Source organism: Capnocytophaga canis (genome assembly GCF_043187445.1).
In the GTDB taxonomy this organism is placed as follows: domain Bacteria; phylum Bacteroidota; class Bacteroidia; order Flavobacteriales; family Flavobacteriaceae; genus Capnocytophaga; species Capnocytophaga canis.
The window spans coordinates 1,874,556-1,932,226 of record NZ_CP171121.1; the positions used below are offsets into that span (position 1 = coordinate 1,874,556).

Below are 57,671 nucleotides of genomic sequence, written 5' to 3' on the forward strand. Positions count from 1 at the left end.
TTAGTTATTAGAATTACTTACTTTTCTTTTTATATATCTTTCGCTTTTGGCTCATCAAACAAAAATAGCTTCCCATTATTACGAATATAAAAAACCTTTCCACTTCGTCATAACTTATAAAATAAGCAGCAGCTAATAAAGAAACAAATCCGAATACACCAAAGGAAATTTTTTGTGCATTTTGTTTTTCGAATGATATTGCAAACAAGGACAAGCAACCCATAGAAGCAAGTGCAAATGCTATCTTAGTTATAAATTCATACTCACTTAAGATAAAAACTACAGAAATTAATCCTATACACAGTAATAAATAGTTTAATAAACTTTTCATAGTAAAAAAATTGAGTCATACTTATATTATCAATCCAAAATAATACTAAAAACAAACACTATAACTAATTGATTAACAGGTGTATGTTTATGTTTTTTTTCGGATAACTACACTTTGTTTAAATCTAATTATCTCATTTTCGTTTTTTTTCGTTACAACATATAAAAATCAAATAGCTAATATAAAATCAATTAGCTCTGTCGTTTTATTTATTTTTCTCTTCCTTTATAATCTTAAAAATCAGAGCAAAAATAATTACCAATGCGGGTACAAGAAAAACATCTCTTACTGTGGTTGTTTCCAAAATTCCGTTTGTTAGAACAATAAGAGATATTATTATAAGCAAACCTACCAATATTAAACCCAATTTCATATATTTCATAATACCACAATATGTTTATTAATAATATTTATCCAACATTAATCTGTGGAACCTTTTCTATGGATACCATTTTATTTAAGTCTAATTGCTTTATTTCTTGTTTTTTTTATACATATTTATAAATATAGTACACAAAAGAGGGATTAATCCTAAAACTACAATAAAATTCAACCCTTTCCCCAAACCATTATTTGTTAAAATATTCACTAATAATATAATTAGAAAAAAAGCAGTAAGTATTATTATAGTTTTATTTTGAATATTCTTATTAATCAAAACACTCCGAATAAACTGCTCCTGCAGTAATTGCCATTGCTGTAAAAAAAACCGCAGGAACAAGGAATCCACTTACAAAAGCAACCGCAGCCAGTCCCCCTCCTATTAAACAGGCTCTCTCACTTGCTTTCCCTCCTTGAAGATTTTCCATTTGATTTAATTTTAACTTTTTCATAAGATTGTAATATAATATTAAGGTTAGACGGTTATTTAATTGATGGTAAAAATATCAGACTCAATTATGGATTTTCATAAAACTAGCAAACTTATTTCTAAACTCTACTAATTTAAGATCTTTTTTTCTTGAAACTATACGCAAAATATACGGCATTCATCGTTAAAATACCATACCGAGCGAATGGACTCAACAACTCTTGTAGCGAAAAGAAAATTATTTTATCTTCAAATAGAATAAACAGAATTGCACATATATTAAATAAATATAAAAATCTTTGATTCTTCATGATTAAATAAAAAATTAAAAACAATCTGAGGCTGCAGCAGCTCCAAATGAGGTAATTGCAAGTCCCCATCCAATCGGATTGAACACACCTATTACCGAGCCTACTACAATCCCTACTCCTAAAATACCACAATTTCTCTGACTTATTTCTCCTCCTTGCACATTTTCCATTTGATTTAATTCTAACTTTTTCATAACAGTAAAATTTTTAAAATAAATAATTCACTTAACGACTCATATAGTTTTTCCGGATAACTACAGTGTAAATCTAAAAAAAAGATATTACAATTCAAATAAAAAATAAGTTTTTAACTATATTTAACTTTAATGATATGTTTGTCAAGTTTTATTGTTATAAAAATGGTTTAAATATATGTATTTTTAATTTTAAGTGTTATTATTTTATGAATAATATAGCGTTTTAAAATATGAAATATACAATAAAGTTGTTGATTCTTTGATAAAAATTAATTTGTGCTATAATTTGAAAAGAAATTACTGAATGAAGAGTGACGGGCTAAAAAAATCAATGAATTAGTTTTTTTGTAACAATTAAAACACAAAAACAAAATGATACAAACAAACGCTACATCAACTTCTATTTTTCAATTCTTTGGCTTTCAAGAAAATATATTGAATATAAAAGTAATCGCCGAACCTAAATACAAGATAGCTTTGTGTTTTCTGCTCAAAAAATCTACCATAAAGAAATTGACCAATATGAGTAGTAATAAAACTATTGAATTCAGTACTTAATTTCATGTATTTTTTAATGGTTCAACACTGATTTTTCAGTATTTTGACCACTTTTCATCGGCATTGGAGATTTGGCGTTAAGAAAATCAACGAATAGAGCGTGGAAATTTTCCATTGTTCGAAGCGACCGTAGGAAGCAAGTTTGGAAAATTTTAGCGACATGAGTCTGATTTTTAGACAAATATCCAAAGCCTTGATTTTTGGTTCTTTTCATCTAAGGAAAAGAACAATATATGAAAATAAATAATGAACTCAATAAAACTATTTACAAAACAGTTTAACATTAGAATCCTTTACTTTACTTTTTATATATCTTTCGCTTTTGGCTCATCAAACAAAAATAGCTTCCTATTATTACGAATATAAAAAACCTTTCCACATCGTCATAACTTATAAAATAAGTAGCAGCTAATAAAGAAACAAATTCAAATACACCAAAGGAAATTTTTTGTGCATTTTGTTTTTCGAATGATATTGCAAACAAGGACAAGCAACTCATAGAAGGATAGTGTCAATAAATGTTCCTATTGAGGATTTTCACCGATATACCAACCCAATCTGTAGGTATAATCTAAATCTTTTGCGTAGGTGCTATCGTTTAAACATCTGGGAAACAAAAATTTAACCTTACTTGATTTTGTTAAAATTATGTCGGAGTGTGGAGCCTTATTCCACTTTAACAAATCATAGTAGGAAGAATAAACAAAGTCATCACCATAAAAAACACCATTTTTATTGTTTTTAAAACTGATAAGTAATCTTTTTTGACTTTAAAAATATTCTGTGAAGTAAAGCTATACCAGTGAATTCCAATTTTCGATTTTTTTCAAAAAATGAATTGTTTTTCTTTTCAAAGTTCCATAACTTTGCGGGTTCAGTAAAAAATATCAAATATTGATTATGAATAAAATAAAACATTCAAAAGTTTGGAACGAAATTAAAACAAACGACTCGTGGTCAATTTTCAAAACGATGGGCGAGTTCGTCAATGGATATGAAAAATTAAGTCTTATAGGGCCTTGTATTTCGATTTTTGGATCGGCTCGTATAAAACCTGGTACAAAGTACTATGAACTGACGGTTCGTATTGCTGAAAAAATTGTCAATGAAGGATATGGTGTCATTACTGGCGGAGGGCCAGGGATTATGGAGGCTGGAAACAAAGGAGCTCATATCGGGAAAGGAGCTTCGGTAGGGTTAAACATTGATTTGCCATTTGAACAGCACGACAACCCGTATATCGACAGTGATAAAAACCTGAATTTCGACTATTTTTTTGCTCGTAAAGTGATGTTTGTCAAGTATTCTCAAGCTTTTGTAGTGATGCCTGGTGGGTTTGGTACATTGGACGAACTTTTCGAAGCAATAACACTTGTACAAACACACAAAATCGACCGTATTCCAATCATTTTAGTAGGAACTGAATTCTGGCAAGGGTTAGTAGATTGGATTAAAGTCACTCTTTTGGAGCATTTTGGGAATATCAGCCCTGAGGATATAAACCTTTTCCATTTGGTTGATTCCGAAGATGATGTGATTGACGTAATCGAAAAATTTTATAGTAATTCAAATCAATTACGTCCAAACTTTTAAGAAAGTCGAACCTAAACTGAAATCCATTTTCCTTAGAGTCTTTTTTAATCTAAGGAAAAATGGAACAACAATACAGTTAACTACTAGATCTTAACTATAAATTATTACCATGAAACCTTACTTTTTATTATTCGCTATCTTGTTAATGGGTTGCCATGAGAAGAAAAATTTTCATTTCAACGAAGATGATTTGTTACTAATCCCGAAGCCTGAGCAAGTAGTGTTGAACAACGGATTTTTTGAGTTTACAGCAGAAACAAAATTCATAGCTAACGATTCGCTACACCCTGCTATTAAGTTGATTACTGATAAGTTTCATCGTGCTTCAGGGTGGGATTTTTCTAAAAATACTGTAACAGATAGCGATGTAAAATTCAATTTCGTACAATTGATTGTAGATGAAAATCTACCCAAAGAAGGATATTCTTTTTCTTCCGATAGCGACAAAATTTTAATTTCTGCGTCGGATTACCGTGGATTTGTCTATGGATTGCAAACCCTACGACAATTACTACCAAAAGAAATTGAAAGTCAAAAAATCACAACAATTGACTGGGTAATTCCTTCTGTAAAAATCAACGATACACCTCAATATGAATGGCGAGGATTGATGTTGGATGTGGCTAGACATTTTTTCCCGAAAGAATATATCTTGAAAACCATTGATCGAATGGCGATGCTGAAAATCAACACCTTTCATTTTCATTTGTTGGACAATGAAGGATGGCGAATTGAAATCAAAAAATATCCAAAACTTACGGAAGTTGGAGCGTGGCGTGTGGGTCAATTCGACCAACATTGGAATGCTCGCGTAACCAATGACCCTAACGAAAAAGGCACGTATGGTGGTTTTTTCACCCAAGAAGATATTAAAGAAATTGTAGCATATGCTGCAAAATATGGCATCACTGTAGTCCCTGAAATAGAAATGCCCGCTCATGTGATGAGTGCCATTGCGGCATACCCTGAACTATCTTGCCATAAACGACCTATAGCTGTGCCGTCTGGCGGAGTTTGGCCAATTACGGATATCTACTGCGCTGGTCAAGAAGAAACCTTTTCATTTTTAGAAGATGTTCTTACTGAAGTAATCGATTTATTTCCAAGTAAATACGTGCATATTGGCGGTGATGAAGCTACACACACTGAATGGAAAAAATGTCCAAAGTGCAAAGCTCGTATGAAAACCGAAAATTTGAAAAATGAACACGAGTTACAAAGCTACTTTATCAAACGAATCAATACTTTTTTAAAGTCAAAAAACAAACAGCTCATCGGTTGGGACGAAATCATTGAAGGTGGATTAGCTGATGATGCGGTAGTTATGGTATGGCGAGGTAACAACATCGTTAAAAAAGCTACTGAAAAAGGAAATCGTGTGATTTTGACCAGTCAAGGCTATATCGACCAATATCAAGGATTGCCTGATAATGAGCCTTTGGCAATTGGTGGATATTTGCCTGTAAGCCGAATTTACAATGAAGCATTTTCTGAAAAAGAGTTAAGTAGCGAGGAACGTTCTCGTATTTTAGGGGTACAAGCAAACCTTTGGGCAGAATATGTACCTAATGAAAAACATTCCGAATATATGTTATTCCCACGCCTACTAGCCATGTCCGAAGTATTTTGGAAACCTGAAAAAGAACGAAACTGGACTGATTTTGCACAACGTTTGCAAAAATCATTGGCTCGTTTAGAGATAATGGACATCAACTATGCCAAATCCATCTACCAAACCACAGGAAAAGTATTTGATAACGGCAATAACAGTGTGAAAATTAGCCTTCAATCAGAAACTCCAAATGCAGACATACGTTATGTGTTGAACCAGTCCGACTTTAGCAATGCAATCCCGTACACGGACACCTTGCGTATCAATGAAACTACCCAAATTCAAGCTGCAGTTTTCTTTGATAATAAACCACATACGGCTGTTTATAGCAATACGATAACGTTTCACAAAGCTATGAGCAAACCTACTTCATATAACCCAACTTACCACAAAAGCTACTCCGGACAAGGAAATAAAACACTAACCAATATCGTTCGTGGTACAAAAGATTTTCATGACAAACAATGGTTAGCTTGGTTAGTAGACAACGCAACTATTAACATTGATTTAGAAACTCCTCAGGATATAAGCAAAGTTGTTGTTGGAGCTATGGAGAACCAAGGTTCTGGAATTTATTTCCCTACCGAAATACGCCTTTTCACCTCTGAGGATGGAAAAAAATATACTCCAAAAGGAAAAATCGAACGTCCTTATTCAGTCAATGGATTTGCTATATTGCACGATTTTGCTTTAGAATTTCCTACAGAAAAAACACGCTTCATCAAAATAGAAATTAAAAACTTAGGAAGCCCACCCAAAGGAGGCGATGCGTGGCTATTCATTGATGAGATATTAGTTTTTTAATTTACCTACAAGAATAGAAGCGAAAATAGTCACAGTCCATAAATTTGGAGATGATTCTTTGCAACAAGTAAGTTTAAAAAAGGCTTAATAGAGATTTTTTAGACTCAAATTTCAGTTATAATTTTTATTTTGAGCAGAAAAACATAATTTTGTGCTTCTTTTCAAAAAATCAGCACAGAGCCAATGGAGAGAATTTACAAATCCTGCAAATATTACAAAAAAGAAAAGCAAAACCCCTTCATAGATTCGGATAAGTTAAAAGCTCGTTTCTGGGAAGGGGAGAAAATATTTTGTGAGAAATGTGAAGTAAACAAGAAGTATTATAACATCATGTTAAAAGAACTTAACCTATCCATTAGAAAAGGAAATGTAACAGGTAAGTTGTTAAGTCCTTCAATGCCAATTGAAGAAAAAGTAATTTTATTCTTTATAGATTTATGGAATGGCAAATGGTTTCCTTATGAAATTGATGTGATTTTAAAATATTAATGCATAATTTATCCATAAAGCCTCACAAACAGTCAGCAGACTAAAATTAAAAACGACAACTTACCTTTAGAATGTTTTTAAGCATGAAAGAAAGTAAAGACTTATAAAATAACTCGCTCCAAAGCCATTCCCCTTGACCCCTTGATTAGTATAAGGCAATCTGAAAATTGTGAAAACGAAAATGCTTGTTTGAATTCATCAAATGTTTTAAATTGAGGGTGTTTGGTAGAGGTTTTTGCAAAATTTTCCCCTATAAAAAAAACAGCTTTCCAAGGATGGGATTCCACCAAATCTACGATGTTCTGATGCTCTGTCAGGGCAAATTTGCCTAATTCAAACATGTCTCCTAAAATGAGTACTTTTTTGTCAAAACTCTCAATTGTTAGCATGTTGTGTATGGCTGCGGACATGCTACTTGGATTAGCGTTGTAAGCATCTAAAAAAATGGTATTTCCCTCTAAGTTAATAATTTGACTTCGGTTGTTTGTAGGCACATATTTTTCAATCCCTCGTTTGATAGCCTCGGGAGGCAATTTGAAATATTTACCTACGGCAATGGCTACACCTATGTTCGAAAAATTGTAACTTCCTGTTAGATTCGATCTTACTACTGTAGTTGAATCAGTAAACTCATCTAATACACCAATTCCCAAAAGCGATGGTTTTTCTATGCCATCGGTCATTTTTCTTAGTGCTGAATTTTCAAAAATCACTTCTACAGGATGTGTATTCTTTAATTTTACTTTAGTGTTTCCTTGATTTCCAAAAGAATAGACGTTTTCGTAATTTTTCAAAAGATCTTTTTGTAAAGCATCGTCATTATTCAAAAAAATTGTTTTGTTGTATTTTTTCAAATAATCATACAATTCTCCTTTAGTTTTAATAATTCCTTCAAAACTTCCAAAACCTTCTAAATGAGCCTTTCCAATACTGGTTATATAACCATAGTCTGGCTCAACAATGGAGCATAAAAAAGCAATTTCTTCAGGGTGATTAGCTCCCATTTCTACAATAGCAATATCAGTCTCTGCTTGGATTGATAACAAGGTAAGAGGAACCCCAATATGGTTATTCAGATTCCCTTGGGTAGCAACTACTTGAAATTTTTCTGACAGTACTGATTTCAACAGTTCTTTTGTGGTTGTTTTTCCATTACTTCCTGTAATCCCGAAAATGAGTGTTCCGAGTTTTCGGCGGTGATAGTTTGCTAATTGTTGTAACGTTTTCAGTACATCGTCTACTAAAATCATTTTATCCGAAACTTTCATACTCGAGTCATCTATAACGGCATAATTGGCTCCTTTTTCCAAGGCTTCATTAGCAAATTTGTTGCCGTCAAATGAATCTCCTTTCAAAGCGAAATAGATACAATTTGCAAATATGGCTCTACTATCCGTACAAACCCCTGTTGACTGGACGAACAATTCATATAGTTCTTTCATAAGCTATCATTTGTTTTTCGGTAGCAATATTACAAAAAAAACGCCATAAATAAAATATATTTATAGCGTTTTTAGATTATTATTTAATAAAGGTATTATCCTTTTGGTCTTTTATTTGCTTTGGATGATTTAGAACCTACACGGCTCATTGCATTTCTAAATCCTATGTAATCCGTTGCTATGTACTGAGGTAAATATCTTCTTTGAGCTGGATCAATCCAATAGGCTCTATCTCTCCAAGAACCTCCTTTGTAAATACGTACTTCGTCGTTTATCAAGGTAGTACGTTCGTTTGATTTGTCATAGCTTCTGGCGATTCTGTTTTCCAACGAATCTCTTGAAATTTGGTGTTTAGGTGAATTGTACATTGAGTTTTTGTAATCCAAATCGCCTCCACTTAATTCACTTCCGCCACTTCTGTAGTTACGTGTTGACGACTTATCCCCGTCATTATAACTTCTATTCTCACTACGTGTGAAGTTATAACGCAGATAGGTTTCGTTTTCATCAACTGGAACGGTTGCGATATTACCTGGAAGATTACGAGCTACGATTTTCCCGTTACTCAATGTGTCGTATTTAACATTTTCAGGCGTTACAATCACATGTTTACCATCCTCCCCAATAGAGTGTTTCATGTATACGTTACCACGATAATAGTTAAAATCGGTAACTTCGTCATCAACAATCGGACGATACACATCGGCAACCCATTCTGCAACGTTTCCTGCCATGTCATACAATCCAAAATCATTCGGTGGATACGTTTTTACAGGAACTGTAATATCGCCTTTGTCATCAGACCAACCTGCTAATCCGCCATAGTCTCCTTTACCTTGTTTGAAGTTCGCCAACTGGTCACCACGTGACGAGCGTTTTGTTGAACGTGTATAGGCTCCATCCCAAGGATATTTTTTTCTACCTTGCAAACTATTGTACTCACGAATACCATTTAACGATTTGGCTGCATACTCCCACTCAGCTTCTGTTGGAAGTCTATATTCTGGTAGTAATACTCCACTGGTTTGCTTAGCAAAGGTAGGCTCTCCTTCTTTGGTGACAGCCTTTTTACCTGCAAAATCAGTAGCTTGTCCTCCATAAGAGTCTGATGGTGTGTAAAGATACGTTTCTGTACTGAAAGTACTTCCAGCCTCTACTTGATAGCGTGTGTTTTTTTCAATATATCCTGTTCTTTCCAAAATAGCTTCATTTACGCGATCCGTACGCCAAGCACTGAATTGTACCGCCTGAACCCAGTTAACCCCAACTACAGGATATTCCGCATACGCAGGATGACGCAAATAATTCGTTACCATTGATTCGTTAAATCCAAGAGGGCTTCTCCAAACCAATGTGTCAGGTAATGCTCCAACATAAATGTTTTTGTATTGCTCTTCGGCTGGAGGAAAGACATGCTTTAACCAATCCAAATACTCCATATACATTTTGTTGGTAACTTCTGTTTCATCCATATAGAAAGACTGTACATGCTGCTGCGTTGGAAGGTTATTCCAATCGTGCATCACGTTATCTTGAACCTGCCCCATAGTGAATGTGCCTCCTTCAACCAAGATAAGCCCTGGTCCTGTTTCCTGCTCTTTGAAGTCTGTGTTGTATTGAAAACCTCCTTCTTTTGAGTTGATGCTCCAACCTGTTGCACTGGAAATATTTTTATTTGTCCCCTTTTTACAACCTGTCAGTGCAAACCCCGAAAAAATTGCTATGACGGCAAAGAATCTTAATAAATTATTTTTCATAGTAAAACTACTTTGTTAGTATAAAAATCGGGTGCAAGTTAGCAAAAGTTTCTCTAACTAAACACATTCGGCAAATATTTTAACTTGTTATTTTTAAACAACTTATTGTTTAAAACCAATTAAATATCTAATAATTAAAGAGTTAATTTTATAAAATCAAAGTCTAAAAACCTTTTTTATAGAAAAAATTAACATATTTAATTGTTGTTTTTTAGCTTTTCCAAATAAAACATGATTGCGTAAAAAACGATTATTCTTTGAAGGCTTTTAACTTAGAGATTAGTTCTGGGACTACTTTAAATGCATCTCCTACTACGCCGTAATCTGCAACCTTGAAAAAAGGAGCATTTTCATCGCTGTTGATGACTACTTTGATTTTAGAAGCGTTAACCCCTGCTAAATGTTGGATAGCTCCAGAAATTCCAATAGCGATGTATAGATTTGGTGCTACGGGTTTTCCCGTTTGCCCTACATGTTCACTGTGAGGTCGCCAATCCATATCGGACACAGGTTTTGAACAAGCAGTTGCTGCTCCGAGTACGTCTGCCAATTCTTCAATCATCGCCCAATTTTCAGGTGCTTTCAGTCCACGTCCTGCCGAAACAACAATTGCCGCATCATCCAACGATACTTTGCCTGTGTTTTTTTCGCTTCTCACTACCTTAATCGGTGGTTCGGGTACTTCGGTCGGAATTTCTTCTACGGTCATCGAAACAGGAGTTTCCTTTACTCCGTAGGCGTTCCCAGCAAGGCTAACCACTTTATTAACTGAATCTATTTTTATTAAGCCAACAGCTTTGTTTGAAAAAACATTGCTCTTCACCTCAAAATTATCAACACTCGCAGGTAACGAAATTACATTTGCTACATAACCTGCTTTCATAACCACAGCTAACGAAGGAGCTATGTTTTTCGCGTAAGATGATGAACTGAATACGACTATGCTACTTGACTCTTTTTCTGCTGTTTTTCTGATGATTTCAGTGTACACTTTGGCTGAAAACTGATTGAGTTGGTCGTTGTTTACTACTATTGCTTTGTTTACACCGTACGTTTGCAATGGAGTGATGTCTTCAACGTTGATTGCTACGGCAACCAAATCAGTATTGTGCATATCGGCGAGAGCTCTTCCGTAGGAGGCTACCTCATACGCCGTTTTTTTTAACGTTCCTTTTTCGGAATCTACGTATATTAATATTGACATTTTTTCTACTTTTTTCAAAAATTAAATCACTTTGGCTTCGTTATGCAACAAATGGATAAGTTCATCTAAATTGTCCGATGCTATCATTTTAACAGGATTTTTGGAAGGCGTTTTTTCAAATCCTACTACACTGGTGGGTGCTGAAACGCTTTCGGGTTGTATTACCGTGATTTGTTTTGTGCGGGCAGCCATCAAATTCCGCATATTTGGTATCCGCAAATCTTTATCGTGAACCAATCCTTTTTGAGCTGCTATCACCGCAGGTAATTGAGTTTTGATTACTTCTTTACCTCCATCGATTTCACGAGATGCTTCAATGTCTATACCGTTGATTTCTAAACCTATACATTTGTTAATAAAAGGGTAATCAAGTAGAGTTGCAAGCATCCCACCCACCATTCCACCGTTGTAATCAATGGATTCTTTACCTGTAATTATTAAATCAAAACCTCCATTTTTAACAATTTTTTCAAGTTGTGAGGCTACAAAAAAACCATCTGTAGCAGTGGCATCTACTCGGATGATTTCATCGGCTCCTAGAGCAAAGGCTTTGCGGAGAATTGGCTCTGTTTCAGGAGTTCCCACATTCACTAAGGTTATGGAAGCGCCCAATTTTTCCTTGAGTTGGATAGCTCGGGTAAGACCATACTCATCACTCGGATTGATGATAAACTGCACTCCTGAGGTATCAAATTTTTGATTGTCGTTAGTAAAGTTTATTTTTGAAGTAGTGTCAGGAACACTGCTTATACAAACTAATATTTTCATTATTCCTAATAATTTTTTACTTGAATACACTTAAAGATTGTTCTTTAGAAAAGAACAATCCTTGCAAAATTCAAAAAAAAAATGATTGTATGCAAATCTTTTTGCAGATTATCTGTTTTTTATCATTCTACATCATTCTATTTTTAATGAAAAATCAGACACAATGTGTTGAGATATAAGATAGTTAATGCGAATCAATGTAAAATGCCAAATTACATAAGAGCTACTCTTCCTGATGCATATTTAGTTAATGTCCTATTTTCTTTGTAGTGCAAAATATTATACGAATTGTTAATATGTTTGATTGAATGATATTTTTTGCTACTTTTGTCCGTCTGTGTAAAAAACAAGCAGTCAGTAGAGTGATATACAGCAAACTATATTAGGAAAACAAGGGATTTACTCTCATTTTTTAGGCAGGAGAAAATGTTATTTTAGTACTTTTTTTATTTATTAAGGCTAATAATTTTTTTAAAGTGGAATAAAAATGATCTCAAAAGCAACCATAGACAAAGTGTATGACCAGATGCGTGTTGAGGAAGTCGTAGGAGATTTTGTACAACTCAAACGTTCCGGTTCCAATTATAAAGGATTAAGTCCATTTTCTAATGAACGAACTCCCAGTTTTATGGTTTCTCCTGTTAAGCAAATATGGAAAGATTTCAGTAGTGGTAAGGGAGGAAATGCTATTGCTTTTTTGATGGAACACGAGCATTTCACTTATCCAGAGGCGATACGCTATTTAGCAAAAAAATACCATATCGAAATTGAGGAGACCCAACAGACGGATGAAGAAAAAGACAAGGCAGATGAACGAGAAAGCCTTTATATCGTTTCGGAGTTTGCTCAGACGTACTTTGAGAAAATCCTGACTGAGAGCGAATTAGGAAAAGCTATCGGGATGAGTTACTTCAAAGAGCGTGGTTTTACATTGGATACCATTAAAAAATTCCGTTTGGGATATTCCCCTGACCAATGGAGTGCTTTTACAGACGAAGCTCTCAGCAAAGGATATCAACTTGAGTTTCTCGAAAAATCGGGTCTGACAATCGTTAAAGAAGATAAAAAGTTTGATCGATTCAAAGGGCGGGTGATGTTTCCTATTCACTCAATGAGTGGACGTGTATTGGGGTTTGGCGGACGTATACTTACGCAAGATAAAAAAGCTGCAAAATATCTCAACTCTCCCGAAAGTGAAATCTATCAGAAAAGTAAAGTTCTTTATGGGATTTATCACGCTAAACAGGCAATTGCTAAGGTTGACAATTGTTATTTGGTGGAAGGATATACGGATGTAATTCAACTACATCAAAGAGGAATTGAGAATGTGGTAGCCTCAAGCGGAACGGCTCTTACTCCTGAACAAATACGCCTCATTCATCGGTTAACCAATAATATTACCTTGCTTTACGATGGTGACCCTGCTGGGTTGAGAGCTTCCTTACGAGGGGTTAACCTTATTTTAGAGCAGGGGATGAATGTGAAAATATGTACATTCCCCGACGGTGAAGATCCAGATAGTTTTGCTCGAAACAACGCTTTGGAAGACATTACTCTCTATTTGGAAGAAAATACTACGGACTTCATACGCTTCAAAGCATCACTTCTGGTGCAAGAGGCTCAAAATGACCCCATAAAAAAATCAGAAACTATACGCGACATCATAGAGAGCATCTCAAAAATTCCTGATTCAATAAAACAAGAAGTGTACATCCGCGAATGTGCTGCATTGATGGAAATTTCCGAAGATGTGTTATTTGCTACTCTGTCGCAAATATTAAAGAAAGATATTTACGAAGGACAAAAGGTAGAGCGTAAGAAAACTCAAAAATTAGAAGTTACACGAACTAAAGAAGAACAAATAAAACTGTCTATTGATCGGTTACAAGTTTTGGAACACGATCTGATAAAGTGTCTGTTACTTTATGGAGATAGAAAGTATACATTTGTTGATGTCATATTAAAACCTGACGAAAAAGGAGGTGTGCAGGAATATAAAGTGCAGCAAGAGCTTAAAATATATGAAAAAATATATTTGGAGCTACAAGAGGATGAAATTCATTTTGCGAATCCGGAGTTTAGACATATTTATGAATTGGTGATGAGCAAATACGAGGACTCAACCTATCAGTTATCTACATTTGTCAATCAGCTTCCTATCGAATTAAGCGGAAGAGTAACTCAAATCATTATGGAAGATGAAAATTTGACATTACACGATTGGCTTCGCAAAGATATTGTAGTGAAAAACAAGGACGAGAATATAGACATTGCGGTAATAGATATTTTGTTAAACATCCGAAAACAGCTAGTGAGTAATTTGATTGCCGATATTATGCAACGAGTACAAACCTCAGTTGAGGTAGCCGAAAAGAACGAAGCTATGGCAGAAATTATGGATTACATACAACTCCAAAAAACATTGGCAAAGCGATTGAATCGGGTAGTCAATTAAAAATAGTTTTACTGTTGATTAACTAAATGCGCAACTAACTCATTTTCAATAATTTTGAAACCTAAAAATTTTGTAAGGCTGTTAAAATGAGGCGGTAAATAAAAAAATATTAACCTAACATCATGTTTATTAAATATTTAATTACTATATTTGCAGTCCGAATAAGTTAAAATATTAATATTTAAAAAGAAATATAAAATGACAAAAGCAGAAATCGTATCAAAGATCGCTGATAAGTTAGGTCTTGATAAAAACGACGTTCAATCAACGGTTGAGAACTTTATGGATGAAGTGAAAGCATCGTTGGAAAGTGGGAACAACGTGTATTTGAGAGGTTTTGGAAGTTTTGTTATCAAAACAAGAGCTGAGAAAACAGGACGTAATATTTCTAAAAATACAACTATTAAAATCCCTGCTCACAACATCCCTTCATTCAAACCTGCAAAAGTGTTTGTTGATGGTGTAAAAACAAAAGTAAAAGTAAAATCAGGAAAAAAGAAATAATTTTAAACTAATTAAATACATTAAGCTATGCCAAGCGGAAAAAAAAGAAAAAGACATAAAGTTGCTAACCACAAACGTAAAAAAAGAGCGAGAGCTAACCGTCACAAAAAGAAAAAGTAGTTTTTAACTACTTTTTCTGTCTTATGTAAAAACGTTCATTGAAAAAATAGTTTATGAAATTAAATCACTCATAAACAATGTAGTAGTTTAACAAAAAAATCCAAACAGAGTGAATAAAGAACTAATCATTCGTTCAGGTTCCTCTTATGTCGATTTTGCTTTGCTTAAAGAAGGAAGGCTCATTGAACTCCACAAAGAAGAGGATGCTAATGGTGTAGGTGTGGGGGATATCATGCTTGCCAAAATCCGAAAACCAATTCCTGGGTTGAATGCCGCTTTTGTGGATGTAGGTCACGAAAAAGATGCATTTTTGCATTATTTGGACTTAGGTCCTCAGGTTTCGTCTTTACAAAAATTTGTCAAGATGATTATTTCAGGAAAATTAAAAGATTATTCTTTAAAAGACTTTCCTTTAGAGCCTGATATTAATAAAGATGGAGCAGTAGTAGATGTTTTGAAAGCAGGACAACCCATTTTGGTTCAAATTGTAAAAGAACCGATTTCGACCAAAGGTCCTCGTATCAGTTCTGAATTGTCCATCGCAGGGCGCTATTTGGTGTTAGTACCCTTTTCTGATAGAATTTCTATCTCACAGAAAATTGAAAGCAAAACCGAAAAAGAACGACTACGACGACTTCTGCAAAGCATTAAACCTAAAGGCTTTGGCGTAATTGTACGCACCGTAGCAGAAGGTAAAAAGGTAGCGGAACTGGATAAGGACTTACAGGGTTTATTCAACCGATGGGTTTTGATGTGTAAAAAAATTAACAAGGCTGTTTTCCCATCCAAGGTGATGAGCGAAATCAGTAGAACAGGAGCTATTTTGCGAGATATGTTCAACGATTCTTTCACAGGAATTCAGGTGGATAACGAGACTCTCTATGAGCAAGTTATCAAATATGTTCAAGAGATTGCCCCTGAAAAAGAAAGTATCGTAAAACTGTACCGTTCTTCAGTTCCCATTTTCGAAAAGTTCCATATTGAACGACAAATTAAGACGGCTTTCGGACGAACCGTTTCAATGAGCAAAGGAGCTTATTTGGTGATTGAACATACTGAAGCACTACACGTTATTGATGTCAATAGTGGAAATCACTCTAACAAAGCTGATAATCAAGAATCTACGGCTTTAGCAGTAAATTTAATTGCAGCAACAGAGATTGCAAGGCAACTGCGTTTACGTGATATGGGAGGTATCATCGTTGTTGATTTTATTGATATGTCCAATACGGATAACCGAAAGATTCTTTTTGATCATCTACGACAAGAAATGTCGGAAGATAGGGCAAAACACAAAATATTACCTCCAAGTAAATTTGGGTTAATACAGATTACGCGTCAGCGAGTACGCCAAGAACTAAACATCAAAACCAAGGAAGAAAATCCGAGTAAAGAAGGTGAAATTGAAGCACCTATTGTTTTAGTTGACAAAATCAACATAGAACTTGAAAGAATCATTAAAGAGAGTACCTATAAGGGTAGCATTGTGCTAAATGCACATCCTTTTATTGCAGCGTATATTACCCACGGACTAATGTCAATACGCTTTAAATGGTTTTTAAAATACAAACGGTGGGTGAGGGTAATGCACCGCGATGCATACTCCTATCTTGAATACCGTTTTAAAACCAAGGAAGGAACACCTCTTTAAAAAAACAAAGGCTTTGCGAGAAATTGCAAAGCCTTTATTATTTTCAGAAAAAGAGGTCTGTAGAGTTTCAAATATTTTTGTGTTCCTGACAAGCTACTTTCCAGCAAAGTTTGTTTCCGTTTTACAGATACAGCAAGAAAAATACTTTTGAAATAAAAACCAAAATCACAACTGAAAATTGAACTTTAAAATATCCATTAGAAACAATCGTCTAAAAAATAGCTTAATTTTTAGACATTATACCGAAAATATATCCACTTTACCTTGAGATATTACTACTATTAGCTCCTCCAAGTCCGATCACTTGATCATAAAGAGCGTTAGGAGCTCGGTAATAGACTAAAATGGTATAATTATTTTCTGTTTGTTGAAAATTCCCGCCAATTTCATTAAAATTTTCTTCGTTTTGCTCTTTTGTAGCAAATTTATAGTTATAAAATCCTTGTTTTAGCAGGATTTTTCCTTGATGAATTCTTTTTTCTTCATTGTAAGTAAGTTTGTAAATGTCTAAAAGCTCATAATTGGAGAATTTTCCGTATACGTATACTTCTTTTTTGCCGAAAGAGGCGGGTAATTCTAATGAAAAATGTATCCAGACGTAATCCGCTTCGTTATCCGGGTTGCGTCCGTCCAATGTGTTTATTAGAAAATCTCCGTTGATATCAGGATTGTAGGTGTAAACCCGATTCGCACGGCTTATATTTCCAAATAGAACGTGTTCAAACAGTTTGTTTTGGAATATTTGATATGTAGCACCTGAGGTTACACGTAACTCTTTACTATCAAAGTAAAAATATTCATTACCTCCATCAAAAGCACTTTCAAGATCGTGTTTGTAAATAAGTTCTCGCCCTATTGTGAACTGAGGTTTGAGATTCGTAATAGCATTATTCCAGCAATAGTTTTGCAAGACAGCTACTTTAACATTTGATGTAGGATCTTGCAGATGTAACCCCAATTCTTTGATGGAGAATTGCACCACTTGTTTGGTGTCGAAATGTTGTAGGTCGCGTGTGCGTTTGATTTCGGATTGAATGCTTACTAATGGATTGTAAACTACGAATCTACGGGAGAATAATTCCGTTCCAAATCTGTCAATAATAGAAAGAAGATAATTGCCTGTAAGGGTAATTTTTGTCAAATCATTGGGCAAATTAAGTCGATAGTGAGAGTAGGATTGCAAAGTTGCGTACGAATTGCTTTCGGGGCGTAGAGGTTGCTCATCCATTCCTTTAATATATTCGCTTTTTAGCAAATTGGAGGCTGTCCAGTCGGCGTTGCAATGCGTAATTTTATAGTAATATGTTTCCTCATCACCACTTAAGTCGTCGAACTGTAGAGTAAACATTTCATTGAGTCGCACAATCGGGAATTGGCTTTTATCATTTTCTGAAGCCTTAAAAATAATTGTTTTTATGAATTCTGGAGGTGCTTTTTCGGTAAGAATTTGAGCGTTGACTCCAAGACTGTAACCGAATAGAAAGTATATAATTAATTGTTTCATACATATATTTTTAAAAATCAAATGTATGAAAAAAAATCGTATAAATAAAAATTTTTTATCTTTGCACTCGCTAACTTTCAATCAAATTTATGACAAATTCAGGAAAAATAGAGCTGATGGCTCCCGCAGGAAACTTCGAATCGTTACAAGCAGCTATTGATAATGGTGCTGATTCGGTGTATTTTGGCGTTGACCAGCTCAATATGCGTGCCAGAGCCAGCATTAATTTTACCATTGATGATTTAGACGAAATCGCACGCCGTTGCCACCCCAAAGGCATACGCACCTATCTGACACTCAACACAATTATATACGACCACGACCTTTCCATCATAAAAACCCTACTCGATGCCGCTAAAAAGGCAAATTTAACCGCAGTTATCGCTATGGATCAGGCGGTTATTGCCTATGCTCGTCAAATCGGAATGGAAGTACATATTTCCACCCAAATCAACATCACAAACATTGAAACGGTACGTTTTTACTCGCTTTTTGCCGATACGATGGTGATGAGCCGCGAACTTAGCCTTCGGCAAGTGAAAAAAATCGCCGAACAAATTGAGCGTGAGCAAATAAAAGGGCCTTCGGGCAACTTGGTCGAGATAGAAATCTTCGGACACGGAGCCTTGTGTATGGCTGTGTCTGGAAAGTGTTATTTGAGTTTGCATTCGCACAATTCATCGGCAAATCGGGGGGCGTGTAAGCAAAATTGCCGAAAAAAATACACCGTTATCGACCAAGAAAGCGGTTTTGAAATCGAAATCGATAATGAATATATGATGTCGCCCAAAGACCTGTGTACCATTGACTTTCTCGACCAAGTGATTGACGCAGGAGCCAAAGTTCTTAAAATCGAAGGTCGCGGAAGAGCCCCCGAGTACGTGGCAACCGTAATAAAAACCTATCGCGAAGCCATCGACGCCTATTACGACGGAACGTATTCCAAAGAGAAGGTACAAAAATGGATGGAAGCCCTATCAACGGTCTATAACAGAGGATTTTGGAGCGGATATTATCTCGGACAGAAATTAGGCGAATGGAGCGAGAACCCAGGGTCGAACGCCACACAAAAAAAGGTCTATGTGGGGCAAGGAAAGCATTATTTCCCCAAATCGGGCATTGCGGAGTTCGCCATTGAGGCTTTTGATATCAAAGTGGGCGACAAACTGCTCATCACAGGACCCACAACGGGCGTGCAGGAGTTCGTCCTCGAAAATATGATGGTCAATGACGTCCCTGCGGAAAAAGCCACCAAAGGCGATTCCTGCACCATCAAAACCGATTTCAGAGTGCGACTTTCCGATAAATTGTACAAAATCGTAGCTACGGAGTTTGCAAAATCGTAATTCGGTAGGGGCGTATTGCATACGCCCTTACGAAAAAAAACAAAAACGGAGTTTAAGGTGTAAAAATGAAATTTGTAAAAATGAAATTACACAAATTATATTTAAAAAACATAGGTCCTTTTTTGGAAGGCGAAATTGAATTTGACCAAGTTACCATTCTCACAGGAGAAAACGGAACAGGAAAAACCGTAGTGCTTGACGCTATTCGGAAAATGTTGTTAGGGAATGATTACTATCGTATTCTTCCTAAAATGAGAAATGTCCGAAGAGAAAATTCCTTTAAAATAGAATTATCTTTATCGTTTAATGATAAAAAAATAGAAATAGAATCAGATAGTATAAACAATAATTACTCATTTGAAAGCTTTGAAATAAAAAAATCAAATTCCCTATATTATGATTTAGGAAATGTATTCATTAATGAGACGAAATCCAAAGGCAATCGTTGGATAGCTAATTATTGGACTTCGCAAAATGACCACTCAGATTTTCACATTCCGAGTTTGGATTTTATCAAACCTGAAAATTATTTGATTGATAGTCTTGATGGCATCCAAAAAAATGCTGAAACGACCAAAATCGTTACTTTTTTGGATTACTACAAGTCATCAGATAAGCCCGAAGAAAAAAAAGAAGGAGAGTTCATTTTTGAAATTTTGAAAAAAATATTCAAAATCAGTCTGTACGAGGGTGAATTTGTATATGTGGACAGAAGCCGACTAATGCCAGTCATTATTCAAAATGGTGTGGAAGTTTCTTTGGATAAATTAAGTAGCGGAAACCTCTATTTGGTGCAAAGACTTATCGGATTGCTTGGGCAAATGTATTCCGTGTACAAACTCAACAATTTGCCTTTGGAAGAAATGTGCAACACACCCGGATTACTGCTCATTGACGAGGCAGAAAACCATCTCCACCCAAAATGGCAAAAGACTTTCATCAAATCTATTTTGGAACTCTTCCCTAACTTGCAAATCGTTGCGGCTACGCATTCACCGTTCATTGTTGGTTCGGTGGAAAACGCAAAAATCTATGTTTGCAAACCAGAAACAGACCATTCCATCATAGTAGATGAAACGGCAAATTATTCCAACAAACCGATTGAGGAAATCCTTATTTCTGAGGTTTTTGGAGGGACAACACCTTTTGCAAATGAGGAAATCAACAAGTTATTAAAGGAACGAAAAGAAGCTATCGAAAAAGGCGACAAACAAGAGGAAGAACGCACCGAAAAACGATTGTTGGAACTTAATCCGCAATATTTTTCATATTTAGAAATGGATAAATTGTTAGATGAGCTAAAGAATAAATAAATGATACATTTAGAACGATTGACAAAGCCTGATGTTTTGGCAAAAAACGAAGCTAAATGGACAGAGAATTTTATTCAGTCAGGCAAAGACAGACCCAGCAGTAGCAAATACGGACATCCTGAAATAAAAGAAGCTTTAGCGAGTATTAGTGCTAATAAATGTTTTTATAGCGAGATTTTACTTTCCCCAATTTCAGATGCTCAAATAGACCACTATGTAGAGGTGTCAGAAGATAAAACAAAAGCCTTTGATTGGAATAATCTCTATTTTACTCATAAAAATTGTAATATAGGCAAAAGTCCTAATAAAAGCATTCCAGTTTCAGAATGTTTAGACCCTTTTACAGATAGTAATGAGGAGATAGAAAAACATCTTTATTTTGAAGATGAAATGATTTTATCAGACACTGAAAAAGGAAAAAGAACCATTCAGAAATATAACTTAAATAGTGATTATTTCAATTTACAACGAAGTAGAACGCTAATTAAACTTTCACAAGCAATCGTTTTATGTTTACAAGATAAAGTATCAAAAGAAGAAGTGATACGATTCGCAAATTCTGATAGACCTTTTTCATTAATGATAAGACTTTATTTGAAAAAACATAATATTTTATAAAGAATAAAAGGAATAACAAAACACCCTTCGGAGCGTTCAAATGAGCTGATGCACCACTGAAAAACACTCCGAAGCATTTTAATAAGTCAATGTGGGAATAAAACAAGCAAATGTATAACTAAAAAACCTTCCGAAGTATTAAAATAACAAAGGGAGACACCAAAACATAAAAAGAATTCAAAGAATAGAAAAATAATTGTAAAAACGCTAAAAAAATGAAAACATATTATCTATCTAACGAACAAATGCTTCAGAATTTTGGAGCGATGTTTGAAAATCTGTCCAAAGAGGGCGATTTGAAAACAGAATTAGCAGAATACGGCTACGACGATGCCAAAATCGCTGAAGGAAAAGCCCTTTACGATGAGGCTCGTAAAACATTCGATGCCAATATAAAAGAAACACGCGAAGAGACATCGGCGTCATTGGCTTTTCAGGAAAAATATCAAAACGTACAGAAAAAATATAGTACACATCGCAAAAAGGCACGTATCGTCTTTGAGGACAACGAAGAAGCTCTTCGTCAGCTTAAACTCAAAGGAAGTGCTGCCCGAGCCATCGCCGCAGCTATGGAAGAAATGAGAGCGTTTTATCAGCTTTTGGATACCACTCCCAATCTTCTTACCCCACTAAAACAACTAAAAATCAACGAAGAAGATGTTAAAAATCAGCTTCAAGAACTCCCCGAAGTAGAAAAAGCCTACGCTACCTATCTGCAAGAAAAAGGGGAAAGCCAACAAGCCACCCGAGACAAAAACAAAGCCTTTGAAACCCTCGATAAATGGGTATCGAAGTTCCATAAAGTGGCTAAAATCGCCCTTGAAGACCGCCCACAACTTTTGGAAGCTCTCGGGAAATTTGTAAGAAGCTAATATGTTTTTAGAAAAAACAAAATACGGGTTCAAATAGAAGATAATTTGTTTTCTTAAAGAAATTTTCTAAATAAGTTGATTTATAAAATTGGAAAATGAATAAAGTATGATGGGAATAAAAAACGGATTTTTCCTACTAAGCTGAGCAAAGTCTCAAAAGCAAGTATATGAGCGAAGTTTTCAATAATTGTAATATAGAAAAAAGCAAACAACTCTGTCAGGCTGAGCGAAGTCGAAGCCTCGTGATTATAGAGCTTCGACTTCGCTCAGCTTGACAAAAAAAACAGCCTGACACGAAAAAATATCATCGTACTTTTATAACACAATTTAAAGATAAATAAATAATGGTAGTAGTAACCTTACAGCGTGATAAATGCATTGGGTGTAATTATTGTGTGGAAGTAGCTCCGGAGCAGTTCCAAATGTCGAAGAAAGACGGAAAAAGTGTTTTGCTTCGCTCTACAGAGAAGAAGGGGTTTTTCACACTCAAATCGCACGATGATAGTATTTATGAAAATTGTGCAGAGGCTCAAAAGGTATGTCCCGTTAAAATTATTTCAACTAAAAAAATATGATGTTTAACTAAAAAATATATGAATATGAAAAAAATATTATTTTTGCTATTTATTGGATTATTTTTCCAACAGGCAAAAGCACAGTATGTAGGGATTAAAGGAGGATACAATTATGCTTCGTTAAGTGGAGATGTAAATCCTGGGGTTGAACTTTCCAGATATCACGGTTTTTACGGTGGAGTTACGATCGATTTTTCTTTGTCGAACTTGTTTTTCGTACAAACAGAGGGACTCTATACTCGCATAGGGGGAACTGTAAATGTGGCAGGAAGTGGTGTAAAGGTTGCATTAGATTATATTTCAGTTCCAGTTTTGTTAGGAATGAAAGTTTATGAAAGACTCAGCGCTCAAGTGGGGCCACAGTTTAATTTTTTGGCTAAAAAATCAAAATTTTCGTACAAAAAGAACGAGGAAGAAGTGATTGTTGAGAAAGCATTCGATAACTTTGACTTATCGCTCGGTATCGGACTGAAGTACACTACTTCTTCAGGTTATTTCGTTGAAGCACGATTCAATCAAGGATTGACAAATATTGCGGATAGTTCCAATGAATCGTTAAAAAAAATGAACATAAGTTCCACGAATAATTTTAAAAATTCGTATATTTCCATTGGAATGGGATATAGATTTTGATGTGTATGAGAAAAATAAGAAAAGTTACTTTTATTTTGATGAGCGTTTGGTTTGTTTTTGTAGTGCTTTTTGCTTGTACAAAATCTAAAATTGAACGTAATCCGTATTTGCCTGAAAGTAGGTTTTCTTATACCATAAATTTGAATCTGCCTGTATATAACTCATTGAAGTATCCACAGAATACTATCTATATTTCAGAGATTGGACTTAAGGGTGTTTTTGTAACGCACGTTAGCAATAATCGGTATGTAGCATGGGAGGCAGCTTGTCCGAATCAATATCCGTCGGCTTGCGATCGATTGTACTGTGCTTCGAAGGAGGGAGAGAGGTTTCAAATCTGTACAAATAATTCCAATGCGTACATTTTTGTGATATGCCCTTGTGATGGTTCGGTTTATAACTTGGTGAATGGCAGCGTTATGGTGGCGTCATCGGAACGTAGCTATCCGTTGTTGAACTACAATGTATCCGTTTCGGGGAATCAAATTACGGTATCTAACTAATTGATTGAAAATGATTTCTAATAGATTTGAAAATAGAAAACCCGCCAATTTGTTAGCGGTAATCTTAGCAGTAATTTTTGGACAATTGCTCTACGAGTTTTTTATTTTCGATACGATTTGGAATGTATGGCATGTTTTCAGAATCATTGGAGTAGCTTCTTTACTGTATGTTACATTGTATTTTTTAAATAAAATTGATCGTTGGAATGAATTGACTCAAGGAAACTCCTATTCATTATTGTTTTTTGGGGTATTCGTAATTCTTTTTCCTACTGCGTATACTAATTTGCTTATTTTAGCTTCCAATTTACTTATAACTATTGCAATATGGCGTATGTTATCATTGAAAAATGAAAGAAATATTCCTCAAAAGATATTTGATGTCTCATTTTTGATACTTTGTGCGGGGTTATTCAATGTTTATGCTTTGTTTTTTTTGCTAAACGTATGGATTTCACTTCTTTTGTACCGTTCTAAAAAGAAAAAATATTGGTTAATTCCTTTTTTTGCTATTTTTTGTGTTGGAATTTTATCATCTGCAATGTTTCTGGTGTTGGATCTTACCTTTACAGTTCCTTCAACAGGAGATTTATGGGATTTTTCGTATCAAAAGGCATTGCACCCACCCATGTTATTTTCGCTAATTTTAATGGGATTCATACTCATAACATCATTGCTGGTCTATTTTTTTAAGAATAAATACCACAGCGGAAGCAGTCAATTGATTGTACAGATTTTGTCTGTAGGTCTGATTGTAACCTTTTTTTCAAAGGAACCGGTCTTTATATTCACGCCCCTTTCGATATTGTTTGCCCTTTATGTTGAAAAAATAACAAAAAAATGGCTAAAAGAAACCGTTTTGTGGTCACTGTTAACCATTCCTTTGGTGGTATTATTGTTGCATTTTATATCCGAAAGCTAAATCACCTGCATCTCCCAATCCTGGAATGATGTATCCTTTTTCATTTAGTTTGGGATCAGTGGTGGCAATCCACAGGTGAGTGTCCTCGGGGAAGTTTTTTTCTAAGTAATCTATTCCTTCTTGAGCACCAATAACAGCAAACAAATGTATTTCTTTGGGTTTTCCCAAGGAATTGAGTGCGTTGTAAACGTTTACAAATGAGCGACCTGTAGCAAGCATAGGGTCAGCTAAAAAAAGAATTTTATTTTCTAAGGAAGGAGAAGCTAAATATTCCACTAAAATATCAAAATCTGTTTCAGAGGTGTGTTTCCGGTAGGCAGAAATGAAAGCGTTGTCAGCATTGTCAAAATAGTTCATAAGTCCTTGATGAAGTGCTAATCCTGCTCGTAAAATGGAGCATATAACCACGTCGTCTTTAGGGATTTCTACTTTTTTCTCACCCAATGGAGTCGTTACGATTTCTGATTTGTACTGTAAAAATTTACTCATTTCATAGCATAGAATTTCTCCTATACGTTCTAAATTCGTACGAAAACGCATACGATCTTTTTGAACGTTCACATCTCGTAATTCGGCTACGAAGCGATTTAAAATCGAAGGCTTTTCGCCTAAGTGGTGTATGATCATATGTATCAGTATTTTTACATGTTTTGTCTTGCAAAGTTACAAAAATTAGAAGAAAGAAGAATGCCTTCTTTAAGAGATATTTCCGACATAAAATTTAAAATGAAGATAATCAGCAAGAAAAAGAAATTTTTACTTCTAAAAATAATTCATTTTTCTTGTAAGTACGCAATAAAAAACGTATTTTTGCCTCCGTTTGACATGTATTATGTCAAATTCATGTCTAACGCATAGTTTTGACATGTAAAGAGAGGGATGAACTTTTAATTTAGTTATATGAAGAAGAATAAGTTAGTAGCTTTGTGTATGTTCTTTCTGTGTGTATTAGGATTCGCTCAACAAGAATCACAGTACACACAATACATGTACAACACGATGATGTTTAATCCGGGATATACGGGGTCTCGTGGTGTTGATAGTTTTTTTGGGATATTCCGAGCACAGTGGATTGGTTTGGATGGAGCTCCTCGCAGTGGAGGGATTAGTTATCATGCTCCTCAGGAGCGTTTGCGAAACGTGGGTTTGGGGTACTCGTTGTTCTATGACGCAATAGGGCCACAAACCAATACGAGTTTTATGTTAGATTTCTCGTATACTTTGAATTTTGATAATTCGAAGTTAGCTTTTGGTTTAAAGGGTACAGCAGAGATTTTTAGTTTGGATTATAATAAACTTCGTTTGTACGATCCATCAGACACACATTTTTCGGAGAATAGTACTATATTTTCACCGAATGTAGGAGCGGGTGTTTTTTGGTATTCGGATAAGTATTACATAGGTTTTTCGGTTCCTAATTTGTTGGAGACAGAGATTTACGAGTCAAAGGATCGTAGGGTTTCTGTATTGAAAAACACTCAACATTTTTACTTGATAGGGGGATATGTTTTTGACTTGAGTGATAATATCAAGTTCAAACCTGCTGTATTGTCAAAGATGTCTTATGGAGCTCCTTTGCAGTTGGATGTATCTGCAAATTTCATGTTTAATGAGCGTTTTGTGTTTGGAGCTGCTTGGCGTTGGTCAGCTGCAGTGAGTTTGATGGCAGGTTTTCAGGTGAATGATCGTTGGTTTATAGGCTACGGTTATGATTTTGAGACTACAGAACTTTCTCGTTACAACTCAGGTTCTCATGAAATCTTTTTACGCTATGAATTGGTGAAGATGTACAAAAAGGTTGTGTCTCCGCGTTTCTTCTAATTAAAGTTTAAATCTTGAAGGTAATCATACTATGAAAATATACCATAAATTATTGTTTTTTCTATTATTAGGAATAACGGCAAATATTTTTGCACAGGAAAAGGAATTACAGAAGGCGAATGATTTGTATCAGAATTATGCTTATGTAGATGCGATTAAGATATACGAAAGTATAGCTAAGAAGGGTTTTGTGAATCAGGAGTTGTTGGAGCGTTTGGGCAATTCGTATTATTTCAATGCTGATTATACGGCAGCATTGGTTTGGTATGAGCAATTGTTTGCCAATCCGGAGTATAAGTTAAAGCCAGAATATTACTATCGTTATTCACTTTCGTTAAAATCGGCAGATCGTTATGATGAGGCTGATAGGATGATGGTTAAGTTTGTTGAGTTGACAGATGCGAATGATACAAGAGCGGTATTATTCCAAGAGAACAGGAATTATCAAGAGATTATCAAAGATAATTCGAATCGTATGGATTTGTATCATACGGATATCAACACAGAGCATTCAGAGTATGGAGCTGCGTTCTATGGTGGAGATAAGGTTATTTTTGCAGCGAGTAATAGCAGTATGTTCAAGCAAACTTCACAATGGACAGGCGAGAGTTTTTACGATTTATATGAGGCTTCTCGCGACAGCATTTCTCTTGATAAAAAATCACTTTTCTCATCGGATATTAATACAAAATTCAACGAATCTACGGCTGTCTTTACTAAGGATGGCAATACCGTTTATTTCACACGTAATAATTATGTGAATAAAAAAGTGGGGATGAATAGTGAAAATACTATTCTCTTAAAAATTTTACGAGCGACTAAAGATGCTAACGGTAAGTGGGGCAATGTGATTGAGATGCCTTTCAATAGTAATGTTCATAGTGTTGCACATCCAGCGTTAAGCCCTGATGGGAAGTATTTATACTTTGCTTCAGATATGAAAGGAACATTAGGAAATTCTGATATATTTCGTGTCCAAATACTCAAAGATGGCTATGGAAAACCTGAGAATTTAGGAAATGTGATTAATACCACAGGGCGTGAGTCTTTCCCATTTGTTTCCGATGATAATGTTCTGTACTATTCATCAAATGGTTTTCCAGGTTTGGGAGGTTTGGATATTTTTGCGGTTAAGCTGTATGACAATGGAACAACTTCAAAACCAATCAACATTGGAAGACCTGGAAATAGTGCCGATGATGATTTTTGTTTTGTAATTGACAGTGATAAAAAGATAGGATTTTTGACTTCAAATCGTCCAGGAGGAAAAGGCAAAGATGATATTTATTCCTTTTATGAACATACACCGCTACGATTTGTATGTACACGAACTATGCGTGGAATTGTAAAAAATCAAGAAACCAATGAAATTATTCCTGATGCTAAGGTGACTTTATCAAATAAAGATATGGCGTTGTTGGGTTCTAAACAGGCAGATTCAAAAGGAGCTTTCCTTTTCGATGATGAATCCATAAACTGCACAGATGCACACTTTTACTTAAAAGGAGAAAAAGAAGGATTTGAAACAGCAGAGGTCAATGTAGTAGCAGGAAAAGATAAAGAAATTTATTATGAGATTCTATTGAAACCGCGTGTGGTTAAGGTTGGAGAAGGTACGGATTTAGCAAAAGTACTTCATATAGATAATATTTATTTTGATTTAGATAAATCGAATATTCGTCCTGATGCTGCGGTGCAATTAGCTAAGGTTCTTGAAGTTATGAAAGAATATCCGAATATGAAAATTGATGTCCGTTCACATACTGACAGCAGGGCGTCACATGCTTATAACTTGTCATTGTCCGACAGAAGAGCAAAATCCACCGTAAAATGGATTATTGATAACGGAATAGATAAGAGTCGTATCACAGGAAAAGGATATGGAGAAACTCAGTTAGTTAATGGTTGTTCGGATGGTGTTTCATGTTCTGAAGAAGAACACCAAGCAAATCGCCGAAGTGAATTTATTATCGTAGAACTGAAATAAAACTACGCGATAAAAAATATGAAAAAGAGACTGTTCCCAACAAGAATAGTCTCTTTTGTTTTTCGTACGTTAATTGCGTTTGAAAATTTCATTGATGTAAAAAAAATACTACATTTGTGGCTTAATAATCTCAATAAATGGACGTCAAAAATCAAGTAGAACAGCTTAGAAACGAACTTAATCAGCATAATTATAATTATTATGTATTGGACAATCCAATTATTTCTGATTACGAGTTTGATCAAAAATTGATGGAATTACAGTTGTTAGAAAATCAACATCCTGAATTCTTCGATTCTAATTCGCCAACAGTTCGTGTGGGTGGGACTATTACTAAAAATTTCAATACTATCACACATGAATTTCGTATGTATTCTTTGGATAATTCTTATTCAAAAGAAGATTTGGAAGAGTGGGAAAAACGTATCATTAAGCTATCAGGGAGTCAGAACCTATCTTTTACTTGTGAATTGAAATATGACGGAGCTTCGGTTGATTTGCTTTATGAGAAAGGGAAACTAACCCAAGCTACTACACGCGGAGATGGTTTTCAAGGCGATGAAATTACTGCAAATGTACGTACAATTAAGAGCGTACCGTTGGTTTTGCAAAACGATTTCCCAGAGCGTTTCCATATTCGTGGAGAAATTATCTTACCTAAAAAAGGATTTGAAGAAATGAATAAAGAACGTATCGAAGCAGGGGAAGATCCTTACATGAACCCTCGGAATACGGCAAGTGGCAGTCTGAAATTGCAGGATACCTCTGAAGTAGCGAAACGCCCATTGGATTGTTTACTGTATGCATTAGTTGGTAGTGTAAATATAAAAACACAATATGAAGGTTTGGAAAAGGCTCGTTCCTGGGGTTTTAAAGTTCCTAAAGAATCAAAATTATGTCATTCCACCGATGAGGTAATGGACTTTATTAACTATTGGGATGTACACCGCCATGATTTGCCATATGAAATTGATGGTGTGGTGGTCAAGGTCAACGATATAGCTCTGCAAGAAGAGTTGGGATACACCTCAAAATCACCACGTTGGGCAATGGCATATAAATTTAAGGCTGAACAAGCGACAACTACCTTAGAAAGTATTTCGTACCAAGTCGGGCGGACAGGAGCCATTACTCCTGTAGCAAATCTCACCCCTGTATTGTTGGCGGGAACTATCGTAAAACGAGCATCCTTGCACAATGCCGACCAAATAGAAAAGTTAGATATTCGTGTCGGAGATACGGTTTTTGTAGAAAAAGGCGGTGAAATCATTCCGAAAATCGTAGGAGTAGCACTTGATAAGCGTCCCTCAGGCTCTATGATAACAACTTATATTTCACATTGTCCTGAATGTCAGTCTGAATTGATACGTAACGAAGGTGAAGCACAGCACTATTGCCCTAATGTTGAAGGTTGTCCTCCTCAAATTACGGGCAGAATTCAACATTACATCTCGCGTAAAGCCATGGATATCGAAGGTTTAGGTGGAGAAACTATAGAGTTGCTATTTCGTTCAAAACTAATTGAGAATTACGCAGATTTGTATGAGCTTACAGTATCAAAACTTTTGCCATTGGAACGAATGGCATCCAAAAGTGCTGAAAATATTATCAAGGGTATAGAAAAATCAAAAGAAGTTCCTTTTGAGCGAGTGCTTTTTGCTTTAGGAATCCGTTACGTGGGTGAAACGGTGGCTAAAAAATTGGCTCGGCACTATAAAACGATTGATAACTTAGAAAAAACCACACTCGAAGAACTTATGCAAGTAGATGAAATAGGTGTTCGCATAGCTGAAAGTGTAGTTCAATTTTTTGATAATGAACAGAATAAAAATATTGTCAAACGACTAAAATCCTATAATTTACAATTTTCATTATCTGAAGAAAGTCTGGCAAATCAAACAGAAAAGCTTAAAGGATTCACGTTTGTGGTTTCAGGGGTATTTCATTTACATTCTCGTGATGAGTTGAAAAACATCATTGAACAAAATGGAGGAAAGGTAGGTTCGTCAATTTCTTCTAAAACAAGCTATGTGATTGTGGGTGACAACATGGGGCCAAGTAAAAAGCTGAAAGCCGAAAGTTTAGGCATTCCGATGATCAGTGAAGAGGATTTCATAAAAATGCTTTAGATTTTAATATAGAAAAACTGATGATGATTTCAGAAAAAAGAAGGATTTTATTTATGATTGCTTTGGTTAATAATTCAAAAAGAAAAGATATTTTATAGGTTTTTAAAATTTTAGCAAAAAAAAAATAAACTTATATTGTTACAAAGATTTTTTTTATTGTAATTTTGTAACGAAATAATAGTGTGAACTTAAAATTATGTACTAATGAAAACCGTTTCATCTGCCGTAGAGAATTATATAAAATCAAAACCATTCTTGCAGACGGCTCTATCACAAGGGATTATCAATTTGACTTCGCTGGCTCGTATCATTCGTAAAGAAATTCAAACTGATACAACCAGTAGGGAAGTGCGCAATGGTGCTATCGTTATGGCACTCAAACGACTTTCTACAGATATGGAATTTCGTTCGACACACCGCATTGTTAAGGTTCTTAAGAATATAGGTGAGATTATTGTTCGTTCTAATCTGACGGACTACACTTTTTTAGTTTCTGAAACTCTGTTAAATAATCAATCTGAGTTGTTGCGACAAATTCAAAATACGAAGGACGTGTTCTACGCTTCCTCGCGCGGGGTAAATGAAATTAGTTTGATTGTTAGTAATTCAGTAGAGCCTATTGTTGAAACTGTGTTTAGCACAGAAAGATGTACTCATAAATATAGTAATTTGGGTTCCATAAGCGTAAAACTTCCTGAAGAAAACGTTTCAATTCCGGGTATTTACTATTTTATTTTCCAGAGATTGGCATGGGAAGGAGTTACGATGAATGAAGTGATTTCAACATCTAATGAGTTTACAATTGTAGTTCCTGAAAGTCAGATAGATATAGCGTTTAAGGTAATTAAAGATTTGAAAATGCTGTAAAAAATATTAGAATTAAAAATAGGATTGTCCGAAGAGTTGTTATTTAAAAAATATTTTCCCACTTCAATAAATTTTGCGTAAGTTTTTTAAAATAAATTTCTGAATGTTAATTATTTATATTTTTTAAGCTTAAAACATTCTTCATCAAACTAATTAAACAATATAACAAAAAATCCAGCTTTTCGGACAGCTTCTTTCTCTTTTCATATAACACACAAATATATAGTAATTTTCATAGCTTTCGTTAAAAGTTAAATATAGGTTAAAACGCGGAAACTAAAGTCTCGTTTTCAGTTTCCTTGGTATATTTGCGCTGAAAAATTCGAACGATGGCAAAAGAACAACTCATTACAATAGCACGTGACCTTCTGATTGACTTAGGTATCAAATCTGTTACGATGGACGATATTGCCCGAAAAGCGGGAGTTTCCAAAAAAACGCTTTACAATCATTTTAAGGACAAAACCGACCTTATCCAAACCGTGGTTATGTCCGTTAGTAAGGAACTCAACGAACAAACCAAAGCAATTATGACCAATGAACAGAATCCCATCAAGCAACTTTACGAAGTGGAGCGTTTCTTTTCGTGTCAGCCTGTAATTGTGAATAATTCACCTCAAAAACAGCTACAGAAATATTACCCCAAGATATACAAAGAGCTACAAAACAAACAATTGCAAGAAGTTGGCGGATTAATTCTGGAAAACTTAAAAAGAGGTATCGAATTGGGAATGTACCGAAAAGATATCAACTTGGATTTTACAATGCGATTATACTTGCACATTATGATTGAATCGGGTAATGATTTACTCTTTTTCAAGGATTATGACAAAAACATCATTTCGGCAAATTATCTGGAATTCCACATTCGAGCCATTGCCACCCCGAAAGGAGTTACCACCTTGGAAGAAATTTTAAGAAGAGACAAAAAGAATTAAAAACTAAAAATCATACAATTAAAAAATTCATAATAAATACAATGAATCATAAATTTATTTTTATTTTACTGATTTTCTACGGATTGTCAGGATTTTCGCAAGAGACTCAAACATATCATTTTTCATTGGAAGAAGCCGTTACTTTTGCCATTGAAAACAATTTAAAATCCAAAAATGCAGTAGCAGACATTGAGGCTGCCCGAAAAAAGAAATGGGAAGCCACCGCTACAGGATTGCCTCAAATCAATGCAAAAGTAGATTATCAACACTTTTTAAAACAACAAGTTACACTTATTCCTGCAGAATTTTTCGGAGGACAGAAAGGCGAATTTGCCGAAGCCACTTTCGGAACAAAACAAAACGTAAATGCTTCTGCCACGCTTTCGCAATTGATTTTCGATGGCTCTTATTTAGTTGGTTTGCAGAGTGCTAAGGTGTATTTACAGATTTCAGAACTTTCCAAACAAAAAAGCGATATCGAACTGCGAAAAACCGTTGTCGATGCTTATGCCAATGTACTTCTTTCGGAAGAAAGTATCCGAATTTTAGAAGAAAACAAACGTGTTTTGGAGAAAAATCTCGCCGAAACCAAAGCCATTTTTGAAAACGGATTGGGCGAAGAAGAAAATGTGGAACAACTCCAAATCACCCTTGCCAACATCAGCAATAACCTGAACAATACCAAGCGTTTGTACGAACTTTCCAAAAAAATGCTTAACATCACTTTGGGGTTAAATTTGGACGACCGTGTGGAATTGAAAGACAATTTGGAGCAACTCACCACACAAACCGTAGTTGAAAGTATTGAAAATCAAACAGATTTTAATTTGGAATCGAATATTGATTTTAAAATTGCTTCCAATAGTGTGCGTTCGCAGGAATTGCTCGTGAAGTTTGAAAAAAGCCAATCGTTGCCTCGTTTGAGTGCTTTCCTCAACGGAAGTTACAACGCTTTTGACGATAAATTTTCATTTTTCGATACGAACAAAAGATGGTTCGGGAGTGCACTTTTTGGCGTGAGTTTGGAAATCCCGATTTTCAGTTCGTGGATGCGTTCAAGTAAGGTGCAACGCTCTCAAATTGAGCTTGAAAAATCAAAAAACGATTTGAATTTGGCAAAACAGCAGTTACAAATGCAACACGATAAAGCGTTGAGCGACTTACAGTTTGCCATAGAAGAACATCATACTTTGCGTGAAAATCTGGATTTGGCAAAACGCATCGAGAACAAAAATCAAATCAAATACACCGAAGGTTTGGCAACGAGTTTCGACCTGCGTCAAGCTCAATTGCAACTCTACGCCGCTCAGCAGGAATTTCTGCAATCGATGGTTAATGTGCTGAATAAAAAAGAAGTTTTAAAATCGTTACAGACAAATCAAAAAAACTAAAAAGACTAAAGAAAATCGAAAAATGAAATTTTGTTTAGAATAAAAGCGTTTTCTGCATAAAAATCAAAATTATGAATATCGAACCTACAAGTTATACCAATTTAGTTTCAGAAATAGGAAACTTACTTAAAAAAGGAAGAGAGCAAGCTGCTACTTCTGTTAATACAATTTTGGTGCATACCTATTGGTTAATAGGTAGATACATTGTAGAGTTTGAACAAAAAGGAAAAGAAAAAGCAACTTACGGAAGTGAATTGTTAGAACGATTATCCAAAGACTTAACCACTGCGTATGGGAAAGGATTTAGTAGATCTAACTTATTTTATATGAGAAAATTATATATAAACTTCCCAAATAGTGAGACATTGTCTCACAAATTGAGTTGGTCTCATTATTTTGAAATTCTAAAAGCAGAGCAACCTTTGGCAATTAAGTTCTATACCATTCAGGCAGAAAAAGACAGTTGGAGTGTAAGGGAACTTAAAAGGCAAATGAAAAGTATGCTTTTTCATCGCTTAGCGTTGAGCAAAGATAAAAAGGGTATCTTGGAATTGGCTGAAAAAGGACAAGAAATACACAAAGCCCAAGATATATTAAAAGACCCTTATGTTTTGGAATTTTTGAATCTTCCGATGCAACATCAATATTTGGAAAGCGAATTGGAAGGTAAATTGATTTCTAATTTACAAGATTTCTTGATGGAATTAGGAAAAGGATTTACTTTCGTTAAAAGACAATACAGAATTTCTCTCTCAGGAAATCATTTTTATGTAGATTTGGTATTTTACCATCGTATTTTAAAATGCTTTGTGCTTATAGATTTGAAAAGAGGAGAGGTAAATCACCAAGACATAGGACAGATGAATTTATATCTAAATTATTTTCAAAAGGAAGAAAATGTAGAGGGAGATAATCAGCCAATAGGTATTGTATTAGGAGCGTACAAAGATCATATTTTGGTAGAATATGCAACAGAAAACATTAGCAATCAGCTTTTTGTAAGTAAATATCAATTATATCTTCCTGAAAAAAAAGAATTAGAAAGAGAATTGGAAAAATTGTTGTAAAAACTATGGATTTTATTTTAAGTAAATTTGAAGATAAAGATTTTGAGCATTACTTTCAATTGGTAGGCGATATTCGTGTAATGGAGATGATTACCGAACGAGCCATTCCGTTAGAGGAAGCGAAAAGTGACTTTGATAAGGAATTGACGAAAAACCAAATACATCCCGATTTTGGAATTTTTAAAATCATAAATCCTGAAAATCAATCTTTTATAGGATTTACCAAATTAGAGGTTGAAACATCAGAAAGCAAAGAAGCCGAATTGGGGTATATGATTTTACCCGAATTTTGGGGCAAGGGCTTTGCAGGAAAAGTCGCCAAACGATTGATTGATTTTGCCCGAAATCATCCGCAAATAGAGGAACTTTTTGCTATTATTGACCCTAAAAACATTCCTTCAAGGAAGATATTAACAAACAATCATTTTGAACACCAAGAATACAAAGATTTTGACGGATTGCCCGGAGAAATTCTCAGATTGAAATTCAAAAAGTAAAAACATACTTACACGAAAATTATGAACTTAAAAGAAATATTAAATTACCGTCGTGCCGTACGTCTGTATGACGAAACAAAACCCATCGAAACGGAAAAAGTACGTGAATGTTTGGAGTTGGCACAGCTCGCTCCCACGAGTTCCAATATGCAACTATGGGAAGCCTATCATATTACAGATAAAGCAGTTATGGCAGAATTAACCGAAGCCTGTTTGTCGCAAAGTGCTGCGAAAACGGCTCAGCAAATGGTGGTTTTCGTCACTCGGCAAGACTTATACAAAGAAAGAGCCAAAGCCGTTTTGGAGTTTGAAAAAGGCAATGTACAACGTAACAGCCCTTTGGAAAGACAAGCCAAGAGGATAAAAGACCGAGAAACCTATTATGGCAAATTGATGCCTTTTTTATATCGCAGATGTTTCGGATTATTAGGTTCGATTCGCAAAATAATGGTGCTGAGCATTGGACTATTTCGCCCGATAGTAAGGCAAGTGTCCGAAGCCGAAGTACGAACTGTAGTGCATAAAAGTTGTGCATTGGCAGTACAAACTTTTATGATAGCAATGGCAGAAAAACAATACGATACCTGTCCGTTAGAAGGATTTGATAGCAAATTGGTTAAAAAAGCGTTGAAACTTCCTTCCGACACAGAAATCAATATGATTATCACTTGTGGCATTCGAAAAGAGGGCGGTATTTGGGGCGAAAGATTCCGCGTTCCGTTTGAAGAGATATATCATCAGGTGTAAAAAGTTGACAAAGAAAATGGAAAATAACATAAAAATATTTGAACAGAAAAAAGTGCGTTCGCAGTGGGACGAGCAACAAGAAAAATGGTGGTTTTCCATCGTTGATGTGATTGAGGTTTTAACAGAAAGTATTGATGCGTCAGCTTATTGGAGAAAACTTAAACAACGATTAAAAGAAGAAGGAAATGAAACCGTGACGAATTGTCACACGTTGAAAATGGAAGCACGGGATGGCAAAATGCGTGTAACCGATGTTGCTGATACTGAACAATTACTAAGGCTTATCCAATCCGTACCCTCACCCAAAGCCGAACCTTTTAAACTTTGGCTGGCTCAGGTAGGTAGCGAACGTTTGGACGAAATGCAAGACCCCGAAATTTCCATAGACCGAGCTTTGCAGCAATATCTCAAACTCGGATATTCCGAAAGTTGGATTAACCAACGGTGCGACCCGCACAGGGAATTTGAACTAAACGAACCTTTAAAAATATTTTCAACTCATTCAAACTTTTTATCAGTATAGGTGAAGTTTTTTATAAAGAACACAATTACATTTTCAAGCTCATAAACTGGCATTGGAGACGAAGCGTTTAAAAAATCGATGAATGAAGCACAGAAAATCTCCACTGCCCGAGCGTTAGCGAGTTTGGAGATTTTCAGCAAAATGAATTGATTTTTAGCTGAGTATCCAAAGCCTTGAACTTTTGGTACTTTTGGTTCAAGCCAAAAGTACGAAGAAATAGAAACAAGAATAAATCAAACAACAAATAAAATCAGTTACAATGAAATACATTAACATTCAACTTATTGTTTCCGCTTTGGTGTTGTTGGCATCGTGCGGAGAAACCAAAAATCCGTCGGTGGAAGAGGTCATCGCGAAGGGTTCAAAAACGGAAATCCGTCAGAAAAGAGATGAAATTTCTGCAAAAATAAAAGAACTCGAAACGCAAATCGCTTCCCTTGATGCTTCTCTCAGCAAATTCCCTGAAGAGGGGTCAGCTCAGGTGTTAGTATCGCTTTTGGAAGTGAAAGATACACTTTTCAACCACTTTTTGGAATTGCAAGGAACGATAAAAACCACTCAAAATATCACCCTAAATGCGGAATTCGGAGGCGTTTTGGAAAGAATACACGTACAAAAAGGACAAAACGTGCAAAAGGGACAACTTCTGGCATCAATTCAAGATGGAGGAATTTCCCAACAATTGGCTCAACTGAAAATCCAAGCCGAACTAGCAAAAACTACTTTTGAGCGTCAATCGCGATTATGGGAGAATAAAATCGGGTCGGAAATTCAATACCTACAAGCCAAATCGGCTTACGAAACACAGCAAAGTGCGGTGGAGCAAATGCAAAAGCAGGTTGCCAAAGCCAACATTTACGCTCCGTTTTCAGGGGTAATTGACGATGTGATAACCGACGTGGGAACGGTGGTAGCTCCCGGAATGCCTGTGCTTCGGCTTGTGAACCTGTCGGATATGTATCTGGAATCGGAAGTGCCTGAACATTACGTGGCTAATGTAAAAAAAGGTACGCAAGCCAAGGTGGATATCTCGGTTTTGGGCGAGCAACTCGACACGAAAGTAAGTCAAGTTTCCAACTTTATCAATCCGGCGAATCGTTCGTTTAAGATTGAAATCCGTTTGCCTAATAAAAACAACGCTATCAAGCCTAATATGACGGCTCGTTTGCAAGTGAATGATTATCAGAATAAAGAAGCTATCTTACTGCCAACGGATATCATTTCGGAAAATGCACAAGGCGAACAATATGTTTTTCTTGCCAAAAAAGGAGACAATAAAAATCAGTACGTTGCTGAGCGTGTTGTGATTTCTACCGGAAAAACACAAAATGGATTTACCGAAATTCTGTCAGGAATTCAAAAAGGAGATAAAGTTATTCGCGAAGGAGCGAGAAGTGTGCAAGAAGGACAACGTGTTTCGACTTTGTAAGGTTCAGATTTTCGACTTGTCCAACAGGAAATGAATTTTTACTGATAGGAAATCAATTCCGACCGACAAGAAATCGATTCCGACCAACAGGAAATCGATTTTGACCGATAAGAAATCAATTCCGACCAACAGGAAATTGATTCTGACCGACAAGAAATCAATTCTGACCAACAAGAAATCAATTCTGACCAACAAGAAATCAATTCTGACCAACAAGAAATCGATTCTGACCAACAGGAAATCGATTTTGACCGATAAGAAATCAATTCCGACCAACAGGAAATTGATTCTGACCGACAAGAAATCAATTCTGACCAACAAGAAATCAATTCTGACCAACAAGAAATCAATTCTGACCAACAAGAAATCAATTCTGACCAACAAGAAATCGATTCTGACCAACAGGAAATGAATTCTGACCGGTAAAAATCCATTTCTGACAAGTAAATATTCAATTATTATTGGTAAAAATTTATTGATGAGCGGTAAAAATCGATTTGTATCAGGTAAAAACAAAATTGGTGACGATAATTCTAAAAATAAATGTAGAATATGAACTCAAATATTAATCAAATAGAAGTAAACACCCGTGAGGATTTCGCAAAATTTTTGGAATTTATTAAAAATGGATATATTTTCAAGAGTAAGTTTGCGACCTTGGAGACGAAGCGTTAAGAAAATCAATAAATGGAACGTAGAAAATCTCTACTGTTTGAGCGTAGCGAGTTTAGAGATTTTCAGTGAAATGAATTGATTTTTAGCGGAGTATCCAAAGTCTTGAATTTTTGGTTTCACATACTAAGCTCTCGCTTACTATGTTTCAAGACAAAAGAACATAAAAAAACAATTATAATTAAAAGAAATAAAACCCATATCATACTATGAGTAATATCAAAGATAAAGAGTTCAAGATGTCGTCTTGGGCAATTGACAACAAATTCACGATTTACGTGATGATTTTTATCTTTTTCCTTGCCGGAATGCTGGCGTATATGAATATGCCTCGCGAGAGTTTTCCGGAAATTAAGGACACGAAGATTTACATCAGCGTTGTCTATCCCGGAAATACCGCCGAGGACATCGAAAGGCTGATTGTTGACCCGTTGGAAGAGAAACTCAAAGGAGTCAGTCACCTGAAAAAAATACAATCCTCCTCGCAGGAAGATTACGGAATGATAACGCTCGAATTCACCGAGAAAATCACCATCGAAAGTGCTTTGCAAAAGGTAAAAGATGAGGTGGATAAGGAAGTGTCAAGCGAAGATTGGCCTACATTCAACGGGGCAAAGGTGGAGCCTAATGTATTTGATATTACTATTTCGGAGTTTATCCCTATTTTGAACGTAAACATTTCCGGAAACTACCCAACCGCCAAGCTCAAAGAATTTGCCGAGCAGATGCAGAAGAAAATCGAAAATCTGCCCGAAATAAAAGAAGCAACCATTCGCGGAGCACAGGAAAAAGAGGTGGAAGTTGCCATCGATATGTACAAAATGATGGCTTCGCGGGTAAGCATTGACGATGTAATCAATGCCATCAGCCGAGGGAACGTAACAATGTCCGCCGGAAATCTTATCTCATCGGGGCAAAGACGCACCATACGAATGGTCGGGGAAATTGAGCAACCTACCGATTTGAAAAACTTCATCGTGAAGTCGGATAATGGTGTGGTTTTCTTGGGAGATATCGCCGAAGTTTCTTTCCGAGATAAGGACAGAACCACTTACGCCCGTGAGTTTGGGCAAGGCGTGGTAATGCTCGACGTGAAAAAGCGTTCGGGCGAAAATATGATTCAGGCAAGTGAGAAAATCAAGGAATTAGTAAACGAAATGAAAGATGATTTCCCGAAAGACCTATCGATAACCATCGCTAATGACCAATCACAACAGACCGAAAATATGGTCAGCGACCTCAGTAACAATGTGATTTTCGGGGTGTTCCTTGTGGTGGGCGTACTGATGTTCTTCTTAGGTTTCCGCAATGCGTTGTTTGTGGGATTTGCCATCCCGATGTCGATGTTTATGTCCTTTATGATTATCAATGCTTTGGGCTATACGCTCAACACGATGATTCTCTTCGGACTTATTATGGGACTGGGAATGCTTGTGGACAATGGAATCGTGGTAGTCGAGAATGTATTCCGATTGATGGAAAAAGAAGGAATGAGCCGCTATGAAGCAGCGAAGGCAGGCATCGGGGAAGTCGCCGTACCGATTATCATTTCCACCTTAACCACCGTAGGAGCGTTTTTGCCTTTGGCAATGTGGCCTGGCATTATGGGGGACTTTATGATGTACTTCCCTTTAACGCTTTCCATCGTGTTGGGATCGTCGCTCTTCGTGGCAATCTTCTTCAACTCGATGTTAGTATCCGAATTTATGGACATTAAGGAGAAAGTACTCAGCGTAAAACAGCTGGTAAGGATCAGTATATTACTTTTCGTCATCGGAACGTTCATAATACTGGTCGGGGGAGCCGTACGCGGCTTAGGAACGGTGATTTACTTCACGATTATTTCACTATGGGCGTACAAATATTGCATCAAAGGGCTTGCGGATAGTTTCCAAAAGAAAGTACTTACAAGAATGGAGGATATGTATGAGAAAACCCTTCGTTTTACACTTCGCGGGAAGAATCCGTATTTGTTGGTGGCATCTACTTTTGCTTTGCTAATCGTTTCGTTTGTGTTATTTGGCTGGTCGGTAGGTACGGGGCGTACGAGCATAAACTTCTTCCCCGATAACAAACCGAACCAAATCATCGTTTACATCGAATATCCTGAAGGAACGGACATTGAAAAGACCAACACCGTAACCCAAGACATCGAAAAACGAATCTATGCCCTTTTAAACAGCGACCAATACAAAGACAGCGATTACAACTTTATGGTGGAATCGGCGGTGGCACAAGTGGGCGAAGGAGCGGGCAATCCGTACACTGACGGAGCTTCATCGGCAGAGATGCCCAATCGTGGGAAGGTTACCGTAACGCTTCGGGAGTTTAAATACCGTCGTGGGCAAGATTCGGAAGAGCTTCGTGCGAAAATTCAATCCGATTTAAGGGGCGTTTACCCCGGGGTTTCTATTTCGGTTGAAAAAGACCAAAACGGACCGCCTGCCGGACATCCGATAAACATCGAACTTCGGGGCGAGGACTACAGCCAACTGATTGTTACCGCCGAACATATGCGCGATTTCATCAAACAGAACAACATTGCAGGCATCGATGAGCTAAAAATCGACGTAAACAAGAACAAACCCGCCATAGAGGTGGAAATTGACCGTGTAAAAGCGGGCGAATTGGGTGTTTCCGTGGGACAGATTTCCAACCAATTGCGTCGTTCCGTATTCGGGGAGAAAGCAGGCGTTTACAAGGAAAAAGGCGACGATTATGATATTTACGTTCGCTTTAATCAGGCAGACCGTTACAATACCAATGTATTGTTCAACCAACATATCATTTTCAGAGATGCCACCACAGGAGAATGGCGACACGTTCCCGTTTCTTCCGTGACCAAATACAAAAACACTTCGTCGTTCAGCACCATAAAACACAACAAAACCGACCGTGTGGTAACGCTTTATTCGGCTTTAAGTCCCGGATTTAGTGATGCAAGTGCCATCGTAAGGCAAATTCAGCAGGAAATGAAAAACTTCGACCTCCCGCAGGATATCAAAATCGATTTTACCGGACAGATTGAAGAACAAAACAAAGAAATGGCTTTCCTTTCAACAGCGTTGCTTATTGCTGTGGGATTGATTGTATTCCTTTTGGTGTATCAATTCAACTCAATAGTAAAACCAACACTGATTTTCATCACCATACTACTAAGTTTCACGGGGGTTTTCTTAGGGCTGATTATCACGGGGCAACCTTTCGTTATTCTGATGACGATGATGGGAATCATTTCCTTGGCGGGAATTGTGGTAAATAACGGAGTGGTATTGCTTGATTATACGCAACTACTCATCGACCGCAAGAAGGAAAAAATGGGCTTGGCGGTGTACGATAAAATAAACAACGAAGCGGTTTACGATGCTATTGTAGCGGGTGGGAAGGCACGTTTGCGTCCTGTTTTGCTTACTGCTATTACCACCGTACTGGGGCTAATACCTCTTGCCATTGGGTTTAATATTAACTTCTTTACGCTATTTGATTCACTAAATCCGAATATTTACTTCGGAGGAGATAACGTTATCTTCTGGGGACCATTGGCGTGGACGGTTATCTACGGACTGGTATTTTCAACATTTCTTACGCTGATTGTCGTTCCGGTGATGTTCTACCTGACTTCAAAATTTTCAAACCGCTTTGGAAAGGTTTACAAACAAGATAACGAAGGAAATACAATTCTGGTAGAGAGATAAAAGAAAAAGAGCCAAGTATCAAGGGGACAAGAAACAAGTTAAAAGGATAAAGATTTGTACTTTGAGTTTTAAAAACCACATAGATAGATTAAAATAGACTCGAAATTATATGCCTATGTGATGGAATAAATTATCGGTAATAATCTAAAAATGAGCGCATTCGTAAACTTTCATTTTGTAATAAGAGGTTGAAAGTTAAACACAAAAAATCCAGTAGTTTTTATCGAAACTGCTGGATTTTTCTTTTTTGAGTACTTTTATTGACTTTGAAGTCTGAGGAAGGAACAGCACTCTGTAATAATTTTCGCACCCGCATATACACTCTAAAGGATTTTACCCCTATCACCAATATTGATGGACTTTCCCTTTGCATAGTAAATCGGTAATTTAACATAAAAGCAAGAAAGTAGACAAAGGTAGAAATATATTAAATTTTCCATCATGATTGGTAACATATCGCCCCGCTCTCCAATGACACAAGATTTTGTTTCATTCTTAAAAGATCACGAGACCATCCCTTTAGAACTATTGTTCTTATATACCGTATTAATAGCAAAAAAAATAAGCAACAATACAAAAATAATTGAGAAAGTTCCACAATAGAAACAAAAATCACATGCCGAAGATTGGATAATTTCCTTGGAAACTACCATACTTCCTTATTTTTGAACGAAGTAACTTTATCAGAAAGTTAACTTTACTTCATTTTAACCGAATCTCCAATAGTTGTCCCAATTTTGTCTCAATGGTAAAAAAACAAAGCGTAATAAATTGTTTATCAATTTATTACGCTTAAAAAGTAGCGGGAACAGGACTCGAACCTGTGACCTTCGGGTTATGAGCCCGACGAGCTACCTACTGCTCTATCCCGCGATTTCTGAGTGCAAATATACAACCTTTTTTGATACATCCAAAAAAAAAGTGATTTTTTTATTTCATGCATCACCAAGTTATATAGAAAAACCTGATATTAATGATATTTCTCTCTAATGTATAAAGTCCTAATTATGAATGCATTAATTAAAAAATCATTTTGAAGAGTAAAAATTTGGAGAAGATATTTCAGTAGCATCATTCGGTTAAGTGAATTTTTAGTGAGTTCCTCTAACCTTTTATTGCCTTATGAAAACTTCATTTCAAAACATTTTTATATTTTTGCGACTAAATAACACTTCATGTAATAATGAAAAAAATCATTTTAGCATCAGCGTCTCCTCGTCGTCAACAATTTTTTAATGAACTCCATTTGAACTATGAAATCGTTATAAATCCCGTTGATGAAATTTACCCTCAAAACTTGGTTCGGGAGCAGATTACTAATTTTTTAGCTGAACTGAAAGCAACACCTTTTAAAGACACCTTGAACGATGATGAAGTTGTAATCACCTCCGATACTATTGTATGCATTGAAAATCAGGTATTAGGAAAACCTAAAAATTATGAAGAAGGTGTTGCTATGCTTCAATCCCTTTCAGGTAGACAACATGAGGTTATCACTTCGGTATGTTTCACTACTACAAAAACTCAAAAAACGGTACATTGCACCACTAAAGTTACTTTCAAAACTCTGTCCAAAGAAGAAATAGACTTTTATCTAACAAACTATAAACCATACGACAAAGCGGGAGCCTATGGGATCCAAGAATGGATAGGTTACATTGGTGTGGAAAATATTGAAGGTTCGTACAACAACGTTATTGGACTACCTACGCATTTGGTTTACAAAACATTACAAGAATTACTTTAACACAAAAGATACGCAACAGTTTCTGAGGACAAGTATCTTAAGACAAAAAATATGTTAATTAATTTGCTAAGAATAGATTAAGTTGTACTTTTGAAACTCTAATTATATCAGTTATGGCAGAAAATATCAAAATCGACACCAATCAACACATTTTGTTTGAGGAAGCTCAAAAGCGCATCAAACAAAAAAAAATGCTTACATTCCACTTTTTTGTTTTTATCTTGGGATGTATCTTCATGTACGTAATTAATCGTATTTTGGATTATGGCATCGCCTACAATTGGTATATTTGGGGTATTATGATCTGGACGTTTCTTTTTTTACTACATGTGATTAACGTTTTCCTTATCAACAGATTTATGGGCAAAGAGTGGGAGCGTAAACAACGTGAACGTTTGGTAGAGTTACAGCAGAAGAAAATCTTAAAGATGGAAGTTGCCATAGAAAAAGAATTCGAGAAGCAAAAAGAACAAGTCGCAAAAGAACTCCTGAAAGAACAGAATACAAATCTTGAGCAAAACATTTCTTCTGAACAAAATACGCAAAGAATATGATAACACTCATTGCAGCGGCTTCTGAAAACGATGCCTTAGGGAAGAAAGGAGATCTACCTTGGCATTTACCCAAAGATTTTAAACGTTTCAAGGAATTGACCACAGGACATTGCATCATAATGGGAAGAAAAACTTTTGAAACCTTCCCGAAACTACTTCCAAATCGCACTCATATTGTCATCACACGACAGAAGGACTACTTTGCCAAAGGTTGTATGGTGGTTAGTACACTCGAAAAAGCAATTGAAGAAGCTTATCAATTGGATACTTCGCCCTTTGTGATTGGAGGTGGAGAAATTTATAATTTAGCATTACCCTTAGCCGACAGGATTGAACTAACAAGAGTACACGCTTCATTTGAGGATGCCGATACGTTTTTCCCAAAAATAGACATAAATGAATGGGAAATAGTCCATTCTCAACATGTTGAAAAAGACCAGCAACATCAATACAACTTTACTTACGAAACTTACGAACGAAAAAAGAAAAACGCAAAATGACACCAAAAGTAGCTATTCAGGGGATTAAAGGTTCTTTTCACTACCAAGCTGCCACGGAATGTTTAGGACAAAATATTGAGATTGTTGAGTGCAATTCTTTTGATAAAACGGTAAAAAGCCTTTTGAATAATTCATCTGATTTGATTGTAATGGCTTTAGAAAACAGTATTGCAGGATCTATCCTACCTAACTATGCGTTGATTGATCGCTTCCAGTTGCATATTATCAAGGAACATTACATTGATATTCAACAAAATTTAATGATGTTTCCAAACCAAAAATGGGAGGATTTACAAGAGGTTCACTCCCATCCTATGGCTCTTTTGCAATGTAAACAATTTTTTGAGGATTTTCCAAACATCAAACTTGTAGAAGACACTGACACAGCATCGACTGCACGTCGTATTAGAGAACAAAAACTAAAAAACATCGGAGCAATCGGCTCAAAATCAGCTGCTGAATTGTATGGTTTAGAAATCATACAATACAGTATTCAAACGATGAAAGTCAATTCTACTCGATTTGTTGTGCTGAGTCTTTCTGAAAACAAAACTGAGAAAAGCAAACTAACGAAAGCTTCCTTAAAGTTTCAGGTCGACCACAAACGAGGAAGTTTGGCAACGGTGTTGAATGTTATCAGTGACTGTAACATCAACATGACCAAAATTCAGTCATTACCAATTATTGAAACTCCTTGGAAGTATGCTTTCTTTGTAGATATTATTTTCGAAAAATACGAAGATTTTGAAAAAGCCTATAAATTGTTATCCATCATGGCGGAAAATTTCAGGGTTTTAGGAATTTACGAATCAAAAAATACAAATATCTCAAACATAGGTAATTAATATAAAGTTGTGGGTAAATATTATTAGGTCTACAATCTGCCTTTACAAAAAAGAAAAAAATGAACAAAGCTGTTATCATTGGTTTAGGACTCATTGGCGGGTCTATTGCATTAGAACTACGAAAACGATGTGGCTATACCCTTTGGGGTATAGATGCTAATCCTACACATATTAACAAAGCTATGGCATTAGGAATCATCGACAATGAGGTTGATTACGAAGCTATTAAAGAAGCTGATGTAGTCATCATTTCGGTTCCTGTGCACATCACTCCGCAAGTGGTTGCGAAAGCATTAGACTACGTAGGCGAACAAACCTTAGTATTTGACGTAGGTTCGGTGAAGGAACGAATCTGTAAGCATGTTGAAAATCACCCAAATAGAAGTCATTTCGTAGCTGGACATCCTTTAGCAGGAACTGAATTTTCAGGGCCAGAGTCTGCTGTGTACGACCTTTTTGACGGAAAAGTAATGGTTTTGTGCGACACAGAAAAGAGCCACTGGAAACATTTGGATAAAGCGATTGAAATTTCTAAAAAACTGAACATGCGAGTAAAAATGATGCCTGCTCACGATCACGATTTACACGCCGCTTATGTATCGCATCTTTCACACGTAATTTCTTTCGTATTGGGACAAACTGTGTTAGATATTGAACGCAACGAACAACAAATTTTCGATATGGCAAGTACAGGTTTTGCATCGACTGCACGGTTAGCTAAAAGCTCACCAAGCACATGGAGTCCTATTTTTTTAGAAAACAAAAAACATGTGCTTAGATCACTGGAGGAGTACATCAAAAACCTTCAAAACTTCAAACAACTTATTGAAAATGAAGATGATGAAAATCTTAGAAAAACCATAAAAGAAATCAACTACATTAAAAAAGTACTACAAAAATAGACTCAAATCCAATATTTTATCTCTTAGGAATTTTGATGTAGTATACTTTTCCGGATTTGTTTTCCAACTTTCGGCTACGGAGCCACGAATTGTGGAGTTTTAGTTCTTTATAAGTGATATTATGTTTCTTTGCAAAATCCGTTAGATCTGTGATTGATGTATCAACCTTGACACTGTAAGTCGGTACTTCATTGTAGAGGTGTCTGGCTTCAAAATTAAAACCGTATTTCGCTGGATTCTTCATAATTTCTTTCACCGCTAAAATTCTAAAAACATAACGAGATGTTTCCGAATTTAGCCACAAATCGTAATAATCAGTTGTTTGCTGAGCATTCATCTGATTTTTCATTCCCGAAATTCCGGCGTTGTAGGCCGCAGCAGCCATTGTCCAGCTTCCTGTACTTTCTTTTGCCTTTTTTAAATAATCACAAGCTGCCTGAGTTGCTTTCTCCACATGATAACGTTCATCAACATTATTATTAACTTCAAGTCCATGTTCAATAGCAGCGGGTTTCATAAATTGCCAAAATCCACTTGCTCCTGAAGGAGAAACTACATCCATAAGACCACTTTCAATCAAAGCCAAATATTTGAAATCATCAGGGACATTGTTTCGTTTGAGAATCGGCTCAATAATTGGAAAATATTTATTGGAGCGTTTCAAAAACAGCAATCCATTTGATTGCCAGTACGTATTTACCAAAAATTCTCTGTCCAAACGTTCGTACACGTCAGGAATTTCAATAGGAACACGCTCCCCAGCAAAATCAAGAGAAGTAGGCAAATCAATAGCGTAAACGTTATAACGCTTTTCTACGTTTTGGGCGTCATACCCTTTTGATATATCGTATTGCGAATAATCTTCTTGCTGAAAAATATTATTTTTATCTTGCTTAACTGCTACGGCATTAATCAGAAAGCCGGACATAACAACAATGGCTAAGCAATAAAAAGAAGTACGAATAATTGCCATATTGATGGATTTTTTAAAGTTGAGTACAAACCTAACACTTACAACCGGCAAATTTCTTACTTTTTTTCGTATAAAAAAAATGGAAAACCAAAATTATTTCAGACGGTGAATTTAAAAAAACACAAAAAACGTCCATTTATATGATTATATTGTTTACTTTTGCAAACTAGGTTTACATCAAATAACGATTTTGCGATGAATTTAATCATTGATCAGGGGAATACGAAAATAAAGGTAGCCTTATTTGAAAAACAAACCCTAATAGTTAATGAGGTTTTTTCGGATGTGGACTATGCTGAAAAAATCAGCAATATCATTGATAATCATCCTATAAAAAAAGGAATTGTTGCTTCAGTGGTAAAAGATGCTGAAAGTCGTTATTCATTTTTGAATGCTAAAATACAACAACTTGTGTTTGTAAACTCCGAAACTCCAATGCCCTTTCTGAACGAGTATGCTACTCCAAAAACATTAGGTGTGGACAGACTCGCGTTAATGGCAGCGGCGGTCAATCAGTTTCCTAATCAGAATGTATTGGTCATTGACGCTGGAAGTTGTATTACCTTTGACATGATGACTTCTGAAGGTGTGTACGTTGGAGGAGCAATTGCTCCTGGAATACAGATGCGATTGAGAGCCATGCATGAATTTACGTCAAAACTACCTCTGATAGAGCAACAAAACTTCGACATTAGCCATTTTATTGGAAAATCGACAAGGGATTGTATGCTATCGGGTGTGTACCACAACGTGGTTTGTGAAATTGAGGGTGTTATCGCTCGATATGAGCAACAATTTAAAAATTTAACGATAATTTTAACAGGGGGAGACCATCTTTATTTGGTTGAAAACATAAAAAATCGGATATTTGCAAAATCTTTTTTTCTGTTAGAAGGATTAAACGCAATTTTGGAACAAACAAAAGAGAGATAGATACGAAAAAAAAGGATTTTTACTCAATATGAACAATAAAACAATAGCTTTTATCTTTGCACTCGTCACGACCATTTCTGGGGTCTACGCTCAACAAACTATTGAATCTCCTTACTCCTACTATGGAATTGGAACATTGAATACTGATGGCAGTATTGAAGAAAGCCTTATGGGGGGCATAGGAGTTTATGCTGATAGTACGCGTGTGAACATGCAAAATCCTGCAACATTAGCAAAATTGAAGTTTACCGCATTTTCAGCAGGTTTATCATTCGACACAAAAAAAATAGCTTCAAATCAAACAAGTGTAAAAAGTAAAGAGACTTATGCCAATTACGTTTCATTAGGATTTCCTATTGCTGAAAAATTGGGCTTCTCCATAGGTTTACGACCTTATTCATCTGTAGGATACCGATTGTTATCAACTCAAACCACTAACGGAGTCATTCGAAAAAATGAATTTGAAGGCATTGGAAATGTAAACCAAATGTTTGCCTCGGTAGGCTACACGGTTTACAAAGGTTTACGTGTTGGGGCTTCGTTCAAATTCAATTTTGGAAAAACTGAAATGACTGATAATCTAGCAATTTCAGACGTACAATACGTAACAAGGGAGTACAGCCAATCAGTACTAAGAGGTTTTTCAACAAATTTGGGATTGTTCTACGACGGTAAATTTGATAACAAATTAGGATATAGTCTCTCTTTAGCGTATACACCTGAGAGCAAATTGACTTCAAAAAATGAAAGAACCATCTCAACGATGGGATATATGGGAGGAAGTCAAAACAATAGTTTAAACGTAATAGACTCACAATCAATAGACTTATTGAATTTAGGCTTGAAAGAAACCAAATTAACGTTACCTACACAAATCGATTTTGGGGTGGGCGTAGGCGAATTTCGAAGATGGTTCGTAGGGATTGATTACAGTTATTCCAATATGAAACGTTTCTCAAATCCGTTCTTAACAACAACCCAAGTTGGTTATGAAGATGCGTACAAACTATCAATAGGAGGTTTTTACCTACCTCAATTCAATTCTATATCAAGTTATTGGAAAAGAGTCACTTACCGAGCTGGGTTGCGTTTTGAGAATACAGGAATTGTATTAAAAAACGAATCAATTAATGATTTTGGCATATCTTTTGGAGTTAGCCTCCCCGTAAGAGGATTTTCTAATATCACAACAGGATTTGAGTACGGCAGAAAAGGTACGCTAAACCAAAATTTGATCAAAGAAAATTACTTCAACTTAAAAATAGGATTCACCTTGAATGACAAGTGGTTCCAAAAAACGAAATATCAATAATAAAATAAAAACAGACGAAAAGATGAAAAAAAGAGTTTTATTAGCTACTGCATTTGTTGTAAGCGCTTTCTATGTAGCAGATGTTCAAGCACAAGACTGCAAACAAGACCGCGAAATTTTACAAAATCTTTCCATATTTAACGAGGATGTAAAAGCGAAGAGATATGACGACGCTTATCCTGTTTGGAAATCAGTTTATGAAGCATGCCCAAACATAAACGCTGCTGTTTACGTGCGTGGTGAAGCTATTCTAAAACACAAAATCCAAAAATCAACAGGAGCAGAAAAAGATGGTTTCGTGAAACAATTGGTTAAGTTGTACAATGATTACCTTACTCATTTTCCTAATCGCATCACAAAAGCAGATGTTTTAACGAGAGAAGCCTTACTACTTTTTGATGAAAAAATAGGTTCTAACCAACAGATTTACGAATTGCTTCACAAAGCGTTTACTGAAGATAAAGCTAATTTTAAAAATGAAAAAGCATTGTACCTCTATTTCTCATCTTTGGTAACCATGTACGAAAGCAACGAGAAATCATTACAAGATGTATTTAACACCTATGATGATGTGAGCGAAAAAATTCAAGATGAGAAAAACATTTTGTCAGAAACTATCAATAAATTCATAGCTCAAGAAGAGGCGGGAACTATTGACGGAAAAGATAAAAAGGTTTTAGAGACTTCACGTCAGCGTATGGATAACTACGAAACCATTGGAGAAAGTGTGGATGCTAAGTTAGGTAAATTAGCGGATTGCGATAACCTAATCCCTCTTTACAACAAAAACTTTGAAGCAAACAAAGAAAACGAGGAGTGGTTGCGTCGTGCTGCCGGAAAAATGTCTGATAAAGATTGTACAAGCGATCCTTTATTCGTGAAAATCGTAAGTTCTCTACATACTTTATCTCCTTCAGCAGCATCTGCTTATTACTTAGGAGTATTGAATGACAAGAATAAAAACTCTGCTAAAGCTATTGAATACTATAACGAATCAGTTCGTTTGGAAAGCGACAACCTTAAAAAGGCAAGAATATTAACTAAAATTGCCTTTAAATATTCAAAAGCAAATGCAGTAAGATATGCACAAGAAGCTTTGAAATACAATCCTTCAAATGCTGATGCCTATCGAATAATTGCAAACGCCTATGCGGAAAGTGCTAACGAGTGTGGAAACTCTTCATTTGAGAAAAGAGCTATCTATTGGTTAGCTGCCAATACAGCTCGCAAAGGAGGATTAGAAAGTTTAGCGACTCGCTATGAAGCCTTAGCTCCTTCAAAAGTAGATATTTTCGAGTCTGGAATGGCAGGTAAAACGATTACTTTCAAATGTTGGGTAGGTCAATCAGTGAAAGTGCCTTCTTTGTAAAAAATGATTAACAAACGATTACATAAAATTAAAAGTATTGCCGTACTTGGTTGTATGGCAATACTTTTTTCGTGTACTACCGATTTGCGAACCCTACAAGAACTGAATATTACCCATAAATTTCCTCAGGGTGAAATTTATGATTTCAAATTAATTTATACGGACTCAACTAAAGTGATAGCCGTTTTGAGTAGTCCCTTGAGTAACGATTTCTCTAACCAACAATTCCCTTTCACTGATTTTCCAAGCGGATTGCAGGTTGATTTTTTCGATAAGGATAACAACAAAAATACGGTAGAAGCTAAATACGGAATTATCTACATGAACTCCCAAATGGTTGAGCTTCGAGACAGCGTGGTTCTGACTACCTACGATGGAAAAAAATTAACCACCGAACAATTATTCTGGGATCAAAAAACGGATTGGATTTTCACCGACCAAGAGTTCTCTTTTACCGATCATAAAAAAGGGACGGTTACTAAGGGAGTTGGAATGGACTTTGACAAAGCCTTTTCTACCGTAAAAGCACATAAAACCACTGGAGTTTTAGCTGTGGAAGAAAAGGAATAAATATTTTCTTTGATAACTTCACCGATTTTAGTTGAACATCAAAAAAAATCACCTCCTTTGAAGAAAAAACTCAAAATAGATTTGTAATTAATATATAATTAAACAGTTTGTATTAAAATCACTGAAAAATCTGATCAATAAACTCGAAAACTAGCATTTTAAGCTCTTGCTAAAATCAAAATAATCATTTAAAAAAACATGAATACACGAATATTTTTTGAATACGCTTATCTGATTATCAGCATTTACGCTGCTTTTCAAGCATATCGCCTTTGGGATAGTACCGATACAAAAGACTTTTATATGTACCTCATTTTTGGAGTAGTTGCCTTTGGGATGTTTCTTCTGAGACGATTTACTCGTAAAAAAGGAAACAAATAGTCAAATATTTGTTAAGGATAGGTATATCTTTCGATTATTTTGTATCTTTGCATCTCTAAAAAATAGGCTTTATGGCTACTTATAAATTGTCGAATGATTGGTTCGATGACACATTTAAATTAATTGCCATACATACTACTTTGGAAGATTTTCGGCTAGTTTATTTCTTAAACAACCACCTAAAAATCAATCTTTCAAGAAACAAAAAAAAGAAAATTGTAAATGAACAAAATTCAGTGCCATTTCCATATTTTGAATGGTATGACGAACTGTCGGACGTGAACTGGCATTGCATCTCCAATAAAGTAAATGTAGAAAATAACATAAAAGATAGCGGACTCTTGTTTGATTCCTTGTACACGGCTTCCTACCTATTGAAAGATAAGAAAAAGGTAGATTTTTTTCTAAAAATAGATTGTGACAATCGTTTTAAAACTCAAAATGTTTTGGACAAGGTAAATGAAATCACGCAAGTAATTGCTTATGAGATAGATACATATACATTAAATACAAAAAACAAATTAATACTTCAAGGATGTTAAATATTAAAAAGACAAAAATAGTCGCTACTTTAGGACCTGCAACGGATTCCTTAGAAACGATTAAAGCGATGGTGGAAGCGGGTGTGAATGTGTTTCGTATTAACTTCTCACACGCTGATTATGAAGAGGTAAAGAAGCGTATCGGACTTATCCGTACGGTAAATGAGGAATATGGGTACAACACAGCGATATTAGCAGATCTTCAAGGGCCTAAACTCCGAGTGGGAGTAATGGAAGAAGGGGTTTTTGTAGCTCCCGACGACAGAATTACTTTCGTTACAGGAGAGCCTTTCGTTGGCACAAAAGAGCGTGTGTATATGAATTACAAAGAGTTTCCGAATGATGTGAATCCAGGTGAGCGCATTTTACTCGACGACGGAAAACTTATCTTTGAAGTAGTTTCTACTAATAACGTCAATGAAGTGGAAGCAAAAGTAATCCAAGGGGGAATCTTAAAATCTAAAAAAGGTGTAAACCTTCCTAATACAAACGTTTCATTACCTGCATTGACCGAAAAAGATGTGAAAGATGCTTTGTTTGCCATTACCCAGGACGTGGATTGGTTCGCCTTATCATTTGTTCGTCACAGCCGAGACATTCAGGATTTGAAAGACTTGATAGCTGAAAATGCAGGATATAAAATTCCGATTATCGCAAAAATTGAGAAGCCAGAGGCTCTGGTAAATATTGATAAAATCATGGCGAATTGCGATGGTATAATGGTGGCTCGTGGTGATTTAGGAGTAGAAATCCCTGCCGAAGAAGTACCTCTAATTCAAAAAGAATTGGTTCGTAAAGCAAAAATCAATCACATTCCTGTGATCATCGCAACGCAGATGATGGAAAGTATGATTTCGAGCTTAACACCAACTCGTGCTGAGGTAAATGACGTAGGAAATTCCGTAATGGATGGAGCTGACGCTGTGATGTTATCGGGGGAAACCTCCGTAGGGGCATATCCCGTACAAGTGATTGAGCAAATGAGCCGTATCATTCACAGTGTAGAACATTCCGATTTAATTAAAGTACCAATGATTACTCCATTTGTACGTTCTAATCGTTATGTAACGAACTCTATCTGTTTCCACGCAGCAACAATGGCTAACGAAATGAACGCCAAAGTAATTTCGACATTAACAAATAGTGGCTACACTGCAGGATTGATTTCTTCATATAGACCCAAATCTCACATATTAGTATTCACATCAAACCGACGTATTTTAACCCGACTAAGCCTATATTGGGGAGTAACTACGTTCTACTACGACCGCTTCGTTTCAACGGATGAAACTATTGAAGATGTGAACCATATCGCTAACGAAAAAGGATATGTAAACATGGGTGACATTATGATAAGCCTTGCAGCAATGCCTATTCAAGGAAAAGGAATGGTAAATACTTTACGGGTATCTGAAATTGACTCATGTGCGATTAGAACGAAATAAAAACTTTTTCGTTAAATGAAAAAATAAGAAATGCTAAATGCTTTAAAAGGGACTTTATACCTTTTTAGTTAGCGTATCTGTAAATATACAATAGGGATTAGTTAAATTAGTTAGCTAATCCCTATTGTACTTGTATGAATTAACTTCCTAAATTATTAAAAAAGTGATTGGGTAAAATTAAAATTTTGTAACTATCTTTGTCGCTGATTTATACAAAAAACGATTATGGCAGCACAAAAACCAAGCATACCAAAGGGTACACGCGATTTCTCGCCTACGGAATTGGCTAAACGATATTTTATTATCGATAAAATAAGAAACGAATTTACCAAATTTGGATTTCAACCCATTGAGACACCAAGTTTTGAAAATTATGACACTCTTATGGGAAAATATGGAGAGGAAGGTGATCGTTTGATTTTCAAAATTTTAAACTCAGGGAATTTCGCCGAAAAAGTAGATCCTTCCGATTGGGAAACCAAAAATGTAACAAAACTCACTCCTCAAATTTCTGAGAAGGCTTTGCGTTATGATTTAACAGTACCTTTTGCTCGGTATGTAGTACAGCACCAAAACGACATCACGTTTCCGTTCAAAAGGTACCAAATTCAACCTGTTTGGCGTGCCGACCGACCTCAAAAGGGACGTTTTCGTGAGTTTTACCAATGCGACGCCGATGTGGTAGGAAGCAACAGTCTTTGGCAAGAAATTGAATTCGTACAGCTTTACGATAGCGTTTTTACACAACTGAATCTCAAAGGGGTTACCATTAAAATGAATAATCGCAAAATTTTGAGTGGATTTGCGGAAGTAATTGGAGAAAGTGAAAAACTCATTGATTTCACTGTTGCTTTAGACAAATTGGATAAGATAGGACAAGAAGGAGTCATCAATGAAATGCTCTCAAAAGGGATTTCGGCACAAGCTATTGAAAAAATAAAACCTATTTTTCATCTTAAAGGAGATTTCTCTCAGAAAATCACAACTCTAAAAACTATCTTACAAACTTCTGAAATAGGAAAAAAAGGCATTGAAGAACTCGAATTTATTGAAAAATCAATCTCGGTTTTGCCGCTACAAACGGCTTTTTTAGATTTGGATGTAACTTTGGCACGTGGGTTAAACTATTATACAGGAGCTATTTTTGAAGTTGCCGCACCGAAAAATGTAAACATAGGTTCCATCGGAGGTGGAGGTCGATATGACGATTTGACAAACATATTTGGACTGAAAGGCATCAGCGGTGTAGGAATTTCATTTGGTTTGGACAGAATTTGTTTAGTCATGGAAGAACTAAATTTATTTCCTTCGGAAATCAGTGAGACAGTGGATGTGCTGTGTGTCAATTTCGGAGAGCAAGAAGCTTTGCAAAGTCTGAAATTAATACAACAGCTTCGAACATTGGGGCTAAAAGCCGAATTATACCCAGAGAGTGCGAAAATGAAAAAACAAATGGATTACGCTAATAAACGTAATATTCCTTACGTGGTAATCATAGGAGAATCAGAACTCGAAAAAAAATCATTTGTAGTGAAGAACATGCAAACGGGTGAACAGTTCGAACATGGATTCAACCAAGTTAGCATCTCTACTTTCAAATAAACTTAATTTTTCAGTAGATACCAACTCAAAAAGGTATTTTTGAAACAAATAAAATAGAGGCTGACCTTTTTCGGGTCAGCCTCTATTTATTGATTCAATCATTTGTCATTTAATCATTCTGTTCTCCTCGCTTTGCATTAAAATAAAGCTTATACTCTTTTCCTCCTTCTTCAAAAAGGACGTAAAGTGTATGTCTTCTCGTATAAACATCTCTGTATTCCCAAAAATTTAATTCCCCCGTCATAATAGAGTTAGAACCCTCATAAACAATGAAATTAGTAATCTTTGCATTTTGATATTCAGGGAATACAATAGCTTTAATATTAATTTTGGAAATGTCTCCATTAAATTTCACTCTTAATTGTTTTTTGAAATATTTACTATTTTCGTGATAGACTTCTGCTTCTTGTATTCGCATTGTTGGATGTGTAGGTTTTGGCAACTCTACTTTGATAGTGATTGGTGTCTCCAGGCTCCCAAACGAATCTACGTTACTATCTATAAAGAGTTTATATTCCGTCTCTGCCAAGAAATTAAATGGGACAGTAAGCACCAAATTTCCTTGCGCATCCATCTCTTTTCCAATCATCAAAATCCATTCTTTAGAAGGAGTACGGCTTCTTATAGCTGTATAATGATTGATTTTATCTCGACCTCCGTCCCGTAGATCACCATGTGGATAGAATAAGTTTGATCCTTTAATCACCAAAGTTTCACCTTGTGTAACAGAAGTTTTTGAAACTCCCGTAACCACAGGAGGTTTGGGGATATACACTTTAACTGGCTCTTTTTTATTGTTTACTAAAGGATAAGTATATTCTTTTCCTTCGTAGCGGATAACAAACTCAAAATCCGTACCTGTCTCCAATGAAGTATTTGGAAGCTCTAACGGAGCTTCTAGTATAATTGTTGTAGAATTAGTATGAAATCTTGCATTTTCTAATGGGAGATATTCTCCATTTTTCTTAATAAAGAAACTATGCTTTGCAAAGTCTTTTCTGTTTATACTCGCAAAAATTCCAAATTGCTCTGCAAGATAAAGCAAGGAATTAGGTTTTTTTGGGCCTCCGCCATTACTCGTAATATAATGAAAAACGGGGTCCCCGCCATGAAGCACAAAAGTATAGCTCATCGCACTATTGTTCTCTGCAATACGAACATCTAACTTATATATTCCGTTCAGATACGTATCTGGAAGTTTTACGTGTATTTTTTTGTTAGTATCATCTACTTTTTGGATAGTGAGTGGCACACTTGATTTTCCATCTTCGGTAACCAACGAAACCCGAATATCTTCGTGCTTTGGCAAAACATTCACACCAAAAACAATGGTTCCTCCT

54 protein-coding genes and 1 tRNA gene (1 of these 55 only partly in view) are annotated in these 57,671 nt (G+C 35.8%); 42 read left to right on the forward strand and 13 right to left on the reverse strand.

Annotated features, from left to right (window positions below):
• Positions 1-13: 13 nt before the first annotated feature.
• From ACF3OB_RS07990 to ACF3OB_RS08000, 3 genes are all read right to left on the reverse strand, one after another.
• The gene (locus ACF3OB_RS07990; RefSeq protein WP_392447375.1) at positions 14-331 is read right to left on the reverse strand and encodes a hypothetical protein; all 318 of its coding nucleotides are present in this window, start codon (positions 329-331) and stop codon (positions 14-16) included.
• Positions 332-981: 650 nt separating this feature from the next.
• Positions 982-1,140 carry a hypothetical protein gene (locus ACF3OB_RS07995; protein ID WP_157909102.1) on the reverse strand — a complete coding sequence of 53 codons (159 nt, stop codon included), beginning with the start codon at positions 1,138-1,140 and terminating at the stop codon, positions 982-984.
• 327 nt (positions 1,141-1,467) lie between these two features.
• Positions 1,468-1,647 carry a hypothetical protein gene (locus ACF3OB_RS08000; RefSeq protein ID WP_095893515.1) on the reverse strand — a complete coding sequence of 60 codons (180 nt, stop codon included), beginning with the start codon at positions 1,645-1,647 and terminating at the stop codon, positions 1,468-1,470.
• Between the two features lie 375 nt (positions 1,648-2,022).
• On the opposite strand from ACF3OB_RS08000, the gene ACF3OB_RS08005 reads away from it, so the two are divergent.
• Positions 2,023-2,208, forward strand: coding sequence for a hypothetical protein (locus ACF3OB_RS08005; RefSeq protein ID WP_095893514.1), 186 nt, complete (start codon positions 2,023-2,025; stop codon positions 2,206-2,208).
• Positions 2,209-2,221: 13 nt separating this feature from the next.
• Here ACF3OB_RS08005 and ACF3OB_RS08010 read toward each other — a convergent pair whose 3' ends face one another.
• A complete protein-coding gene (locus ACF3OB_RS08010; protein ID WP_042008384.1) occupies positions 2,222-2,422 on the reverse strand; it encodes a hypothetical protein in 201 nt (66 codons plus the stop codon).
• 686 nt (positions 2,423-3,108) lie between these two features.
• Between ACF3OB_RS08010 and ACF3OB_RS08015 the strand changes: the two genes are divergently transcribed.
• From ACF3OB_RS08015 to ACF3OB_RS08025, 3 genes are all read left to right on the forward strand, one after another.
• Positions 3,109-3,801 (forward strand): TIGR00730 family Rossman fold protein, encoded by a 693-nt coding sequence (locus tag ACF3OB_RS08015; protein ID WP_095893513.1) that lies wholly within the window; start codon positions 3,109-3,111, stop codon positions 3,799-3,801.
• A 109-nt stretch (positions 3,802-3,910) separates the two neighbouring features.
• Positions 3,911-6,217 carry a beta-N-acetylhexosaminidase gene (locus tag ACF3OB_RS08020; RefSeq protein ID WP_392447378.1) on the forward strand — a complete coding sequence of 769 codons (2,307 nt, stop codon included), beginning with the start codon at positions 3,911-3,913 and terminating at the stop codon, positions 6,215-6,217.
• A 183-nt stretch (positions 6,218-6,400) separates the two neighbouring features.
• On the forward strand, positions 6,401-6,706 hold the full coding sequence (locus ACF3OB_RS08025) for a hypothetical protein (protein WP_392447380.1): 306 nt from the start codon (positions 6,401-6,403) through the stop codon (positions 6,704-6,706).
• Between the two features lie 101 nt (positions 6,707-6,807).
• On the opposite strand, the gene murF is transcribed toward ACF3OB_RS08025, so the two are convergent.
• From murF to ACF3OB_RS08045, 4 genes are all read right to left on the reverse strand, one after another.
• Entirely contained in the window at positions 6,808-8,148 is a 1,341-nt protein-coding gene (gene murF, locus ACF3OB_RS08030) for a UDP-N-acetylmuramoyl-tripeptide--D-alanyl-D-alanine ligase (RefSeq protein WP_392447382.1), read from the reverse strand.
• A gap of 95 nt (positions 8,149-8,243) precedes the next feature.
• A complete protein-coding gene (gldJ, locus tag ACF3OB_RS08035; protein ID WP_172913875.1) occupies positions 8,244-9,905 on the reverse strand; it encodes a gliding motility lipoprotein GldJ in 1,662 nt (553 codons plus the stop codon).
• 250 nt (positions 9,906-10,155) lie between these two features.
• Positions 10,156-11,109: an electron transfer flavoprotein subunit alpha/FixB family protein gene (locus ACF3OB_RS08040; RefSeq protein WP_042008263.1), complete on the reverse strand. Its 954-nt coding sequence runs from the start codon at positions 11,107-11,109 to the stop codon at positions 10,156-10,158.
• A 21-nt stretch (positions 11,110-11,130) separates the two neighbouring features.
• Positions 11,131-11,877 (reverse strand): electron transfer flavoprotein subunit beta/FixA family protein, encoded by a 747-nt coding sequence (locus ACF3OB_RS08045; RefSeq protein ID WP_172913874.1) that lies wholly within the window; start codon positions 11,875-11,877, stop codon positions 11,131-11,133.
• A gap of 487 nt (positions 11,878-12,364) precedes the next feature.
• Between ACF3OB_RS08045 and dnaG the strand changes: the two genes are divergently transcribed.
• The 3 genes from dnaG (at position 12,365) to ACF3OB_RS08060 (ending at position 16,607) form a co-directional block, all read left to right on the forward strand.
• Entirely contained in the window at positions 12,365-14,332 is a 1,968-nt protein-coding gene (gene dnaG, locus ACF3OB_RS08050; protein ID WP_392447385.1) for a DNA primase, read from the forward strand.
• A 198-nt stretch (positions 14,333-14,530) separates the two neighbouring features.
• A complete protein-coding gene (locus tag ACF3OB_RS08055; RefSeq protein WP_042008258.1) occupies positions 14,531-14,836 on the forward strand; it encodes an HU family DNA-binding protein in 306 nt (101 codons plus the stop codon).
• 229 nt (positions 14,837-15,065) lie between these two features.
• Positions 15,066-16,607, forward strand: a complete 1,542-nt coding sequence (locus ACF3OB_RS08060; RefSeq protein ID WP_042008256.1) for an Rne/Rng family ribonuclease — start codon at positions 15,066-15,068, stop codon at positions 16,605-16,607.
• Positions 16,608-16,866: 259 nt separating this feature from the next.
• On the opposite strand, the gene ACF3OB_RS08065 is transcribed toward ACF3OB_RS08060, so the two are convergent.
• Positions 16,867-18,111: a DUF5103 domain-containing protein gene (locus ACF3OB_RS08065; protein ID WP_392447386.1), complete on the reverse strand. Its 1,245-nt coding sequence runs from the start codon at positions 18,109-18,111 to the stop codon at positions 16,867-16,869.
• An 89-nt stretch (positions 18,112-18,200) separates the two neighbouring features.
• Between ACF3OB_RS08065 and ACF3OB_RS08070 the strand changes: the two genes are divergently transcribed.
• The 8 genes from ACF3OB_RS08070 to ACF3OB_RS08105 all read left to right on the forward strand — a co-directional run bounded on the left by ACF3OB_RS08070 (position 18,201) and on the right by ACF3OB_RS08105 (position 24,893).
• Complete coding sequence (locus tag ACF3OB_RS08070) at positions 18,201-19,457, forward strand: peptidase U32 family protein (RefSeq protein WP_392447388.1); 1,257 nt, start codon at positions 18,201-18,203, stop codon at positions 19,455-19,457.
• A gap of 80 nt (positions 19,458-19,537) precedes the next feature.
• A complete protein-coding gene (locus tag ACF3OB_RS08075) occupies positions 19,538-20,770 on the forward strand; it encodes an AAA family ATPase (protein WP_392447389.1) in 1,233 nt (410 codons plus the stop codon).
• Positions 20,771-21,388, forward strand: coding sequence for a hypothetical protein (locus tag ACF3OB_RS08080; protein WP_392447391.1), 618 nt, complete (start codon positions 20,771-20,773; stop codon positions 21,386-21,388).
• A 215-nt stretch (positions 21,389-21,603) separates the two neighbouring features.
• Positions 21,604-22,260, forward strand: coding sequence for a hypothetical protein (locus ACF3OB_RS08085; protein WP_042344446.1), 657 nt, complete (start codon positions 21,604-21,606; stop codon positions 22,258-22,260).
• Positions 22,261-22,604: 344 nt separating this feature from the next.
• Positions 22,605-22,835, forward strand: a complete 231-nt coding sequence (locus ACF3OB_RS08090; protein ID WP_042008246.1) for a ferredoxin — start codon at positions 22,605-22,607, stop codon at positions 22,833-22,835.
• A 24-nt stretch (positions 22,836-22,859) separates the two neighbouring features.
• Positions 22,860-23,468 carry a porin family protein gene (locus ACF3OB_RS08095; RefSeq protein WP_392447393.1) on the forward strand — a complete coding sequence of 203 codons (609 nt, stop codon included), beginning with the start codon at positions 22,860-22,862 and terminating at the stop codon, positions 23,466-23,468.
• A gap of 5 nt (positions 23,469-23,473) precedes the next feature.
• Positions 23,474-23,971: a hypothetical protein gene (locus ACF3OB_RS08100; protein ID WP_231550006.1), complete on the forward strand. Its 498-nt coding sequence runs from the start codon at positions 23,474-23,476 to the stop codon at positions 23,969-23,971.
• Positions 23,972-23,981: 10 nt separating this feature from the next.
• Complete coding sequence (locus tag ACF3OB_RS08105; RefSeq protein ID WP_095893503.1) at positions 23,982-24,893, forward strand: DUF6427 family protein; 912 nt, start codon at positions 23,982-23,984, stop codon at positions 24,891-24,893.
• On the opposite strand, the gene upp is transcribed toward ACF3OB_RS08105, so the two are convergent.
• Positions 24,864-25,520 carry a uracil phosphoribosyltransferase gene (upp, locus tag ACF3OB_RS08110; RefSeq protein ID WP_042344448.1) on the reverse strand — a complete coding sequence of 219 codons (657 nt, stop codon included), beginning with the start codon at positions 25,518-25,520 and terminating at the stop codon, positions 24,864-24,866. The two genes, ACF3OB_RS08105 and upp, sit on opposite strands and share 30 nt — an antisense overlap.
• Before the next feature lie 273 nt (positions 25,521-25,793).
• Here upp and ACF3OB_RS08115 point away from each other — a divergent pair, with 273 nt between their 5' ends.
• From ACF3OB_RS08115 to ACF3OB_RS08180, 14 genes are all read left to right on the forward strand, one after another.
• Positions 25,794-26,714: a type IX secretion system membrane protein PorP/SprF gene (locus ACF3OB_RS08115; RefSeq protein WP_172913869.1), complete on the forward strand. Its 921-nt coding sequence runs from the start codon at positions 25,794-25,796 to the stop codon at positions 26,712-26,714.
• 31 nt (positions 26,715-26,745) lie between these two features.
• Positions 26,746-28,701 carry an OmpA family protein gene (locus ACF3OB_RS08120; protein ID WP_095893500.1) on the forward strand — a complete coding sequence of 652 codons (1,956 nt, stop codon included), beginning with the start codon at positions 26,746-26,748 and terminating at the stop codon, positions 28,699-28,701.
• A gap of 137 nt (positions 28,702-28,838) precedes the next feature.
• The gene (ligA, locus tag ACF3OB_RS08125) at positions 28,839-30,830 is read left to right on the forward strand and encodes an NAD-dependent DNA ligase LigA (RefSeq protein WP_392447394.1); all 1,992 of its coding nucleotides are present in this window, start codon (positions 28,839-28,841) and stop codon (positions 30,828-30,830) included.
• A gap of 204 nt (positions 30,831-31,034) precedes the next feature.
• The gene (locus tag ACF3OB_RS08130; protein WP_042009567.1) at positions 31,035-31,697 is read left to right on the forward strand and encodes an aspartate kinase; all 663 of its coding nucleotides are present in this window, start codon (positions 31,035-31,037) and stop codon (positions 31,695-31,697) included.
• A 329-nt stretch (positions 31,698-32,026) separates the two neighbouring features.
• The gene (locus ACF3OB_RS08135; protein WP_392447395.1) at positions 32,027-32,635 is read left to right on the forward strand and encodes a TetR/AcrR family transcriptional regulator; all 609 of its coding nucleotides are present in this window, start codon (positions 32,027-32,029) and stop codon (positions 32,633-32,635) included.
• Positions 32,636-32,676: 41 nt separating this feature from the next.
• Entirely contained in the window at positions 32,677-34,026 is a 1,350-nt protein-coding gene (locus tag ACF3OB_RS08140; RefSeq protein ID WP_392447396.1) for a TolC family protein, read from the forward strand.
• 71 nt (positions 34,027-34,097) lie between these two features.
• Positions 34,098-35,093 (forward strand): YhcG family protein, encoded by a 996-nt coding sequence (locus ACF3OB_RS08145; protein ID WP_095911908.1) that lies wholly within the window; start codon positions 34,098-34,100, stop codon positions 35,091-35,093.
• 5 nt (positions 35,094-35,098) lie between these two features.
• Entirely contained in the window at positions 35,099-35,590 is a 492-nt protein-coding gene (locus tag ACF3OB_RS08150) for a GNAT family N-acetyltransferase (RefSeq protein ID WP_172913863.1), read from the forward strand.
• A gap of 21 nt (positions 35,591-35,611) precedes the next feature.
• Positions 35,612-36,337: a nitroreductase family protein gene (locus ACF3OB_RS08155; protein ID WP_392447397.1), complete on the forward strand. Its 726-nt coding sequence runs from the start codon at positions 35,612-35,614 to the stop codon at positions 36,335-36,337.
• A gap of 16 nt (positions 36,338-36,353) precedes the next feature.
• Positions 36,354-36,860, forward strand: coding sequence for a Bro-N domain-containing protein (locus tag ACF3OB_RS08160; RefSeq protein WP_392447398.1), 507 nt, complete (start codon positions 36,354-36,356; stop codon positions 36,858-36,860).
• 259 nt (positions 36,861-37,119) lie between these two features.
• Positions 37,120-38,289, forward strand: a complete 1,170-nt coding sequence (locus ACF3OB_RS08165) for an efflux RND transporter periplasmic adaptor subunit (protein WP_392447399.1) — start codon at positions 37,120-37,122, stop codon at positions 38,287-38,289.
• A gap of 100 nt (positions 38,290-38,389) precedes the next feature.
• Positions 38,390-38,701: a hypothetical protein gene (locus ACF3OB_RS08170; RefSeq protein ID WP_392447400.1), complete on the forward strand. Its 312-nt coding sequence runs from the start codon at positions 38,390-38,392 to the stop codon at positions 38,699-38,701.
• A 213-nt stretch (positions 38,702-38,914) separates the two neighbouring features.
• Entirely contained in the window at positions 38,915-39,043 is a 129-nt protein-coding gene (locus ACF3OB_RS08175; protein ID WP_255320946.1) for a hypothetical protein, read from the forward strand.
• 127 nt (positions 39,044-39,170) lie between these two features.
• Positions 39,171-42,656: an efflux RND transporter permease subunit gene (locus ACF3OB_RS08180; protein WP_392447401.1), complete on the forward strand. Its 3,486-nt coding sequence runs from the start codon at positions 39,171-39,173 to the stop codon at positions 42,654-42,656.
• Positions 42,657-43,456: 800 nt separating this feature from the next.
• Here ACF3OB_RS08180 and ACF3OB_RS08185 read toward each other — a convergent pair.
• Positions 43,457-43,529, reverse strand: a tRNA-Met gene (locus ACF3OB_RS08185).
• A 310-nt stretch (positions 43,530-43,839) separates the two neighbouring features.
• Between ACF3OB_RS08185 and ACF3OB_RS08190 the strand changes: the two genes are divergently transcribed.
• The 5 genes from ACF3OB_RS08190 (at position 43,840) to ACF3OB_RS08210 (ending at position 47,204) form a co-directional block, all read left to right on the forward strand.
• Positions 43,840-44,403, forward strand: a complete 564-nt coding sequence (locus ACF3OB_RS08190; protein ID WP_392447402.1) for a Maf-like protein — start codon at positions 43,840-43,842, stop codon at positions 44,401-44,403.
• A gap of 113 nt (positions 44,404-44,516) precedes the next feature.
• Entirely contained in the window at positions 44,517-44,957 is a 441-nt protein-coding gene (locus ACF3OB_RS08195; RefSeq protein WP_042010572.1) for a 2TM domain-containing protein, read from the forward strand.
• Positions 44,954-45,457, forward strand: coding sequence for a dihydrofolate reductase (locus ACF3OB_RS08200; RefSeq protein WP_095893488.1), 504 nt, complete (start codon positions 44,954-44,956; stop codon positions 45,455-45,457). The genes ACF3OB_RS08195 and ACF3OB_RS08200 overlap by 4 nt, the downstream gene beginning before the upstream one ends.
• Entirely contained in the window at positions 45,454-46,302 is an 849-nt protein-coding gene (locus ACF3OB_RS08205) for a prephenate dehydratase (RefSeq protein ID WP_392447403.1), read from the forward strand. Before ACF3OB_RS08200 ends, ACF3OB_RS08205 begins: the two co-directional genes overlap by 4 nt.
• 59 nt (positions 46,303-46,361) lie before the next feature.
• A complete protein-coding gene (locus ACF3OB_RS08210) occupies positions 46,362-47,204 on the forward strand; it encodes a prephenate dehydrogenase (protein ID WP_172913858.1) in 843 nt (280 codons plus the stop codon).
• A 16-nt stretch (positions 47,205-47,220) separates the two neighbouring features.
• On the opposite strand, the gene ACF3OB_RS08215 is transcribed toward ACF3OB_RS08210, so the two are convergent.
• Positions 47,221-48,177, reverse strand: coding sequence for a lytic transglycosylase domain-containing protein (locus ACF3OB_RS08215; RefSeq protein ID WP_042010564.1), 957 nt, complete (start codon positions 48,175-48,177; stop codon positions 47,221-47,223).
• Positions 48,178-48,372: 195 nt separating this feature from the next.
• On the opposite strand from ACF3OB_RS08215, the gene ACF3OB_RS08220 reads away from it, so the two are divergent.
• The 8 genes from ACF3OB_RS08220 (at position 48,373) to hisS (ending at position 56,331) form a co-directional block, all read left to right on the forward strand.
• On the forward strand, positions 48,373-49,110 hold the full coding sequence (locus tag ACF3OB_RS08220; protein WP_042344059.1) for a type III pantothenate kinase: 738 nt from the start codon (positions 48,373-48,375) through the stop codon (positions 49,108-49,110).
• A 28-nt stretch (positions 49,111-49,138) separates the two neighbouring features.
• A complete protein-coding gene (locus tag ACF3OB_RS08225) occupies positions 49,139-50,422 on the forward strand; it encodes a membrane protein (protein WP_042347992.1) in 1,284 nt (427 codons plus the stop codon).
• Between the two features lie 22 nt (positions 50,423-50,444).
• Complete coding sequence (locus ACF3OB_RS08230; RefSeq protein ID WP_042010578.1) at positions 50,445-51,791, forward strand: tetratricopeptide repeat protein; 1,347 nt, start codon at positions 50,445-50,447, stop codon at positions 51,789-51,791.
• A gap of 3 nt (positions 51,792-51,794) precedes the next feature.
• Complete coding sequence (gene lptC, locus ACF3OB_RS08235; protein ID WP_042010558.1) at positions 51,795-52,361, forward strand: LPS export ABC transporter periplasmic protein LptC; 567 nt, start codon at positions 51,795-51,797, stop codon at positions 52,359-52,361.
• A 198-nt stretch (positions 52,362-52,559) separates the two neighbouring features.
• Entirely contained in the window at positions 52,560-52,742 is a 183-nt protein-coding gene (locus ACF3OB_RS08240) for a hypothetical protein (protein WP_095911901.1), read from the forward strand.
• Between the two features lie 71 nt (positions 52,743-52,813).
• Positions 52,814-53,284 (forward strand): IPExxxVDY family protein, encoded by a 471-nt coding sequence (locus tag ACF3OB_RS08245; protein WP_042347989.1) that lies wholly within the window; start codon positions 52,814-52,816, stop codon positions 53,282-53,284.
• Positions 53,278-54,729 carry a pyruvate kinase gene (pyk, locus tag ACF3OB_RS08250; RefSeq protein WP_042010550.1) on the forward strand — a complete coding sequence of 484 codons (1,452 nt, stop codon included), beginning with the start codon at positions 53,278-53,280 and terminating at the stop codon, positions 54,727-54,729. Before ACF3OB_RS08245 ends, pyk begins: the two co-directional genes overlap by 7 nt.
• A 225-nt stretch (positions 54,730-54,954) precedes the next feature.
• Positions 54,955-56,331, forward strand: a complete 1,377-nt coding sequence (gene hisS / locus ACF3OB_RS08255; RefSeq protein WP_392447405.1) for a histidine--tRNA ligase — start codon at positions 54,955-54,957, stop codon at positions 56,329-56,331.
• Positions 56,332-56,440: 109 nt separating this feature from the next.
• On the opposite strand, the gene ACF3OB_RS08260 is transcribed toward hisS, so the two are convergent.
• Positions 56,441-57,671 carry the 3' portion of a DUF5018 domain-containing protein gene (locus tag ACF3OB_RS08260; protein ID WP_392447406.1) on the reverse strand. Its footprint extends 719 nt past the window's final position, so 1,231 of the gene's 1,950 nt are visible here — the last part of the coding sequence; its start codon lies beyond the right edge, outside the window; the stop codon is at positions 56,441-56,443.

Coding starts and splice junctions, on each gene's coding strand:
- ACF3OB_RS08075 (WP_392447389.1), top strand. CDS start 19,538: ATGAAATTACACAAATTATATTTAAAAAACATAGGTCCTTTTTTGGAA.
- ACF3OB_RS08095 (WP_392447393.1), top strand. CDS start 22,860: ATGAAAAAAATATTATTTTTGCTATTTATTGGATTATTTTTCCAACAG.
- upp (WP_042344448.1), bottom strand. CDS start 25,520: ATGATCATACACCACTTAGGCGAAAAGCCTTCGATTTTAAATCGCTTC.
- ACF3OB_RS08155 (WP_392447397.1), top strand. CDS start 35,612: ATGAACTTAAAAGAAATATTAAATTACCGTCGTGCCGTACGTCTGTAT.
- ACF3OB_RS08140 (WP_392447396.1), top strand. CDS start 32,677: ATGAATCATAAATTTATTTTTATTTTACTGATTTTCTACGGATTGTCA.
- hisS (WP_392447405.1), top strand. CDS start 54,955: ATGGCAGCACAAAAACCAAGCATACCAAAGGGTACACGCGATTTCTCG.
- ACF3OB_RS08195 (WP_042010572.1), top strand. CDS start 44,517: ATGGCAGAAAATATCAAAATCGACACCAATCAACACATTTTGTTTGAG.
- ACF3OB_RS08210 (WP_172913858.1), top strand. CDS start 46,362: ATGAACAAAGCTGTTATCATTGGTTTAGGACTCATTGGCGGGTCTATT.
- ACF3OB_RS08000 (WP_095893515.1), bottom strand. CDS start 1,647: ATGAAAAAGTTAGAATTAAATCAAATGGAAAATGTGCAAGGAGGAGAA.
- ACF3OB_RS08090 (WP_042008246.1), top strand. CDS start 22,605: ATGGTAGTAGTAACCTTACAGCGTGATAAATGCATTGGGTGTAATTAT.
- ligA (WP_392447394.1), top strand. CDS start 28,839: ATGGACGTCAAAAATCAAGTAGAACAGCTTAGAAACGAACTTAATCAG.
- ACF3OB_RS08215 (WP_042010564.1), bottom strand. CDS start 48,177: ATGGCAATTATTCGTACTTCTTTTTATTGCTTAGCCATTGTTGTTATG.
- ACF3OB_RS08070 (WP_392447388.1), top strand. CDS start 18,201: ATGACAAATTCAGGAAAAATAGAGCTGATGGCTCCCGCAGGAAACTTC.
- ACF3OB_RS08020 (WP_392447378.1), top strand. CDS start 3,911: ATGAAACCTTACTTTTTATTATTCGCTATCTTGTTAATGGGTTGCCAT.
- ACF3OB_RS08005 (WP_095893514.1), top strand. CDS start 2,023: ATGATACAAACAAACGCTACATCAACTTCTATTTTTCAATTCTTTGGC.
- ACF3OB_RS08200 (WP_095893488.1), top strand. CDS start 44,954: ATGATAACACTCATTGCAGCGGCTTCTGAAAACGATGCCTTAGGGAAG.
- dnaG (WP_392447385.1), top strand. CDS start 12,365: ATGATCTCAAAAGCAACCATAGACAAAGTGTATGACCAGATGCGTGTT.
- ACF3OB_RS08190 (WP_392447402.1), top strand. CDS start 43,840: ATGAAAAAAATCATTTTAGCATCAGCGTCTCCTCGTCGTCAACAATTT.
- ACF3OB_RS07990 (WP_392447375.1), bottom strand. CDS start 331: ATGAAAAGTTTATTAAACTATTTATTACTGTGTATAGGATTAATTTCT.
- ACF3OB_RS08010 (WP_042008384.1), bottom strand. CDS start 2,422: ATGAAAAGAACCAAAAATCAAGGCTTTGGATATTTGTCTAAAAATCAG.
- ACF3OB_RS08160 (WP_392447398.1), top strand. CDS start 36,354: ATGGAAAATAACATAAAAATATTTGAACAGAAAAAAGTGCGTTCGCAG.
- ACF3OB_RS08225 (WP_042347992.1), top strand. CDS start 49,139: ATGAACAATAAAACAATAGCTTTTATCTTTGCACTCGTCACGACCATT.
- ACF3OB_RS08150 (WP_172913863.1), top strand. CDS start 35,099: ATGGATTTTATTTTAAGTAAATTTGAAGATAAAGATTTTGAGCATTAC.
- ACF3OB_RS08100 (WP_231550006.1), top strand. CDS start 23,474: ATGAGAAAAATAAGAAAAGTTACTTTTATTTTGATGAGCGTTTGGTTT.
- ACF3OB_RS08245 (WP_042347989.1), top strand. CDS start 52,814: ATGGCTACTTATAAATTGTCGAATGATTGGTTCGATGACACATTTAAA.
- ACF3OB_RS08165 (WP_392447399.1), top strand. CDS start 37,120: ATGAAATACATTAACATTCAACTTATTGTTTCCGCTTTGGTGTTGTTG.
- pyk (WP_042010550.1), top strand. CDS start 53,278: ATGTTAAATATTAAAAAGACAAAAATAGTCGCTACTTTAGGACCTGCA.
- gldJ (WP_172913875.1), bottom strand. CDS start 9,905: ATGAAAAATAATTTATTAAGATTCTTTGCCGTCATAGCAATTTTTTCG.
- ACF3OB_RS08220 (WP_042344059.1), top strand. CDS start 48,373: ATGAATTTAATCATTGATCAGGGGAATACGAAAATAAAGGTAGCCTTA.
- ACF3OB_RS08135 (WP_392447395.1), top strand. CDS start 32,027: ATGGCAAAAGAACAACTCATTACAATAGCACGTGACCTTCTGATTGAC.
- ACF3OB_RS08025 (WP_392447380.1), top strand. CDS start 6,401: ATGGAGAGAATTTACAAATCCTGCAAATATTACAAAAAAGAAAAGCAA.
- murF (WP_392447382.1), bottom strand. CDS start 8,148: ATGAAAGAACTATATGAATTGTTCGTCCAGTCAACAGGGGTTTGTACG.
- ACF3OB_RS08145 (WP_095911908.1), top strand. CDS start 34,098: ATGAATATCGAACCTACAAGTTATACCAATTTAGTTTCAGAAATAGGA.
- ACF3OB_RS08015 (WP_095893513.1), top strand. CDS start 3,109: ATGAATAAAATAAAACATTCAAAAGTTTGGAACGAAATTAAAACAAAC.
- ACF3OB_RS08130 (WP_042009567.1), top strand. CDS start 31,035: ATGAAAACCGTTTCATCTGCCGTAGAGAATTATATAAAATCAAAACCA.
- ACF3OB_RS08040 (WP_042008263.1), bottom strand. CDS start 11,109: ATGTCAATATTAATATACGTAGATTCCGAAAAAGGAACGTTAAAAAAA.
- ACF3OB_RS08180 (WP_392447401.1), top strand. CDS start 39,171: ATGAGTAATATCAAAGATAAAGAGTTCAAGATGTCGTCTTGGGCAATT.
- ACF3OB_RS08080 (WP_392447391.1), top strand. CDS start 20,771: ATGATACATTTAGAACGATTGACAAAGCCTGATGTTTTGGCAAAAAAC.
- ACF3OB_RS08105 (WP_095893503.1), top strand. CDS start 23,982: ATGATTTCTAATAGATTTGAAAATAGAAAACCCGCCAATTTGTTAGCG.
- ACF3OB_RS08205 (WP_392447403.1), top strand. CDS start 45,454: ATGACACCAAAAGTAGCTATTCAGGGGATTAAAGGTTCTTTTCACTAC.
- ACF3OB_RS08085 (WP_042344446.1), top strand. CDS start 21,604: ATGAAAACATATTATCTATCTAACGAACAAATGCTTCAGAATTTTGGA.
- ACF3OB_RS08045 (WP_172913874.1), bottom strand. CDS start 11,877: ATGAAAATATTAGTTTGTATAAGCAGTGTTCCTGACACTACTTCAAAA.
- ACF3OB_RS08120 (WP_095893500.1), top strand. CDS start 26,746: ATGAAAATATACCATAAATTATTGTTTTTTCTATTATTAGGAATAACG.
- ACF3OB_RS07995 (WP_157909102.1), bottom strand. CDS start 1,140: ATGGAAAATCTTCAAGGAGGGAAAGCAAGTGAGAGAGCCTGTTTAATA.
- ACF3OB_RS08115 (WP_172913869.1), top strand. CDS start 25,794: ATGAAGAAGAATAAGTTAGTAGCTTTGTGTATGTTCTTTCTGTGTGTA.
- lptC (WP_042010558.1), top strand. CDS start 51,795: ATGATTAACAAACGATTACATAAAATTAAAAGTATTGCCGTACTTGGT.
- ACF3OB_RS08240 (WP_095911901.1), top strand. CDS start 52,560: ATGAATACACGAATATTTTTTGAATACGCTTATCTGATTATCAGCATT.
- ACF3OB_RS08065 (WP_392447386.1), bottom strand. CDS start 18,111: ATGAAACAATTAATTATATACTTTCTATTCGGTTACAGTCTTGGAGTC.
- ACF3OB_RS08230 (WP_042010578.1), top strand. CDS start 50,445: ATGAAAAAAAGAGTTTTATTAGCTACTGCATTTGTTGTAAGCGCTTTC.
- ACF3OB_RS08055 (WP_042008258.1), top strand. CDS start 14,531: ATGACAAAAGCAGAAATCGTATCAAAGATCGCTGATAAGTTAGGTCTT.
- ACF3OB_RS08175 (WP_255320946.1), top strand. CDS start 38,915: ATGGATATATTTTCAAGAGTAAGTTTGCGACCTTGGAGACGAAGCGTT.